At 42.0% G+C, this 57,671-nt stretch carries 40 protein-coding genes and 2 pseudogenes; 3 read left to right on the top strand and 39 right to left on the bottom strand.

The window, feature by feature from the left end; all coding sequences use genetic code 11:
- Positions 1–3: 3 nt before the first annotated feature.
- Both HMPREF1321_RS07300 and HMPREF1321_RS07295 read right to left on the bottom strand, forming a co-directional pair.
- Entirely contained in the window at positions 4–981 is a 978-nt protein-coding gene (locus HMPREF1321_RS07300; protein WP_009421987.1) for a glycosyltransferase family 2 protein, read from the bottom strand.
- Complete coding sequence (locus HMPREF1321_RS07295; RefSeq protein ID WP_009422014.1) at positions 978–1,433, bottom strand: type I restriction enzyme HsdR N-terminal domain-containing protein; 456 nt, start codon at positions 1,431–1,433, stop codon at positions 978–980. Before HMPREF1321_RS07295 ends, HMPREF1321_RS07300 begins: the two co-directional genes overlap by 4 nt.
- A gap of 36 nt (positions 1,434–1,469) precedes the next feature.
- On the opposite strand from HMPREF1321_RS07295, the gene holA reads away from it, so the two are divergent.
- On the top strand, positions 1,470–2,486 hold the full coding sequence (gene holA, locus HMPREF1321_RS07290) for a DNA polymerase III subunit delta (protein ID WP_009422005.1): 1,017 nt from the start codon (positions 1,470–1,472) through the stop codon (positions 2,484–2,486).
- A 121-nt stretch (positions 2,487–2,607) separates the two neighbouring features.
- On the opposite strand, the gene HMPREF1321_RS07285 is transcribed toward holA, so the two are convergent.
- From HMPREF1321_RS07285 to HMPREF1321_RS07250, 7 genes are all read right to left on the bottom strand, one after another.
- Entirely contained in the window at positions 2,608–3,618 is a 1,011-nt protein-coding gene (locus HMPREF1321_RS07285) for a 3-oxoacyl-ACP synthase III family protein (protein ID WP_009422021.1), read from the bottom strand.
- A gap of 19 nt (positions 3,619–3,637) precedes the next feature.
- Complete coding sequence (locus HMPREF1321_RS07280; protein WP_009422000.1) at positions 3,638–4,600, bottom strand: type I phosphomannose isomerase catalytic subunit; 963 nt, start codon at positions 4,598–4,600, stop codon at positions 3,638–3,640.
- A gap of 80 nt (positions 4,601–4,680) precedes the next feature.
- Entirely contained in the window at positions 4,681–5,505 is an 825-nt protein-coding gene (locus HMPREF1321_RS07275) for an alpha/beta hydrolase (protein WP_009422011.1), read from the bottom strand.
- A gap of 51 nt (positions 5,506–5,556) precedes the next feature.
- Entirely contained in the window at positions 5,557–6,279 is a 723-nt protein-coding gene (locus HMPREF1321_RS07270; protein WP_009421990.1) for a nitroreductase family protein, read from the bottom strand.
- A 429-nt stretch (positions 6,280–6,708) separates the two neighbouring features.
- Complete coding sequence (gene dnaJ / locus HMPREF1321_RS07265; RefSeq protein WP_009422030.1) at positions 6,709–7,830, bottom strand: molecular chaperone DnaJ; 1,122 nt, start codon at positions 7,828–7,830, stop codon at positions 6,709–6,711.
- A gap of 10 nt (positions 7,831–7,840) precedes the next feature.
- Positions 7,841–8,401: a nucleotide exchange factor GrpE gene (locus HMPREF1321_RS07260; protein WP_009422002.1), complete on the bottom strand. Its 561-nt coding sequence runs from the start codon at positions 8,399–8,401 to the stop codon at positions 7,841–7,843.
- A gap of 542 nt (positions 8,402–8,943) precedes the next feature.
- On the bottom strand, positions 8,944–9,690 hold the full coding sequence (locus HMPREF1321_RS07250; protein ID WP_009422018.1) for a TrmH family RNA methyltransferase: 747 nt from the start codon (positions 9,688–9,690) through the stop codon (positions 8,944–8,946).
- Positions 9,691–9,730: 40 nt separating this feature from the next.
- On the opposite strand from HMPREF1321_RS07250, the gene HMPREF1321_RS07245 reads away from it, so the two are divergent.
- The gene (locus HMPREF1321_RS07245) at positions 9,731–12,307 is read left to right on the top strand and encodes a BamA/TamA family outer membrane protein (protein ID WP_009422004.1); all 2,577 of its coding nucleotides are present in this window, start codon (positions 9,731–9,733) and stop codon (positions 12,305–12,307) included.
- 50 nt (positions 12,308–12,357) lie between these two features.
- Here HMPREF1321_RS07245 and HMPREF1321_RS07240 read toward each other — a convergent pair whose 3' ends face one another.
- The 13 genes from HMPREF1321_RS07240 to HMPREF1321_RS07180 all read right to left on the bottom strand — a co-directional run bounded on the left by HMPREF1321_RS07240 (position 12,358) and on the right by HMPREF1321_RS07180 (position 35,614).
- Positions 12,358–14,025 carry a formate--tetrahydrofolate ligase gene (locus HMPREF1321_RS07240; protein WP_009422026.1) on the bottom strand — a complete coding sequence of 556 codons (1,668 nt, stop codon included), beginning with the start codon at positions 14,023–14,025 and terminating at the stop codon, positions 12,358–12,360.
- Positions 14,026–14,205: 180 nt separating this feature from the next.
- On the bottom strand, positions 14,206–15,354 hold the full coding sequence (locus HMPREF1321_RS07235) for a lactonase family protein (RefSeq protein ID WP_009422025.1): 1,149 nt from the start codon (positions 15,352–15,354) through the stop codon (positions 14,206–14,208).
- 58 nt (positions 15,355–15,412) lie between these two features.
- Positions 15,413–16,801, bottom strand: a complete 1,389-nt coding sequence (locus HMPREF1321_RS07230; protein WP_009422017.1) for an aromatic amino acid ammonia-lyase — start codon at positions 16,799–16,801, stop codon at positions 15,413–15,415.
- Between the two features lie 88 nt (positions 16,802–16,889).
- Positions 16,890–18,488 (bottom strand): apolipoprotein N-acyltransferase, encoded by a 1,599-nt coding sequence (gene lnt, locus HMPREF1321_RS07225; RefSeq protein WP_009422012.1) that lies wholly within the window; start codon positions 18,486–18,488, stop codon positions 16,890–16,892.
- Between the two features lie 175 nt (positions 18,489–18,663).
- Positions 18,664–20,868 (bottom strand): glycoside hydrolase family 3 C-terminal domain-containing protein, encoded by a 2,205-nt coding sequence (locus tag HMPREF1321_RS07220; protein WP_198003462.1) that lies wholly within the window; start codon positions 20,866–20,868, stop codon positions 18,664–18,666.
- A gap of 455 nt (positions 20,869–21,323) precedes the next feature.
- The gene (locus tag HMPREF1321_RS07215; RefSeq protein ID WP_034575874.1) at positions 21,324–22,055 is read right to left on the bottom strand and encodes a GDSL-type esterase/lipase family protein; all 732 of its coding nucleotides are present in this window, start codon (positions 22,053–22,055) and stop codon (positions 21,324–21,326) included.
- 88 nt (positions 22,056–22,143) lie between these two features.
- Entirely contained in the window at positions 22,144–23,649 is a 1,506-nt protein-coding gene (locus HMPREF1321_RS07210) for a glycoside hydrolase family 30 protein (protein ID WP_009421999.1), read from the bottom strand.
- A complete protein-coding gene (locus tag HMPREF1321_RS07205) occupies positions 23,649–25,145 on the bottom strand; it encodes a RagB/SusD family nutrient uptake outer membrane protein (protein ID WP_009422016.1) in 1,497 nt (498 codons plus the stop codon). The genes HMPREF1321_RS07210 and HMPREF1321_RS07205 overlap by 1 nt, the downstream gene beginning before the upstream one ends.
- Before the next feature lie 13 nt (positions 25,146–25,158).
- Positions 25,159–28,128, bottom strand: a complete 2,970-nt coding sequence (locus tag HMPREF1321_RS07200; protein WP_009422015.1) for a SusC/RagA family TonB-linked outer membrane protein — start codon at positions 28,126–28,128, stop codon at positions 25,159–25,161.
- 162 nt (positions 28,129–28,290) lie between these two features.
- Complete coding sequence (locus tag HMPREF1321_RS07195; RefSeq protein WP_009422003.1) at positions 28,291–29,922, bottom strand: DUF6377 domain-containing protein; 1,632 nt, start codon at positions 29,920–29,922, stop codon at positions 28,291–28,293.
- 262 nt (positions 29,923–30,184) lie between these two features.
- Entirely contained in the window at positions 30,185–32,779 is a 2,595-nt protein-coding gene (locus tag HMPREF1321_RS07190) for a DNA gyrase/topoisomerase IV subunit A (protein ID WP_009422006.1), read from the bottom strand.
- 423 nt (positions 32,780–33,202) lie between these two features.
- On the bottom strand, positions 33,203–34,720 hold the full coding sequence (locus tag HMPREF1321_RS07185) for a sulfatase-like hydrolase/transferase (protein ID WP_009421991.1): 1,518 nt from the start codon (positions 34,718–34,720) through the stop codon (positions 33,203–33,205).
- 21 nt (positions 34,721–34,741) lie between these two features.
- Positions 34,742–35,614, bottom strand: coding sequence for a hypothetical protein (locus HMPREF1321_RS07180; RefSeq protein WP_009421988.1), 873 nt, complete (start codon positions 35,612–35,614; stop codon positions 34,742–34,744).
- A 168-nt stretch (positions 35,615–35,782) separates the two neighbouring features.
- On the opposite strand from HMPREF1321_RS07180, the gene HMPREF1321_RS07175 reads away from it, so the two are divergent.
- Positions 35,783–36,388, top strand: a complete 606-nt coding sequence (locus HMPREF1321_RS07175) for a superoxide dismutase (RefSeq protein WP_009422009.1) — start codon at positions 35,783–35,785, stop codon at positions 36,386–36,388.
- 120 nt (positions 36,389–36,508) lie between these two features.
- Here HMPREF1321_RS07175 and HMPREF1321_RS07170 read toward each other — a convergent pair whose 3' ends face one another.
- The 17 genes and pseudogenes from HMPREF1321_RS07170 to HMPREF1321_RS07095 form a co-directional block, all read right to left on the bottom strand.
- On the bottom strand, positions 36,509–38,143 hold the full coding sequence (locus HMPREF1321_RS07170) for a S8 family peptidase (RefSeq protein ID WP_009422022.1): 1,635 nt from the start codon (positions 38,141–38,143) through the stop codon (positions 36,509–36,511).
- A gap of 112 nt (positions 38,144–38,255) precedes the next feature.
- Entirely contained in the window at positions 38,256–39,614 is a 1,359-nt protein-coding gene (locus tag HMPREF1321_RS07165; protein WP_009422007.1) for a PspC domain-containing protein, read from the bottom strand.
- A 3-nt stretch (positions 39,615–39,617) separates the two neighbouring features.
- On the bottom strand, positions 39,618–39,950 hold the full coding sequence (locus HMPREF1321_RS07160; RefSeq protein ID WP_002673691.1) for a PadR family transcriptional regulator: 333 nt from the start codon (positions 39,948–39,950) through the stop codon (positions 39,618–39,620).
- A gap of 424 nt (positions 39,951–40,374) precedes the next feature.
- Positions 40,375–40,686: a DUF3467 domain-containing protein gene (locus HMPREF1321_RS07155; protein WP_002673689.1), complete on the bottom strand. Its 312-nt coding sequence runs from the start codon at positions 40,684–40,686 to the stop codon at positions 40,375–40,377.
- A gap of 3 nt (positions 40,687–40,689) precedes the next feature.
- The gene (gene rpoC / locus HMPREF1321_RS07150; protein ID WP_009421992.1) at positions 40,690–44,976 is read right to left on the bottom strand and encodes a DNA-directed RNA polymerase subunit beta'; all 4,287 of its coding nucleotides are present in this window, start codon (positions 44,974–44,976) and stop codon (positions 40,690–40,692) included.
- A gap of 346 nt (positions 44,977–45,322) precedes the next feature.
- Positions 45,323–45,471, bottom strand: a pseudogene (locus HMPREF1321_RS12405) (phosphinothricin acetyltransferase).
- A gap of 459 nt (positions 45,472–45,930) precedes the next feature.
- Positions 45,931–46,158, bottom strand: a pseudogene (locus HMPREF1321_RS07140) (hypothetical protein); the annotation flags it as partial.
- The gene (locus HMPREF1321_RS07135; RefSeq protein WP_009422024.1) at positions 46,136–47,206 is read right to left on the bottom strand and encodes a hypothetical protein; all 1,071 of its coding nucleotides are present in this window, start codon (positions 47,204–47,206) and stop codon (positions 46,136–46,138) included. The pseudogene HMPREF1321_RS07140 and the gene HMPREF1321_RS07135, both read right to left, overlap by 23 nt.
- A 245-nt stretch (positions 47,207–47,451) precedes the next feature.
- Positions 47,452–47,964, bottom strand: a complete 513-nt coding sequence (locus tag HMPREF1321_RS07130) for a GNAT family N-acetyltransferase (RefSeq protein WP_009421998.1) — start codon at positions 47,962–47,964, stop codon at positions 47,452–47,454.
- A 541-nt stretch (positions 47,965–48,505) separates the two neighbouring features.
- Entirely contained in the window at positions 48,506–52,315 is a 3,810-nt protein-coding gene (gene rpoB, locus HMPREF1321_RS07125) for a DNA-directed RNA polymerase subunit beta (RefSeq protein ID WP_009411590.1), read from the bottom strand.
- 221 nt (positions 52,316–52,536) lie between these two features.
- Positions 52,537–52,920 (bottom strand): 50S ribosomal protein L7/L12, encoded by a 384-nt coding sequence (gene rplL / locus HMPREF1321_RS07120; RefSeq protein WP_002673673.1) that lies wholly within the window; start codon positions 52,918–52,920, stop codon positions 52,537–52,539.
- A gap of 51 nt (positions 52,921–52,971) precedes the next feature.
- Positions 52,972–53,487 carry a 50S ribosomal protein L10 gene (gene rplJ, locus HMPREF1321_RS07115; RefSeq protein ID WP_002673671.1) on the bottom strand — a complete coding sequence of 172 codons (516 nt, stop codon included), beginning with the start codon at positions 53,485–53,487 and terminating at the stop codon, positions 52,972–52,974.
- A 22-nt stretch (positions 53,488–53,509) separates the two neighbouring features.
- Positions 53,510–54,199: a 50S ribosomal protein L1 gene (gene rplA / locus HMPREF1321_RS07110; RefSeq protein WP_002673670.1), complete on the bottom strand. Its 690-nt coding sequence runs from the start codon at positions 54,197–54,199 to the stop codon at positions 53,510–53,512.
- Between the two features lie 12 nt (positions 54,200–54,211).
- Positions 54,212–54,649, bottom strand: coding sequence for a 50S ribosomal protein L11 (gene rplK, locus HMPREF1321_RS07105; RefSeq protein WP_002673669.1), 438 nt, complete (start codon positions 54,647–54,649; stop codon positions 54,212–54,214).
- A gap of 48 nt (positions 54,650–54,697) precedes the next feature.
- Positions 54,698–55,249, bottom strand: coding sequence for a transcription termination/antitermination protein NusG (nusG, locus tag HMPREF1321_RS07100; protein ID WP_002673668.1), 552 nt, complete (start codon positions 55,247–55,249; stop codon positions 54,698–54,700).
- Between the two features lie 11 nt (positions 55,250–55,260).
- On the bottom strand, positions 55,261–55,446 hold the full coding sequence (secE, locus tag HMPREF1321_RS11610) for a preprotein translocase subunit SecE (protein ID WP_002673667.1): 186 nt from the start codon (positions 55,444–55,446) through the stop codon (positions 55,261–55,263).
- A gap of 249 nt (positions 55,447–55,695) precedes the next feature.
- Positions 55,696–57,078, bottom strand: a complete 1,383-nt coding sequence (locus tag HMPREF1321_RS07095) for a leucine-rich repeat domain-containing protein (RefSeq protein WP_009422013.1) — start codon at positions 57,076–57,078, stop codon at positions 55,696–55,698.
- Between the last annotated feature and the right edge of the window lie 593 nt (positions 57,079–57,671).

Here is a 57,671-nt window from a genome sequence, read left to right as displayed (position 1 = left end):
TATTTATCTATCGCCTACAACAAAGTGTTCCCACACAATGGATTTCTTTTGGTAATAATCAGTGATAAGCTGAGAAGGTCGCTTCTTTTTAAAGAAGTGAAATCTTTTATAGAAATGAAGATGTGCCTTCACAATCGCCCACAAAAAGCAGGGTTTGCCCTGCAAAAGGAAACGCACTCCTGCAATACCGTCCAACACCATACGAAGGAAGAGCGTAGTGTAAAGGCTTTTGGAAGGGAGGTTTTTCAGTAACATAAAAAGACTGTTGCGGAAGTTGAGGTAGGTTTTCTTAGGGTTGGTAGTCGTGAGTGTTGCCCCTCCCACGTGATAAACGGTACTCTCGGCGCAATACACTACCTGCTTGCCGAGGTGATGTACCCGCCAACACAAGTCGACTTCTTCTTGATGTGCGAAGAAATCTTCGTCGAAGCCACCTAATAGGTGGAATATTTCTGCGCGAATAAAAAAGCACGCCCCCGATGCCCAGAAGATAGGGAAGGGGGAAGGGGTGTTGTACTGACCTTTATCTTCTTCTACGCGCTCAAATACTCTCCCCCTGCAATACGGAAACCCGTACTTGTCGATAAAGCCCCCAGCTGCTCCTGCGTACTCGAAATAAGAGAGGCGTTTTTCATCTTTTATCTTGGGTTGTACTACGGCAATGCGTTCGTCTTCAAAAGTGCGCAAGATGGGAGTGAGCCAGCCTTCGGTTACTCGTACATCGGAGTTGAGCAAACAGTAGATATCAGCTTCAATGTGTTGTAAAGCGTGATTATACCCCCCTGCATACCCACTATTAGTAGGGTTTTCTAGGATAGTTACTTCGGGGAAGTGTGAGCGTAGAAAAGCGACGGAATCGTCGGTAGAAGCATTGTCAATCACATAGATTTGCCCTTCGGAAGTATATTGTACTACCGAGGGGAGGAATTGTTGCAACAGTGTTTTGCCGTTCCAGTTGAGTATTACGATGGCGAGAGTCATAGTGTGAGGTCGTTATAATGAGGAAGGTCTGCTAAGAATATATATTTGTATTGGTTATAGTCTGTTTGGCAATAATAATGAGTAATGCCGTTAGTGACCATTAGGTATTGGGCATTGAGGCTGAGGTTATAGCGTGCAATCTGGTCGAATGTTTGTTGGCTGATAGTCACGCTAGGCGCTTTGCATTCCACTACCAAGAGCACTACTCCTTTTTTGGAATAGACTACCACGTCGTAACGCTTAGTGAGTCCGTTTACAGAGAGCTTTTTCTCGACATTGATAAGCGATTTTGGATAACCTTTTTCTTCTATGAGGAAATGTACTACGTGTTGGCGCACCCATTCTTCGGGTTGTAGTACCACGTACTTGCGACGAATGAGGTCGAATATCCACAGCTTATCGTCAGCTTTTTTCAGGCGAAAAGAGTAGTTTTTGAAATTTAGAGCTTCCATACTGCAAAAGTAGAATATTTTTTGTATTTTTGCACTATGAATGAAGTAAAAACTATTGTAGCTAACATAAAAAAAGGAATTATAGCCCCTATCTACTTCCTGATGGGGGAAGAATCTTATTTCATAGATATCGTTTCTGATTACATTGAAGACCACGTATTACAAGAAGACCAAAAGGGATTTGACCAGATAGTGCTCTATGGTCAAGACGTGAGCGTGCCGACTATTATCGACTATGCACGTCGGTTCCCGATGATGAGCGACCACCAAGTGATTATCGTAAAAGAGGCACAAAACCTCAAAAGCACTATCGACCAACTCGTGCCTTATGTAGAAAACCCTACGCCTACGACCGTATTGGTGTTCTGTTACAAATACGAGAAGTTAGACGCTCGCAAGAAATTGCTGAAAACCTTGCAAAAGAATAAGGATTGCGTGCTCTTGGAAAGCAAAAAACTCTACGAGAATCAGATAGCTACGTGGTTACCTGATGTGTTGAAGAAGAAACATCTCAGCATTCAGCCTAAAGCAATACAGATGTTAGTAGATTTCTTGGGTACCGACCTGAGTAGGATACAAAACGAGGTAAACAAATTGGTGCTCATCGTCCCCGAAAATACAGAAGTAACGCCTGATATTATAGAGAAGAATATAGGGATTAGCAAGGAGTTTAATAATTATGAACTCAAGAGTGCTATTGCAGTTCACGATATGTACAAGATAACGCGTATTTTGAAATACTTCGCCGATAATCCTAAAGATAACCCTTTGGTGATGACACTCACGGTGCTTTACGGTTATTTCCAACAGCTCTTAGGCTTTCACGGTCTTACCGACCAAAGTGAAAAGAATGTAATGGCGACCCTAAAAGTACCTATCTTTGGTATCAAAGACCTTCGTTCAGGAGCTCAACATTACCCAATGAAGCGCGTAAGCGCCATCATAGCTGCTTTGCGCGAAATAGACCTAAAAAGCAAAGGATTAGGAGCTACTAATAACCTCACAGAAGCTGACCTCCGCAAAGAACTTATTATAATGCTTAGTACTCAATGATAAATCGTTACTGTGGCGTACACCAGTAATTTGTACATATAAAAAAGGCTGTCGAACAAACTTATCTGTTCAACAGCCTTTTTATTCTATGTCACACTGTGACTGCCTGCCACGCTATAGTCTACCAATGGATGATAGCACTTGCCCAAGTAAAGCCACTACCAAAGGCAGCAAGTACTACCAGGTCTCCGTCCTTGATTTTGCCTTGTTGAACTGCTTCGGTAAGGGCGATAGGTATAGAAGCTGCGGTAGTGTTACCGTACTTCATTATATTGTTGAATATTTGTTCATCGGTGAGTTTGAATTGGTGTTGTACAAACTGTGATATACGCAAATTAGCTTGGTGAGGAATCAACATATTAATATCTTTGTGAGAAAGACCATTGCTTTTCAATCCCTCTTCTATCACTTCCGTAAAGCGAACCACAGCATTTTTAAATACAAACTGACCGTTCATATTAGGGTAATAACTCACATCATTAGGGTCGTTTTCTGCCAATAATTCGGTTACCCATTTGGTGCCTACCCCTGGGGTAATCATTGCTAATTGTTCGGCGTGTTCGCCTTGGCTGTGCAAGTGAGTAGAGAGAATACCGCGTTCGGAGTTATCGGAGCGAGAAACGATAGCAGCACCTGCTCCATCGCCAAAGAGCACTGCCATATTGCGACCACGAGTGGTCATATCCAGCGCGGGCGATTGGGTTTCAGCACCTATCACAAGGATATTTTTGTACATACCCGTTTTGATATACTGGTCGGCTACTGAAAGGGCATAGATAAAGCCCGAACATTGGTTGCGAATATCAAGAGCTCCCACAGTAGGCAAACCCAATTCTTTTTGTACCAATACTCCGCAACCAGGGAAATAGAAGTCGGGACTGAGGGTTGCAAATACAATAAAGTCGATTTCTTCTTTATTGATTTTAGCGGCTTCAATAGCTTTCAAACTTGCTTTTACACCCATTGAGGTAGTAGTATCACTACCTTTTAGTGCGTGACGACGTTGCTGAATACCGGTGCGCTCTTGAATCCATTCATCGCTGGTATCCATTAGTTTGGATAGGTCGTCATTAGTAACTACGTTTTCAGGGACGTAAAATCCTAATCCCTTAATTCTTGAACGATATAACATATTTTTAGTTTTTAGTTGTCTAAATATATACTTCTAATAAATCCATTCCTTTGGTTTTTACCTCTAATTTGTGGCAAGAAGCAGGGAAAAGCACTGTTTCACCTTGCTTGATAGGCAAGTGGGTAGTATCATCACCTATCATTCCTTCGCCTTTTACGCACATATAGATATGGAAAGAATCGTCTTGTGAAAGTTGTTTTTCATAGCTTGCGGTAAGCGGTAGCAAGTTGGTAATAAAATAAGGGCAATTCACCACTTTGTTCACCTCATTAGCTTTTTGAGAGTACTGTACTTTAAAGTCGTCTTTCTTCTCATAGTCGATGGCATCGAGAGCGAGTTCAGTGTGGAGTTCGCGTAGGTTACCATTTTTATCGCGACGGTTGAAGTCGTACACGCGGTAGGTGATGTCGCTGGTTTGTTGTATTTCAGCAATAATAATTCCCTTACCTATAGCGTGTACTTTGCCCGTATTGATGAAAAAAGTATCGCCGTCTTTCACTTTTTCGTAGTTGAGAATATCAGTAAGTGTACCTTTGTCAAGATGCTGTTGATACTCCTCTTTGGTTACTGTTTTGTTGAAGCCTACAATCAGTTCAGCTCCTGCATCGGCGTGAAGTACATACCACATTTCGGTTTTACCAAAAGAGTTGTGGCGTTCTTTTGCCAATTTATCATTAGGGTGCACTTGTATAGAGAGGTCTTCGCGTGCATCTATAAACTTAATAAGAATAGGGAAATCGTGACCAAAACGCTCGTGCACGTGTTTGCCTAATAGTTCATTAGGGTATAAATCGATGAGTTCTTGGAGACTTTTACCTTTAAGAGCTCCGTTCGCTACTACTGAGATATCGCCAGGTACGCCTGATACTTCCCAGCTTTCGCCTGTAATATCGCTTTCAATAGGTTTGTTGAATAATGTTTTTAGTTTAGTACCTCCCCAAAGGCGTTCTTTGAGGATGGGTTTAAATTTTATTGGATACATTTTTATTAAGGTTGTTAGTTAAAGTGCAAAGATACGAATATTTTTTTAATTAGCCAATCGGTTGTTAGCACATTTACTAATCATTTTAAGTTTTTCAGCATAAATTGTGTCATCATCTCTGCTGCTTGCGCTTCTTTCGACGTAAACAAATGGTCTCCCTTTTCAATGAGACTTACTTTACAATGTTTATAGAAATAAGGCAGATTTTCACTGTAAGTATAAGAGAGCATTCTATCGCCCGTACCGTGAATTACCAATACATTGCCTTTATATGCTCTCGCTTTCTGAATGAGTTTGCACCGTTGTGCTGAGAGGATATAGTCCTTCCCCACAGTTACCTTCCCTCCAAAAAAGGAAAGTTCCTCAGGTACATTCAATGGGTCGAAAGTGGCATCGAATAGTACCCCTTGTGATAGTATGTCGTGAATTGTAGAAGCAGGTGCTAACAAGCCTAATGCTTTAACGTTTTTCTTCCCTAATTCTGCACTCAAAAGCATCGCTATAGCCCCTCCTTGCGAGTGTCCTATCAAGCCTATCTTACCTACGAAAGAGAGTCTTTTAGTAAATGCCATTATGCGCCGTGCATCTTCTAACTCATTATCTAACGACATTTTCTTAAAATCTCCGTCACTTTCGCCGTGTGCGTTAAAGTCAAAGCGTACTGAGGCAATACCGTGTGTCGCTAAGCTATCTGCCAAAGTAGCATATAGCTTTTTGTCTTTATTGCTAGTCAGTGCGTGAAAGATAATCACAGTAGGGATTTTCTGAGACTTTTTCACAGTATCAGGAGTGGTTACCACTCCGCGAAGTGTTCCTACAGCTCCCTGAATAGTTACAGGCTCTGTTTTGGCATTTACCAAGTTAATAGCAACTAAAAAAGTAAAAATTATGTTCCTAAGTTTCATATATTTGAATTATTAAATAGTTATTAGTATCTAATCATTATTCATTAACCATTAATCATTATGTCTGTACACTTCCTCAAACGGCAATCTAAACCTTTCGCCCCAGATACCGCGCTGTTCACGAAGTCCACAAGTAATCACCATATTCACTTCTGCTCCGCAAGGCAAGTGTAATAACTTCTTAATGCGCCTGCTATCGTAACCCTCTAACGGACAAGTATCATAACCCTCCTCTGCCATTGCTAGCATAAAGGTCTGTGCTACGAGTCCACAGCTTTTGTGTACACTTACGCGAATATCGCCTTCCGAGAGCTGTTGCATCATAGGGCGAAACCAACTGGTAACCACCCCAAACGCTTTGCGGAAGAGCCCTAGCAACCCAAAAAATCTACTATACACAAAAGGCATCAGCTTACTGTAATACGCCTCTTTATCTTTAATGCGTTTGGCTTGCCTTTCGGGCGGACTGTTCCGCTGTACATTGCCACGCTCAAACTCCAAGATAGCACGAGCGTGGGTGCGGTGTTTGTCCTGACGAGTAACGAATACCACCATTTGTTGTGCCGTGGTAGCCGTACGCTGGTCGAGGCAGGCGTGTGCTAATTTCTCTAACAAAGCCTTATCAGTGATGTGGTAGAGCTCGTACAACTGCATATTAGAGCTGGTAGGTGCCAGTGTGGCGAGTTTAAGACATTCGCGCACCTTCTCCTCACTTATGGGTGTAGGCGCATAATAACGCACCGCTCTCCTAAAGTTCAATATATCTTTTAACATAGTTCGTTAGTTTTTAGTCATCGTAAGGGCAAAAGACAATTCGCTCACATATAATTAGTTCGCCAAAGACAAACCCTTCTGAATCGTTCACCCTGCCCGATTTGACTCTATTACTAAAATACAAAAGTACAACTTTTCCTCAATATAAATAATAGTAATATTTCTTTCATATCATTTCACATACATACTATCTATTACTGTCTTTGCCTTTTCTCTTTTACCTCCTTTCCTCAACTTTTCCGATTTTCTCCGAAAGTACGCGACTAAACGCCTCCCCATTTTACAAGGCACAGCCTTGATTTTGTTTAAATTTTGTTTAATTTCTGAGGCACAGCCTCATTCCTCTAACTCAGGCTCCCACCTTTTACCTAACAAAAAAGAGACCACCTTCTTGGCAGTCTCTCTTTGTTTATTAAGTAAAATAATAACCTATGAAAACATTTCTTTTACTTTCTCAAAAAACGATTTCTCGTTCTTGTCGGGTTTAGGAGCGAAGTTCTCGTCTTCTTGCATTTCCTTAAAGAAGGCTTTTTGCTTGTCGGTGAGCTTTTTAGGCGTCCATACATTCACGTGAATGATAAGGTCACCAGCACCCCGTCCTTGCAAGTTAGGTACACCTTTACCACGCAAGCGCAATATCTTCCCTGACTGTATTCCCTCGTCTAGTTTAATGCGCACCTTTCCTGTAACCGTTTCAATCTCTTTAGAAGCACCTAAAACCGCTTCAGGAAAACTAATATAAAGGTCGTAATGCAAGTTGTCGCCTTCGCGTTTTAAGGTTTCGTGTTCTTGTTCTTCGATGAGCACAAGCAAATCACCCGCTACACCATTCTTCGTAGGCGCTTCATTACCCTTGTTGTTTATCTTTAACTGAATACCATCTATCACTCCTGCAGGAATTGTGATAGGAATAGTCTCCTCTATGGTTTTTAATCCTTGCGAATCGCTGTCAGCACCACGTTTGTCAATCACTTCGCCCGAGCCTCCACAAGCAGTACAAGTAGTAGCCGTTTGCATTACGCCTAACATCGTATTCATTTGGCGTACTACCTGTCCACGTCCGTGACAAGTAGGACAAGTTTTATAGGTAGTATCTTCAGCTTTTACTTTACGGCGTACTTTTACTTTCTTCTCAGTGCCTTTTACAATATCTTCAAGCGTAACTTTCACCCGTATACGCAAGTTTTCTCCTTTTACGTACACTTGTTGCTGACCGCCTCCTCCTCCGAAACCACTAAAACCACTAAAGCCCGAGAAATGCCCACCAAAAATATCTCCAAACTGACTGAATATATCGTCCATCGAGAAGCCTCCGCCACCCATACCCCCTTCAAAGGCAGCGTGACCAAAGCGGTCGTATTGGGCGCGTTTGTTATCATCGCTGAGCACTTCATAGGCTTCGGCAGCCAATTTAAAGTTCTCTTCAGCTTGTTTGTCACCAGGGTTCTTGTCTGGGTGATATTTCAAGGCTTGCTTCCGATACGCTTTTTTTATTTCAGCAGCGGTAGCCGTTTTTTGTACTTCTAATATTTCGTAGTAATCTTTCTTCATTCCTTCCTCCTTATTGTGCTACCACTACTTTAGGGAAACGTATTACTTTATCGCCTAATTTGTAGCCTGTTTGCACAACATCTACAATTTTGCCTTTGTCTTCAGGAGTAGGAGCAGGAATTTGGGTAACTGCATCGTGATGTTCACTGTCAAAAGTATCGTTAGGGGCAACTTCTATTTTCTCTAATCCTTTTGATTTGAGAGTGTTTATTAGTTTATTATAGATGAGTTCTACCCCTTTAAGAGTATGTTCATCACCCGATTTAGCCAATTCTACCAAAGCACGGTCAAAATCGTCTATTATAGGTAACAAGGCTGACAAAATGTCTTGTCCAGCAGTTTTAAAGAGCTCTGCACGTTCCTTCGCAGTGCGCTTCTTATAGTTTTCGAACTCAGCAAACAAACGCAAAAACTTGTCCTTCTCTTTTGCAAGAAGGTCTTCTGAAGTTTCTTTAACGGGCTCTTCGGGCTCTTCAACAGAAGTAGGTTCTTCAACTTCTTCCGAAGGAGTGTTATCAGTTGCCTCTTGTTCAAGTTCTAAGTCATCGTTTTTAATATCTTCGGTAATCATAATGATTCATTTTTAGTTTATTTCGTTAGTAGGTAGCAAATAATTTGCCAAAGGCTAAAAAGGTGACAATTTGACAGAAGCCCCCCAATGCCCCTCTCCTCATTCCCCCTTTGAAGGTAGCCAGCGATAGCTGAGTATGTGTAAAGGGGAATGTTACCTCCCTAGTGCCTATGGCCTAAGGCCTATTGCCTATTCCTTTTCTTTCGCCTCGAAACCCTGTTTTTAACATTTTTAGCGTTGTTATATTACGGTATAAATCAATTACTTATATACCCTTTCTATACTAATCGTCCAAGATTCGTATAAGCTTCCTATAAGCTCTCTATAAGCTAACCATACCCTCCTTACAGCCTTTTTTCACCAAAATTTCTCCCTCTCCTCTTCCGAACTTTTCCGTTATCTTCCGAATCCTCCAACCCCTCCCAACACATCGCTTTTTCATCTCAAACTTTGGCAAAGTTTTAAACTTTGCCAAAGTTGAATAAACTAACAATCCCTCTGCTAGTTCAAGCTTGTAACTCGCGCCCAATTTGCCAATTTCCTCATTCTCTCATTTTCTCATTTTCTAATTTCCTTACCTGGCTCACCACTATCGCTCCCGCCATTGCCACATTTAAACTTTCCGTCTGTTGCAGTTTGCCAAAACGCGGAATGGTGATAATGCCATCAGTCAAGGCGCGTACTTCGGGGCTAATACCGTTAGCTTCGTTGCCTAAGATTAGCACACAATCTTCGGGAAATTCGGTAGTGTAGAGGTTCTCACCGTCCAAGTCCATTGCGTATAATGGTAGCGTACAAGTTGCCAAGAAGCCTGCTAAATCCACGTAATGTACGGCAACCCTTGTGAGAGAACCCATAGAGGCTTGCACTACTTTCGGGTTGTAGCAATCCACCGTTTGGCTATTGCAGATAAGCGTTTCGATACCAAACCAATCGCAGAGGCGGATAAGCGTACCCAAATTACCAGGGTCTTGCACATTGTCTAAGGCGAGGATTACACCCTCTTGCAAGATGCCCTTATGTTGGCGTTGGTGGAAAATCGCCAAGCCCTCATCGGGATTTTTGAGGCTACTCACCTTCCGCAGTTCCTCTTTGCTCACTAAGGTAATAGGCTGACCGTTCAGCGCTGTGGCGAACACTTCGGTAGCGATAAGTAACTCTAAACGGTAACCCGCTTGCAGAAATTCCACAATGCTCTTTTTCCCCTCTACTATAAAGAGATTCAGCTCATTGCGGTATTTCTTCTGTTGTAATTTCTGAATTAATTTTACTTGATTTTTGCTAAGCATAAAATAATTGTGTATTTTTGAGCCCTAAAAACAAAAACTTGTGAGAAAATCTCTTTCCCAACTAAGCGTTATCAGTCTGTTATTCGTGTTAGCCATTGCTCTCTTTTCGTGCGATGCTACCAAGCGTGTCCCTAACGACCGCCATTTGCTCCGTGAAAACCTCGTATATGTGAATGGCACTAAGACCGACGATGCAAAGATAAACAATTTTGTATTACAAAAGCCCAATTCGTATGTTTTAGGAATGCCTATCAGTCTATATATCTATAATTTAGGAAACCCTAATGCCGAAAAGGATTTTGTCCAATGGCTCGATACACACCCTCGTTGGCATAGGTTTTTAGATGGTTTTCTCTCTAAAAAACAAGTAGGTCGCTTACAGAAGTCGTTTTTCGTTTCAGGCATCGATCACCAGTTACAGAAGATAGGCGAAGCCCCATCGGTATTAGATACAGCACGCGTACACAAATCCACCAAGCAGTTGGGAGCTTATTTCAGAAGTATAGGCTATTTCAATAACAAAGTAACTGATAGCATCTTCATTCTCCCTAATGAAGAAAAACAACAAGCCAAAGTGGGCTATTATATCACTACCGGCGAGCGCTATTATATCGATAGCTTAAAGACGCATATCACTTCTCCTGAAATAGATTCAGTTTACCAGCAGAACAAGGCAAAAACGTTTTTAAAATCAGGAGCCCCTTACCAGCTTACCGATTTTAGCAATGAACGTTCACGCCTCTACGAACTCTTTCGCAACAACGGTTTTTATACCTTTCAGCAAAGCTCCATCAACTTCCAAATCGAGCGCGATACGGTTACAGCTCAAAAAGACAACAAACTGCAAGTAACTACTGATATAGGCGACCTTATAGAACGCGATGGCGATGTGATTACCGCCAAGAAGTATAAGATGCACTACATCAATAAAGTACGTCTGTATACCGATTACGACAACAAGGTAGATAAAAGCTCTTTAGATTCTTTGGAGTATCGCAATATGATTATTTATTACAAGGACAAGTTGCGTTATCGTCCACGGGTGTTGTATCACGCTACAAGCCTCAAAAAAGGACAAATCTACTCCGATTTAGAGCGCGGAAATACCTACCGACAGTTCAACAACCTGCGCGTCTTCCGCTACCCAAATATGGACTTCAAATACGCTACCAATGACACCTTGCAAAACAAACTCGATGCCAATATCTACCTTTCGTCCTTAGATAAGTTTTCATTGCGACTTACCAATGAGGTAAAGCGTTCTGAGATTGAGGCGATAGGTTTTGGGGTAGGAACTTCGTTTGCAGCACGCAATGTCTTTCGTGGAGCAGAAACCTTAGAACTGAACTTGCAAGGTACTTTTGCCTCGCAACCTACGCTTAAAGATACACGCTTTTTCAATACCTCAGAAGTCAGTGGCGATATACGTTTCATCTTTCCTTCTATCGTTTTCCCGCTGAATACGCGCAAGCTCATCCCCTATTATATGACCCCACAAACTATCTTGCAAACGGGTATGAGCTACCAAACAAATATAGGGCTCGACAAGCGTACCACTTCGGGTTTGTTGCGCTATGTATGGAATCCGCGTAAGCAGAAGAACAAAGTCATTTTCGATTTGATAAACGTACAATACGTAAACAATATCAACCCAGGTAATTTCTTCAATATTTACCAAAGTACTTATGAAAGGCTGAACGATATTGCCAAAAAATACAGTTTAGGTAGCCGATATGTAGACGACAAAGGCAATCTTACCCCTACTGAGGGGACTTTTAACTTTATAAATGATGTATTCGAAAGGAATTTGGTAGTTCAAGGTGAAGATATTTTGCCTATATATGCTATTTCTGAACGCTATCGTCGTATTACAAATAATGACTTTATTGTATCAAGTAGTTTTACTTATATCATCAATAGCAAATCACAGTTTTTTGAACGCAACTTCTCACAATTGCGTTTCAAGATAGAAGGAGCGGGGAGTTTGCTCAATGCTTTGACAGCTACTTACAAAGTGGTCAATACCGAAGGTAGTACTAAGAATAAGATTTTTGGGGTAGAATACGCTCAATATGCCAAAGCTGAAGTCGATTTTATCAAGCACTTCCCCATAGCCAAACAGAGTTCATTAGCATTCCGTTCCTTCTTAGGGATAGCTATCCCTTATGGCAACTCCGATAATATTCCGTTTTCACAAAGCTACTTTGCCGGAGGTACTACCGATAACCGTGGTTTTAAAGCCTATCGTTTAGGACCTGGTTCAAGTGGTTCGATTTTAGATTACAACGAAGCCAATATGAAGATTACGCTCAATCTCGAATATCGTTTCCCTATCTTAGGGGCACTCAAAGGCGCCCTCTTCACCGATGTGGGAAATATCTGGAACGTAGCCGATAATACTCGTTTTGATGAATATAAGTTTAAAGACCTTTCTTCATTAAAAGATGTGGGGTTAAGTACCGGATTTGGGTTGCGTTACGACTTCAACTTCTTTGTAATTCGCCTCGATATGGGTATACCTACATATGACCCTGCCGAAGAAATGAGCAACCGCTGGATAAAGAAATTCAGAATTAAAGAAACCGTGTTCAACTTCGGTATCAATTATCCGTTTTAAGTGTAGTATGAGCTACAATAGGCTCTTTTTACCTTTTACCTTTTACCTTATTAAGAGAGTCCTGTGATAACTCCTTCGTCATCTATATCCATACCTTCGGCGGCAGGCACACTAGGGAGACCCGGCATACGCACAGTATCACCCAAAATTGGGATTACAAAGCCCGCCCCTGAGGCAAACTCAAACTCTCGCACGGTTACCTCAAAATCGGTAGGACGAGCGAGTTTCTTCTCGTCATCACTGAGCGATTTAGGCGTCTTCACTATACAAATAGGCATTTTATCAAAGCCTAATGTTTTGATTTGCTTCAACTGACTTACGGCTTTACTGTTGTAATTCACTTTGCTCGCTCCGTAAATCTTAGTAGCTACTGCTGTTATTTTTTCTTCTATACTCGCTTCATTGCTGTATAGCGGACTAAAATGACTCTCACCACTTTGGGCTATAGCCACGACAGCGCGAGCAAGTTCCTCGGTACCTTTACCTCCTTCACTAAACCCTTTACTTACAATAGCTTCTACCCCTTTTTGAGCACATACTTCTTTTACATAGGCTATCTCTTCTTCACTATCGTTAGGGAAATAGTTAATCGCTACCACTGCTTTGAGACCAAAAAGTTGCACATTCTCGATGTGTTTTTCCAAATTGGCAATACCGAGTTTCACTTTTTGCAAGGAAGGAGTGTTGTACTCTTCTTTTTTAGCCCCTCCGTGATGACGCAAGGCGCGGATAGTTGCTACAATCACCACTGCATCGGGAGCTAATCCTGCTGAAGTACATTTGATATTGAGGAATTTCTCAGCCCCAAGGTCAGCGCCAAAACCTGCTTCGGTAATCACGTAGTCACCTAACGATAGTCCCATTTTGGTAGCCAAAACAGTGTTCGTACCTTGGGCAATGCTGGCAAACGGGCCTCCGTGTAGGAGCGCAGGGTTATTCTCCAAGGTTTGCACTAAGTTTGGTTTAATTGCTTCTTTGAGCAAAAGCGCCATTGCCCCTACTACCTTCAAGTCGCGGGCAAATACGGGGGTACCGTCAAACTTCTTGCCTACATAGATATTACCAATGCGTTTTTTCAGGTCAGAAAAACTTTCGGCAAGACATAGTATCGCCATAATCTCAGAAGCAGGAGTGATGTTAAAACCGTCTTCGCGGGGTACACCGTGAGTAGTGCCACCTAACCCTACCACTATATGGCGTAGCGCACGGTCGTTCATATCCATCACGCGCTTCCAAACTACGGTGCGTGGGTCAATGCCAATAGAGTGTGTTTTACTTTGAATATTATTATCAATGACAGCTGCCAATAGGTTATTAGCCTTCTCAATAGCCGAAAAGTCGCCTGTAAAATGCAAGTTGATGTCCTCCATAGGTACCACTTGTGAGAATCCTCCACCAGCTGCCCCTCCTTTGATACCAAAAACAGGCCCTAACGACGGTTCACGCAATACGGCAATCGCTTTTTTGCCTATTTTGTTAAGTCCTTCCGTCAGACCAATACTCACCGTGGTCTTGCCCTCACCCGCAGGGGTAGGGGTAATAGCCGTAACGAGCACCAACTTACTGTTTTTCATCTTCTCAGCGTCGATGAGGTGCAACGGTAGTTTAGCCTTGTATTTCCCGTAAGGGTCGAGGTCGTCCTCACTGATGTTTAATTTTTTAGCTACCTCTCTGATAGGGAGCATCTGTGCCTTTTGGGCGATTTCTAAGTCGGTCATAAACAATTGATAATTAATAGTGTGACAAAAGTACTGATTTTAGTTCAATTTTACAAACGCCACAACGGAAATATAAGTTATTTTCCTGTTAAAAAATCACTTTTATGGATTGCCCTCCCTCTCCTTGGGAGGAGCCGGCGAGGGCTCACAGCTGGGTAAGTGAGAACGGGGGTGAGGACTTTAAAATGCAAATACCACACAGGTAGGTTTATTTACACTGATATTAAGCGACGTATCGGTGAGCTCACCTGTTACTTCATTGCGCCGAAACACTTGTATCTTATTATCATCTCGGCAAGCTACTAAAAGAAATTTACCATTGGGAGTAATAGCAAAATTGCGAGGGTGAATACCTGTGAATTGGTATCCTACTTTCGTGAGAGTACCCTTCTTAGGGTCGATAGCAAAGATAGCAATGCCGTCTTTCTTTAATCGGTGTGAGGTATATAAGAAACGCCCATCCGGACTGATATGTATATCGGCACTGCCTCGTCCGCCGCCTTCATCAGCCATTAAGCGTTGCACTTCTTTCAGTTTACCCTTGTGATAGCCGAGCACTACACACTCTCCGCTCAATTCGCCTATCAAAAAAGCAAAACGACCATCTTTACTAAACGTAAGATGACGAGGTCCTTGTCCGTCGCTCATCTCATAAGCTACTCGCTGAGCGGTGAGTACCTTAACGTTTTTACGTGCTTTTTTGTTGTAACGAAAGCGATACACGCGGTCGTTGCCCAAATCAGTTGCTAATATATACTTTTTATCAGGGGTGGGAATAATGCAGTGGATATGTGCCACGCGCTTGGGTGTCTTTCCTACAAAAGCAATATGCTGTGTCTCTGCTTTTAATTTACCTTCTGCATCTAGCGGGAAAACACTGATGTCGCCCCCTGTATAATTAGCCGTAATTACATAGTTCCCGTCAGTAACAATATGACAAGGGTCAGCACCCGCCTGTTTCAGCTCTTCCTTAGAACTCTCCTTAGGGACGGTAGATTGAAAAACGGGATAACTCAAATGCGCTTTATCTTGACTCAAATCAAACGAATAAGCTCCTTGTCGCCCGTTGTTATATTCGCTTACTGCGTACAGATGTTTCCCATCGGGGGATAACGTCAAGAAAGAAGGATTGGCTGCGGTGGCACTGCTCAGCAGTTCGAAAGTTCCATTCTCCTGATTAAAACGATAGGTATAAATACCTTTAGAATTGCCTCCTTCGGTATAAGTGCCTACAAATATCGTCAAGTTATTAGGTTTTTCGTCTTGTGCAAATATATGAAAGATAAACATCGATAATACTAAAGAAAGAACAGTTTGTAATTTCAGCATAACTTTTTAACAATTAAAATTGAACAATTTTGCCCCAAAGATATGAATTAATTATCAATTATTCATTGTTCATCTCAAAAAACCTTATTGTGTGTTCTATTTGCTTCTTGAGAGTAGTTACTTCCTCTTCTGCCATAAAAGAGAGATATTCCTTAAATAAAGCTGAATGATGCTCAAATTGTTTCTTTTTCCACAGTGAAGTAGCCAAAATGAGTTCAATAGCCAATATTTCTTCTATATTCTTCACTACTTGCTCGCATTTAATAGCCGAACTACCACCCATTCCTTTAATGTCTATTGTTTTTTCAAATAAAATTGGACTCTCGATGCTTGCAGGAGTGGAAAGACGACGGTTTTCGTTCAATATTCCTTCAATAATTCGTTGGAAAATAGGATAATCTATTTCAGTTTCTATCTCTTTACCGATATTAGAAAGCAGGTAGAACACGCGTCGCTCGCTGATATTGCCCAAGCTAGTGAGGGTAATCGCTAAAAAGTCCATTGCCAATGAGAGAGGCAGAGTATGTGAATTACCTCCGAATATAACTTCTTGAGTTTCGGGGAAGAGAATAGGGTTATCGGTAACTGAGTTCATCTCGGTTTTAATTACCTTACGAATAGCCGCAATCGACTCTCGGACGGCTCCGTGTATTTGAGGGATAGAGCAAAAAGCTTCGGGCATAGACGAGAAGGCTTGTGGGTGCTCAGAGAGGACACTGTCTTTCAGAAGCATACGAAGGTGCTCGGCAGTTTCTACAAGTCCTTTGTGCGGACGTACCACTTGCATTGTTTCCGAGAATGCCGAGAGGTTGCCTCCAAATACTTGTGTGGAAACCGATGCTACAAAATCAGCCCACTGAATAAGTTTGAGCGATTTGCTAAGGTTGTAGATGCCATAAGCGGTGGTGAGCTGGGTACCATTCAGCAGGGCATCGGCTTCGCGTCCTTCTGACGATAGAGGTTGCCAACCGTATTTGCCTTCTAACTCTTGAGCCGAATAGACTTTGTGCTGTATGCACACTTCGCCTTCACCAAACAGAGGCAAGGCAAGGTGTGCTAAGGCAATGCGTTCATCGGGGATATCTTTGGAATAAACTACAGGGAAGACCCCCTGATTATAAAAGTCGATGAGACGTTGTACCAAAGCTAATCGTACCCCACTATAGCCGTAGGAGAAGGATTGTATTTTCAGGAAAAGCATCAGCTTAACAATCTCGTTAGGAATGCGCTCACCTATGCCACAAGCATAATGGCGCAAGAGGGACATAGAGTCTACCGAAAGATTGTTCAGAGCTTTGGGGTCTTTTTGGAGATAATCACTGAGAAAACGGTGACAAGTTTCGATATTAATTACCGCTTCTTCTGAGAGTTTCAGTTGTGTATCGCCTTCTATAATAGCTGTTAGTTGCTCAAGCAGAAGGACTTCGTTTGAAATGTAGTGTTCCATACGATTTACTCGTTAGTTTTTTAGTCGTTAGAAAAGTGATGCAAATAGAGGTATTCAACTTTGCCAAATTTTTTAATTGCCCGTCGTGCTACGACCTTTTTTCACGTTTCCTCAATACCGCATACAAGAAAACAAAAAACGCCAAGAAATACGCAATGCGAGCGATGTAGTCGCCCATTTGAACGTAAAATGTTACTTCGTCGTTTAAGGCGATGGCACCTTTCAGACTACCTTGGGTACCGTAAGGAAGGGTTTTGAGTATGTCTCCCCTACTATTGATAAAAGCCGAAACACCCGTATTAGCACTGCGGGCTACGCTGCGACGGGTTTCAATCGCTCGCAAGCGGGTATAACTGAGTAGCTGTTTGTAACCCTGCGTATCGCGCCACCACGCATCGTTGGTGAGAATTGCCAAGAAGTTAGCCCCTTTCTTAATATAACCTGTTACAAACTCACCATAGATAGTCTCATAGCAAATGATAGGTGCTGCCTTGCCCTCGGTGTCTACTCCTGCAAAGGCAGTGCGTTCAGGCTGGGTGGTTTTCAGGGCTACCGTACCGCCAAGGTTGATAAGTGTTTCGCCTAAAATAGGTTTTAGCACCTGCTGATAAGGGAAATTTTCCACTGCTACCACCAATTTGCTCTTGTGATACAGTGGTACTTCGGCATTGCGATTGAGCAAGAAAGCCGAATTGTAATCGTTGTACCAAAAACCATAGTCGGGCAAGTAGTTGCTTTGAGAGGTTGTCAGGTTTTTATCTCTTACAAACTCAATCATAGAGGCTCCTGCTATCCAGTTTACATTAGGATAGTAACTGAGTAAAGTACGCAAAATAGATACTTCCCACGAAACAGGCAAATCTTGTAACTTAATGTTCTCAGCAAAAACCGTTTCGGGAGTGATGATAAAATTCACTTGGTCGTCTATATTTTCAGTGGCAAGTTGTACTAAGAGCCTACCTACTTCTTGATTGGAAAGTGCGTATTTTTCTTGATAAGGATCAATATTAGGTTGTAAAACAATAGCATTGATTGTCTTTTTGCCTGCTTCGCTATAATTGATATACTGGAAATACGAAATCACCACAGGAATAGCAAAAAGGAGCATTGCCACCCCCACTTTTCGGGCAAATGCTTTACGGTTTTTAGTAGAAAGATAATCGGTTAGGCCTATAAAAAGTGCGATATTCACAAGCCATACCCATAGTGAGCCCCCGAAGGTGCCCGTATATTCGTACCACTGTATCCACGTAACTTGTTCGGAAAAGACATTACCCAAATTGAGCCAAGGCCAAGAAACGTCCCACGTGAGGTGGAATTTCTCAAAAGAGAGCCATATCGCTACTAAGAAAACGAGCGACACTTTGCGGTTCATACGTTTCGCTACGATGTGGTAGAGCAAGAAAGTGAGTGTCATTAAGAGAGTGTTTGCCAAAATAGCAAAAATTGCTCCTATTTGGGTAGAGTACCATATCCACCAGGTGGTAGGGATATTCCAAGTGAGGAAAGCCAAATAAGAGAGTGCAAACACCTTGCGTTTGGTATGCTGGTAATCACGCCTAATGCGCGCTTCCATTAGTAAGAGAGGTACTAAGGCAATGAATATAAGGGCAGTAATGCCGTAAGTTACCCACGCACAAGCGAGTAAAGCCCCTGAAAGCAGGGCGAGGAGTATGTTTTTCTTCATTATAGACACTTAATAATGTGGCAAAGATAAAAAACAATTACAAATGATAAATGATAAATGATGAAAAAATGTTGTCACCAATTCAACTTTGGCAAAGTGTTGCAAGCTCCTTTAAGCAAAAAAGCTTGAAGTCTTGTGGACTTCAAGCTTTTTTCATATGAAAAGTAAAAAATATTTATTCTAAGGTGAAATCAACCGTGCTTTTAATGTCACCAGAAGAGGTGCCTACTAAGGCTTTAAATGTGCCTTTTTCAGCTACCCAAGCGTGTTGGTTGGGGTCAAAGAAGGAAAGGTCTCGCTTGGTGATGTGGAAAGTTACGGTTTTGGTCTCTCCTGCCTTCAAGAATACTTTCTCAAAACCTTTGAGTTCTTTATACGGACGTAACACTGAGGCTTCTTCGTCGTGCAAATAGAGTTGTACTACTTCAGCGCCATCACGTTTGCCGGTGTTCTGTACTGTTACCGAGAAGCTGATATCACCGTTGGTGGTCTTCTTATTGGCGGTGAGTTTTCCGTATTTGAAAGTAGTGTAGGAGAGTCCGTGACCGAAAGGAAATAGCGGTTTTATCCCTTTGGTATCGGCGTAGCGGTAGCCTACCAAAATGCCTTCGTGGTAGGTAACCTCTTTATCTCCTGGGTATTCACCTAAGGCTACAGCTCCATTGTCCTCCAAACGTACAGGGAAAGTGAAAGGCAATTTACCCGAAGGGTTCACATCACCGAAGAGTACATCGACGAGGGAGTTGCCTGCTTCGGAGCCCAAATACCAATCTTGTACAATGGCAGGTACGCTTTTCACCCAAGGCATCGCCATTGCATTGCCCGAAATGAGCACTACTGCTAAGTTTTTATTGGCTTTTGCCAAAGCTTCAATCACGGCATCTTGTCCGTAAGGTAAGCCGTATTGTTTGCGGTCGTTACCTTCGCAATCCTGACCGTCGTGTTTGTTGAGTCCGCCTATAAAAATAACTACATCAGCTTGTTGAGCGGTTTTTACGGCTTCGGCAAGGAGTTCTTGCGCCGGACGTTTGTCGGTGATGTCGTTGGCGGCAAGCCCGTCTTGGTCTTTGTAATCGTCGCTAGCATAGCCACGTGCATAGAGCACTTTGGCTGTATTGCCTACACGGTTTTTAATTCCGTCTAAGGGGAGTATCTCGTGAACGGCTTTCAGTGAGGAACTTCCTCCTCCTACGGTCATCATTTTGATAGCATTCTCGCCTATTACGGCTATGGTTTTTGCCTTTTTAATGTCGATAGGCAATACATTTTTATCGTTTTTGAGCAGTACGATGCCTTCTTGTCCTATCTTGCGAGCTATGGCAAAGTGTTCTGGTGAAGCGAATGACCCAAAGGGTCGATTGGCTGCCATATTGGTGCGGAATACAAGTCGGAGGATATTGCGCACCTTTTCATTTACTACTTCTTCTTTTATCTCCCCTGATTTTAGTTTTTCGAGAAAAGGTTGGGCAAGGAAGTAATGGTCGTAAGCATTGGAGCGGTTTTCAACCATTCCGTCAGTCCAAGTACCAAATTCCATATCCAATCCGTGGAGAGCAGCGCCATCGGTGTTGTTCACTCCACCCCAATCGGATACTACGGCACCGTCGAAGCCCCATTCTTTGCGCAGGATATCTTGTAATAGGTATTGGTTTTGGCAAGCCCATTGGTCTTTATATTTGTTATAAGACCCCATTATGCTCCACGCTTTTCCCTCTTGCACAGCGGCTTTGAAAGCGGGGAGGTAAATCTCATACAGGGCGCGGTCGTCTACCTTTACATTCACTGTATGGCGGTTGATTTCTTGATTGTTAAGCGCATAGTGCTTCACACAAGCAGCCACACCATTGGCTTGCACGCCTTGTACATAAGGCACGACCATTTTGGATGCCAAATAAGGGTCTTCACCCATATACTCGAAATTGCGACCATTGAGAGGAGTGCGGTAGATGTTCACCCCAGGACCTAAGAGTACGTTTTTGTTGCGATAGCGGGCTTCTTCGCCTATAGCTTTCCCGTAGGCTTTGCTGAGAGCGGGATTCCACGTAGCAGCAAGGCAAGTGAGGGCAGGGAAAGCGGTACATTTATCATTTGTCCATCCAGCTTGATTCCACTCGTCCCAGAGTACTTCCGGGCGTATGCCGTGAGGACCATCGGTCATCCAGTTTTCGGGGATACCCAAACGGGGCACTCCAGGTGAACTGAACTTAGATTGAGCGTGGCACATAGCTACTTTTTCCTCTAAAGTCATTCGCGAGAGGGCATCCTCTATGCGCTTCTCAAAGGGTTGTGAAGCGTCTAAATAAACAGGCGTTTGCTGGGCTGAGAGCGTACCTACGACACAGCAAAGCAGTAAAGTTTTTATATTTTTCATATTAGTCATTTTTAGTTGTTAGTGTTCATAGGATTAAGCAAATAGAAATACTACCTATCAATAAAACAAATTTCATTTTTTTTCAGAGATAATATTTTTGCGTTTTTTTCGTCAAAAACTCATTTTTAACATATTTTTTTCAGATTTTCATACCCTCTTTTAGCCAATTGATTTTCAGTTTAGTAACGCCTTATCTTCGGTTTAGCTTCGCCTTACCTTCGCCTTAGGTTCGCTTTAGGTTCGTCCAAAGAGGCTGAAAAGTAAAACACAAAAAGTAATGTAATAAAATGATTATTAGTATTTTAGTTATTTAAGGTGAAAAATGAGTACCTCCTAAAAAAGTTTGTGTTTTTCTTGTCCTTTTAGCATACTTTAACATTTTTTCAGCAGTCTAAAAGTTCTATATCTCCTAATATACGTCTCACTCTTCATTTACAAATCTGCTTATTTGCTTATTTGTCAATCTATTCTCCTCTTATACTTTTGAGCAGAAGTGGTTTGAGAATGGCTGTCCAGAGCTTATAACCTTCGGCATTCATATGTAGGTTGTCTTCTTTAAAGATATCAGTGCGGAGATTACCCGCTTCATCGTACATTACTTTGGTAATATCTACATAAGTATAGCCTTGTGCGGTCGCGTTTTCTTCCAACAAAGCATTTACCAAGAGTTGGTCTTTCAGCTGGTCGGCTTTGTGTTGTGAGGGTTTTAGCGATACCACAATCAGAGGCGTATTAGGGTAGTCTTTTTTGAGCTTGTCGATAAATATACGGAAAAGGTCAAAGCACTTCACGGCATTTACACCTTCCTTATGATTGCCCAAATCGTTTTCCACGTATAGCAAAATGCTTTTAGGGGTATAGCCTTTGGCAATAGTGTTGTAATTGTAAATCATATCGCGCAAAGTAGCCCCTCCGTAGGAACGACGAATGAGTTTCAGTGGGGCGAAATCTTCGTAGATAGTATCCCACAGATTGATAGATGAACTCCCCAGAAAGAGTACGTCGCAAGAGAGGTCTTTTAAGCGTTTATTCTCCTTCTGATAACGATTGATATCGCCTTGATAGCGGGTAATCCAAGAAGTCTCGTCGCGTTGTTCAAACGGAATAACGGTTTTGATAAGGGTTGTAGGGGTTGCGGTTTGCGCACTCGCAAAGGTTGTTACTAATAGGAATAACAACAGTAATATTCTTTTCATTTGCTTAATTAATTTGTTGATTTTCAACTTTGCCAAAGTTATTATAGCCTCTCGTGCTACGAGCTTTGGCAAAGTTTACAATTTCTGTTTATATTTTAGGTATCAAAAAAGATACCACACTATTGGCGGGTACTTCATAAGAGAAATAGTGCTTGCCGGTGCTTAGGGTCAGATAGGTTGCTTCTTTCTTTTTATTCAGCAACACACAAGCCAAAGAGCCGTCGGGGTTCTCGAATGCGGTACATTGCACGTTGTCGTCGGTGGTTTTCTCAACACCTATGCGGGTCGCTCCCTGCTTGATGACTGCCGAAAGGTGACCTATCACGTAGTAATGCGAATTGCGTTGCATTGTTTTATAATCGGATGTTTGGATATCGACCGCACCAAAACAAGTTTTGCAACCGCCTTCACGATTGGGCGCTCCGTGCTCGTCGAGCATTAAATTCCATACAATCACTGCCTTGCAATGATTGTTGAGGGTTTTGATACCGAGCTCTTGCATATCTTCGGTGAGACGGCGTTCAAGATTGCGACCGTCGTTCCAAGTACCTATGGAGCTTTCGGTGAAAATGAGTTCTTTATTGGGGTATTGGTTATGAATGTTGCTCAATTCGTTAGGATTTCCCCCATAGTTATGGTAAGCAGCCCCCGCAACGTACTGAGAGGCATCGGCATCTTTATAGATATGCAAGGGGTATTGCTGTTGTGAAGGCTTATTATCGTAGTTGTAGTTATGGTCGAAGAGGTAGATTTTAACCTCAGCAAAGCCTTTGTCGCGCAGAGTTTTTCCTAAGGCGTTTTTGATAAAGGCGAGCTGTTCGTCCCATCCCATATACATAGAAGCCGAGTTGCCCCTATTGAGAGGTTCGTTTTGTATAGTGATAGCTTTGACGTTCAATCCATTGTCTTTCATCGCTTGCAACCATTTGGCGAAGTACAACGCGTAATCCTGATAGTGAGCAGGGTTCAGCTGACCGCTTGTCCATTGGTTATGAGGTTGCAAATCGGTAAGATTATTGACCTTCATCCAGCGTGGAGGTGTCCAAGGAGAGCCAATAATCTGCACTTTGGGGTTGATAGCGAGAATCTCTTTGAGTATAGGAATCACGTATTGCGTTTCCTCTTTGGTGAGAGCAAAATGCTCTATTCCCTTGGTATCGCAAAGGGTGTATTCACTTAGAGAAAAGTCGGAACATCCGATGGATATACGCACAAAATTCTGCCCAAAGCCTTCAGTTTCGGAGAAGGTTTCGGTGAGGAATGCCTTTCTATCGGTAGGAGACATCTGCATTAAATTATAGCAGGTAGAACCTGTAATAGCAGCCCCGAAACCATAGATAGTTTGGAATCTTTCAGTGGGTTTTAGGGTGATACTATAAGATGCGTTAGGGTTTTTGATGAGCTTTAGGTCGGTTTGCTCTTTGTAGAATTCTTTTTGGCGATTGGCTGTAGTCAGCAATACGCTCACTTTACCTACCGATGGCTCAACAACAGGGGGAGGAGTAGGATCCTCCCCTGTGTTGGATTTTTTCTGGCAGCTACAAGAAGCGATGCTCCAGAGTATTACAAGTAAAAAAGACGGGAATAATTTCATTAGTAACCAGGATTTTGGGTGAGTTTTTTATTGTTTTCTAATTCAGTTTGTGGGATAGGATAAAGCACTGTATTCTCGTTGAGCGGGTAGGTTTGTTTTAGTCTACCAGTATCTCTTGCGTTGAGAGAGTTCATTGTTTCAATGGCTTTATCGTTACGCACCAAATCGAACCAACGGAAGCCTTCAAAAGCCAATTCAAGGCGACGTTCTTTGAGTACGGCTGCTTTCATTTGTTCTTGTGAAAGAGAGGTGGAAATAGCAGTAAGCCCTACTCTTGCGCGTACTTGATTTACCAAGATGGCCGCCTGAGCAGTTTGACCTAAAGCAGCGTAGGCTTCAGCTTTTAGCAAGAGGATATCGGCTAAACGCAACTTGATGATGCTACTGCCTCCTGAACGTATTTTGTACATAAAAGGATAGTGTTCAGAAGGGTAATAATTTTTCCAAGAAGGTTGCCCCCAAACGATAGCTTGATCTTTGCGCACAGTATCGCCCTCAGCATCAAAAGCAGCGATGAGGTCGCGTGAAGGGGTTACCCATTTCGCCCAATTGTAAGTGCTATTGGGGTTGGTGTAGTTTAAGCCGAAGAGCCCTGGTAACCACGTTTGTCCGCCTTGAGAGTAGGTAATCTCAAAAATAGACTCAGCAGAATTACGCACTTTTACATCGGTTTTAGCATCGTTGATTTGAAATAAATCGGCGTAATTAGGCAAGAGAGAAAAGCCATCGGCTTCTACGGCTGCGCAATACTGAATGGTTTTGTTGTAGTCGCGTATAGGTTTCTCGGCATATACGTGAGCTAAGAGTGCATTGGCAACTGCGCGACTAAAGAAGAACTTATCGTTAGCCTTCACAGCGGGAGCATCGACGAGAGCTTCCTCGAGGTTGGTGCGAATGATGTTGTACACCTCGGCAACTGAAGTGCGTTCAGGAAAGAGCAATTTGTAGGTTTCTTCTACATTTTCAGATGATATTTCAGGGACTTCAATAGGAGGAATAGGTACTGCTCCCCAAAAGCGCACCATATCGAATAAAAGCCACGCTTTGAGTATTTTAGCTTCGGCTTTCCACTGTTTGCGTTCAGTTGTTGTAAGCGAGGCATCGGGCACTTTATCTACATTGGCAATTACTACATTGGCTAAGTTGATACCTTCTAAGTATTTTTGCCAATCACGTTTGATATTCCCGTTAGATGCATCTTGGCTGTTCTGTTCTATAGAAGTAATCTCGACGCCAGAAGTACCTGCATAAGCGTTATCGGCACGAGTTTCGGTATTTTGTAGGAAGTCTAACGTCCAGAACTCTTGCGCGCTACCTCGTACGAAAGCATAGATAGCCTCGTAGCGGGTTTGCATTTGTGCTTTGGTTTCTATGGCAGAAGAGCTTTTGCCCTCGGCAGTTGTGTTTTTCTCGTTGAACTCCGAAATAGGGTCTTTATCTAAACTGCACGCCGTTAGTGCTACTAACGAGAGTGCAAGGTATATATATCTTTTCATTTTTGTATAGGTATTAAAAATCAATGTTTAAGCCAAAGATAAAAGTTTTGGTTTGAGGATAAGTACCCCAATCGATACCCATCGTAGGACCTGAAAGCCCTTGGTTTACTTCGGGGTCAAATCCTTTGTAGTTAGTGAGTGTCCAAAGGTTTTGAGCGGTGAAATAAGGTTGTATCTTGCGAATGCCATATCTCAACAATTCCTCATTGGAGAGGTTGTAAGCCAGAGTAAGTGTTTTGAGACGCAAATACGAACCATCTTCTACCCATCGCGAAGAAGCTTTGATGTTATCGGCACTTCTTACAGCACGAGGAATGTCGGTAATATCACCAGGTTTTCTCCAACGGTTGAGCACGGCAGTTGATTGGTTTTTACCATCGTACATACCTTCAGTTTCTATACGAGAAGCGTTGTAGATATCATTACCATAAGAACCTTGTAGAAATACGCTCAGAGTGAAGTTTTTATAGGAGAAGTCATTGGTAAGCCCAAAGGTAAAATTGGGGTTAGGGTCGCCTATATAAGTTTTATCGGACACTGAGATTTTACCATCACCATTAAGGTCTTTGTATTTGATATTACCTGTTTGAGGGTCTACACCTTCACTTATAAATCCCCAGAACTTGCCCAAAGGCTGCCCTTCGGTAATACGCACCACTTGTTCAGTAATAGCTTCGGAAGTGCTGGCGTAGTAATACACTTTTTGAAGGGTAAGTTTAGTTAGCTCATTGCGGTTGAACGAGATATTGAAGTTTGTATTCCATTCAAAATTACCTGTAAGGTTACGGCTGTCCACAGAGAACTCTAATCCTTTATTGGTCATTTCGCCCTCATTGCGATAGATAGAAGGCACTGGTGAAGTAGCAGGAAGAGGCACATCCATCAATAAATCGGTAGTCTTTTTAAGATAAGCATCTACCGCTAAAGAGATACGGTTTTTGAAGAGCGCTATATCAAGCCCGATATTAGATTGGGTTGTGGTTTCCCAAGTGAGGTTAGGGTTAGAGAATGAATTAGGACGCAAGGTTACCATTGCATCACCTTTGCCAGCCTCCCACCAGTTTTGACGAGTGATAGAAAAGCGTTGCAAGTAGCCGTAATCGGATATACCAGCTTGGTTACCTGTTTGTCCCCAGCCACCGCGCAATTTGAGTTCGCTAAGCCAATCCACTTCTTTCAAGAAGTTTTCTTGTGAGATACGCCAACCGACGGATACAGAAGGGAAGTACCCCCAGCGTTTTCCAGGTGCTAATTTTGAAGAACCATCGGCGCGGAAATTAGCTGTGAGAAGGTATTTGCTATCGTAGTTATAAGAAATACGACCTAAATACGACATAATCGCCCATTCGGCAGCACTCGAACCACTACCTTGTTCTATTTTATTGGCAGCGTTGATGGTTTTGATGTCGGGTGTAAGGAAGTGAGAGGCATACAAATAGCTTTCATTCCATTTAGATACCGTTCCTGAAGTACCTGCCAAAGCAGAAAGGTTGTGCTTGCCGAAACTCTTATCGAAGGTAAGCAAATTGTCGTAAGTCATCACAGTGTTGTTAGTACGAATATCGTCGGCAGTACCGAAGATCTTACGTCCATATTCGGTGAGTTTAGGGTCAGTCCAATGAGTTTGAGTGCGTCCTAAACGGTCGATACCTACTGTAGATTTGAACTTTAAGCTCGGCAAGAAAGTTACAATAGCCGATACACTTCCTACCAAGCGATTGCTCTTAGAGGTATTGTCGGCATTACGAGAGATATTCTCTACAGGGTGAGTGAGGTTTGCTCCATAGAAATTGTAGTAATACCAACCTTCTTCCCCAGGTTTATCGCTCCATATAGGGGCGTATTTAGGCGTATTGATTACCGAAAGCACTACCCCAGCGCGGTTAGAGCCCGTACCGGTAATAATACCATTAGACGAGTAATCGGAATAGGATAGATTAGTTTCAAAAGTGAGCCATTTGCGCATTTTGGTTTCTAAGTTGAGGCGCACATTATAACGCTCGAAAAAAGAAGAGCGAATAACCCCTTCATCTTTAGAGTTCCCTGCTGAAATGTAATACTTGGTATTTTCAGTTGCATTTGAGAAAGAAAGCTGTGTATTGCGGATAATACTCTTGCGGAAGGTCTCGTCGAACCAATCGGTTTTGTCGGTAAGACCTGAAGGAAGAGTAACAGCACCTGTTTCTTTCATCAGTTCGTTGTATTGAGCCGTATTTAAGGATTCTATGCGTTTGGCTACTTGCGAGATACCCACATAAGTATTAACAGATACTTTAGGCTCGTTGCGTTTTCCGTGTTTGGTAGTGATAAGCACTACGCCATTAGCAGCACGTGAACCGTAGATAGCTGCTGAGGAAGCGTCTTTAAGTACTTGCATATTCTCGATATCGGTAGGGGCAATCCCACTGATGTCTTGCACAGGGATACCATCTACCACATATAGAGGGTCGTTGGAAGCGCTGATAGAGGTATTCCCGCGAATGCGCACTGCCAAGCCTGCGCCTGGAGCACCACTAGGTTGTACTACTTGGATACCCGCAGCACGCCCTTGAATAGCCTGTGCAGCTGAAATTACAGGACGTTGGTCGAGGTCTTGGGTCTTTACTGAGGTGATAGCAGTGGTTACATCACCACGTTTTTGAGTCCCATAGCCCACTACTACTATCTCATCGAGGTCTTGGGCAACTTCAGAAAGTTTAACATTGAGCTGTTCACCTGTTACTTTTAAAACGAGGGTTTTGTAGCCTACAGAAGAAAACTCTAAAACAGCTCCTCGAGCTACGTCAGTAAGTGTATACTTACCGTCGAAATCAGTAGCTACGCCTTTGGTAGTACCTTTTATTACTACAGAAACACCAGGAAGAGGTGTTCCTTTGTCATCGGTTACGGTACCTGTTACTCTGCTGTATTGTGCTTGGGCAAAACCTACAAAGCCTACTAACAGTACCATCATTAGCATTAAATGTTCTTTGAGTACTTTCATAAAATAAAAACATTACGTTTGTTTAGTCGCTCCAAAAGTACAGCAAAAAAACACTTGTGCGCAATCGGGTATTAGAAAAGTACTGCTTTCAAAAAATATCGAATTGAATATTAGCTAATTGAATTGTGAAAAAAGCTTAAAAAAGTACTGAAATTTCATCTATTAATTACGTATTTTCTTCACTTTTTCTTCGAAAGTATCGCGTTCTCCTTTCGCTTTATTCCGTACTTTGGTGCGATAGTTGTACACTGTGCGAAGAGAATAGCGCAAGAATTCGGCTATCTTATTACTATCGGTGATGCCTAAACGGATGAGGGCAAAGATACGCAATTCTGTATTCAGTAGTTCACCTTTTTTAGGGAAGATTTGTTTGCCTTCTTCTAAAAGAGCATTGAAGTGGGTTACAAAATGCGGGTATATATTGAGGAAGATAGTATCAAAATTCTTGTAAAGTACCTCTAATTCTTGTTCTACTACGGAGGTAGATTTTAGCACCTTGGTAAGGTCGTCAAACTGATGTTTAGAAGCCTTTTTGTAGAGTAGTTTTCGGTAGTTTTCAATCTTATCGATATAAGCAGAACAGAGGTTGAAGAAATGAGCAATATACTCTTCTTTAATAAGGTTTGCCTCCTCGAGGTTGAGGTTTGCCTCCTCGAGGTTTTGGTTCATCAGTTGTAGGTCGGTATTGAGCTTTTCGAGTTGCTGATTACTGTAAGAGAGTTCTTTACGTATCTTTATCAGTCGCTTTACTTGTTTGTACACATATACCAAAGCGATAATAAGGGCTACCGACAATACGCTGATGAGCACTAAATACAATTGTAATTCTTTCTTTTGTTTGGCTTCTTTCTCTTGATAGGCGGTGTTGATGATGGAATAGAAAGAGGCACCTTCTTCGGCGCGGTGTCGCACATTGCAGAAGGCAGCATCATCTATTGCCATTTTGATAAACTGATAGGCTTTGCTTATATTTCCTCGTTTGTAGTAAGTAAGCGCTAAGCTCTGCAAGGAAGCGTTATCTTTGATTGCATTTTTGATGTCGGCGATAGCAGAAAGGGCAAAATAGTATTCTTGAAGGTCGTCATTTCCTTTTTCTCGTTCTACAAGACCTAAATAATAAGCTATTATAGCACGTTCAGGTTCCTCTTCGGTAGTTTGTGGCAATAGTTGTTGAAACTGTTGCATAGCACGGTTTTTGTCTCCTGTAAAGAACTCATCGATAGCACTGTTTACTTTAAAAGTAAGCGACTGTTTGTCTATGCACAATAGTAAGGAATCGCGGTAGCGGTTGGAGGCACTCAAATAAGCGCTATTATTGATGCTTTGCCCATAATGACTGCACAAGGCATAACACGAATCGTAATATTCACACAGAGATTTCTTGGGTAATTGGTGTTTATCGATAGCTTTTAGCAGTTGCAACGCTTCTACGTACATTCCTTTTACCGAGTAGAGTTTAGAGAGCAAGATATGGGTTTCGTCTTCCTTTTCAGCATCGTTTAAAGCTATTGCTATTTGTTCGTTTTTCAGCAAATAGGCTACTGCCGAATCGACCTTAAATTTTCGGTATTCGGTATACAATTGTTTGTGCAGGTCGTATTTTTCTGTTGGTTGAGAGGCTTTTTTAAGAGCCTTTTTCAAGGAAGTAATACGCTGTTCTTTGGCTTGTATATAAGTAGCACTCTGCTCAATGGTTTGGTTGAGCCGGTGGAGTACAGCTTCTTTACTCTCTTGTGCCACTGCTACATTCCTTCCCAACAACAATATGATAAAGAGTGTGATATAGTTTTTCATAAGGTTTGTTTTTATATTAAAGCCCCCGAACCCCCGAAGGGGGACAAGCCGCAAAGGTATTGCTCAATTACTATAATAAATTTCTAATATATTGCCCGCTTTTTGCCCGCTTTTATTTTAGTTCATAATAAGTGCTTACACTTGCTCCAAGTTGTCTAAGCAAATTATTAATCAACTTTGCCAAAGGTCGTAGCACGACGAGCAATTAAAAACTTTGGCAAAGTGTAGCGACTCAAAAGCGACTTGATTATTCATCGTTATCTCAGAATTCTAATTCTGTTTGGGTGCCGTCGCTCTCATTTTCAGAGGGAGGAGGGACAATTTCTTCATCGCCGAGGTCTTCTACCGGTTCCTCTTCTTGGGGTTCTTCGTAGGGGAGAGATTCAAGGGTGTTGACAGTTTTCACCTTATCGGTAGTGAGCTGGTTGCCCAAGGCTTTGATGCCTTTTACACTGATAAACTCTTCTAAATTCACAATGAGGTTCTCTTTCTCCTTGCCTTTTTCTTTGGTGAAGACCACCTCAGCCATAGGTCGCCAATCGGCAGAGACAAAGAGCAATTGCGATTTAGGATGTTCGGTAATGACTAACTCTTCGCGGTTTTCGTTCTCTACCACAAAGCGTTTTACAAACACGCGTTCTTTCTCGCCATCGTAGTAAATCACCGAAATAGGTTTCTCGGGCACCCATTTTTCCATTACGGCGATATTGTTCTCGAAATGCAGACTCAATTCGGGGATAATGGTCTTCACGACGCCCTCTTTGGTGATGAGAAGCATACGGTCATCGCCTTTGAAAGCCCCCAGTAGCGTACCGCGTTCTTCGGTGTTGAGGCGTTTTACGATGTCGTCGAACCATATCTTGCGCGGTTTGAGGGTTGATACGCCTTTTTCTTTTAGCTCGATGCGCTTGATAGCGTATTTGCTCACGAGGTTTCCTTTAACGCCCCGCCCTTTGATGAGGGTATCGGCAAAATCGATATCCCATCGCAGTTTGCGCAAAGTGCCTAACTGACGTAAGTTCACGGTTACCACTTCGGCTTCACCATTAGGGTTGGCTGTAAAATAGAGCACGCGCGACTCTTTGTGTTGAGGAATGAGCTCGTACTTCTTATCGCGGGTAATACCCGTAACGTTGAAACGCTTGATATAGGAGAAGCCCGTTTGTCCGTCCTTATAAATCATATTGTACACGGTGCGCTTATCGTCTTTCTTAAAGACCGCTACGTGTATGATGTTTTTCTCTATATATTGTTTCTCAGCTACTTTGGTAACGTACATCGCACCGCTTTCGGTAAATACAATCACATCGTCGATATCACTGCAATCACCTACATACTCGTCTTTGCGCAAGCCTGTACCTACAAAACCTTCTGCTCTGTTCACATAGAGTTTGGTATTGCGCACCACTACTTTGGTCGCCTCGATGGTATCGAATACGCGCATTTCGGTTTTCCGTTCGCGCCCCTTACCATAAGTCTTTTTGAGTCGTTCGAAATGGGAAATCGCATAGTCGATAAGGTTTGCGAGGTGGTTTTTCACTTCCTCAATATCGGCTTCAATTTTGAGGATATTTTCATCAGCCTTATAAGAGTCGAAGCGAGTGATGCGAATCATTGGTATTTGAGTGAGTTTCGCCAAATCGTCATCGGTAATCTCACGGATCAAATCTTTTTTGAAAGGTTCAAAACGCTGGTACAAGTACTCGTACAAACTTTCTCTATCGGTGTATTTCTTGAAGTCGATATACATTTCTTCTCTGATGAAAATCTTTTCGAGCGAGGCACTGTGCCATTGCATTTCGAGTTCAGAAAGTTCAATTTCGAGCTCTTGTTTGAGCAGACTTACTGTGCGGTCGGTACTGCGACGCAACACTTCTGAGACGGTGAGAAAATGCGGTTTGTTGTCCTCAATCACACAGGTAATGGGCGAAATAGCTGTTTCGCAGGCAGTGAAGGCGTAGAGTGCATCGATAGTCTTATCGGGCGACGTGCCGTTGGGCAAGTGCACCAATATCTCTACATTGGCAGCTGTGTTATCGTCTACCTTTTTGATTTTTATCTTGCCTTTTTCGTTGGCTTTCAGTATAGAATCTATAAGCGAAGTAGTGGTGGTAGTAAACGGAATTTCGGTGATGCAAAGCGTACTCTTGTCGAGTTGCGAAATCTTAGCACGCACCCGCACACGTCCGCCTCTTGCCCCATCGTTATAGCCACTTACGTCCATAATACCCGCAGTAGGGAAATCGGGGTATAACTCAAAAGGTTTACCTTTGAGGTAAGCAATGGAAGCCTCGATAAGCTCGATGAAGTTGTGAGGTAATATCTTGGTAGAAAGCCCCACGGCTATCCCCTCGGTACCTTGTGCCAAGAGGAGCGGGAACTTCACCGGCAAGCTGATAGGCTCCTTTTTACGACCGTCATAGCTGGATTGCCATTCGGTTACCTTAGGGCTAAACACCACATCAAGGGCAAACTTAGAAAGGCGTGCCTCGATATAACGAGGAGCTGCCGCATCGTCACCTGTGAGGATATTTCCCCAGTTACCTTGCGTATCGATGAGCAAGTCCTTCTGACCGATTTGTACAATAGCATCGCCTATACTCGCATCGCCGTGAGGGTGATACTGCATTGTATTCCCCACGACGTTAGCCACCTTGTTGTAGCGACCATCGTCTAATTCTTTAAGCGAGTGCATAATACGGCGTTGTACGGGCTTAAAGCCATCTTCGATTGCTGGTACAGCGCGTTCGAGGATTACGTACGAAGCGTAATCCAAGAACCAATCTTGGTACATACCTGTGACTTTAATGATGCTATCTCCTTGTGGAGTAGTGTTTTGAGGTGTATTGTCTTCCATCGGAACAGATGTTGTTTAAAGTGCAAAAATAGAAAATAATTGGCAAATGACAAAAAATGGGATTTATGTAAAAAGTAAAAGAAAGAAATGACGAATGATGAATGACGAATGACGAAGGTAATGCGAAGGGGATTTCAACTTTGGCAAAGTATGTAGCGACGGAAAGGCGAAGGTAAGGCGAACGATGAGTGGCTCTACAGTGGCTCTACAGTGGGTCTACAGTGGGTCTACAGTGGCTCTACAGTGGCTCTACAATGACTAAAGAACGAACAAAAGACGGAGCGAGCTACACGGGCAGATGAAGAATAAACGAAAGAAAAGCGGAAATAGAAGGGAGAATAGGAGAAAAAGTATTGATATTACATCGCTCCAAAAAAGTATCTACCTTTTTTGGAGCGAATTTTATTATTGATTGTTAAAGCACTATTTTCTGTTTTTAATATTGTCGAGCATTGTTTTGAGTCTGGTGAGCTCTTCGGGATGGTCTTTTGCTACATTGTAGAGCTCCATTATGTCTTCTTTGAGGTCGTACAATCGGGGTTCAGGATAGTTGCCCAGATGTGTGCGAGTGAGCGGTTGATAAGAGGGGTTGTCGCTGGGGACTACATATTTCCAACGACCATCGGTGATGGAGAGCGCTCCCCCAGAGGCTATTACATAAGGGCGACCTTTCTTGTCCTTGCCTAAGAAGGCTTTGAGGTAATCTTCGCTATCGGTGGCTACTCCTGCGGGTATCTCAGCACCAATAAATTTACTTAAAGAGGCAAAGAGGTCGATATGTGAGAGCAAAGCGTCGGAAGTACCTTTTTTCACTATCTTAGGATAGCGTACGATAAAGGGCACACGCGTACCTGCTTCGTAATTGCTGTACTTGCCTCCGTGGTTGTGAAAAGCTCCCCACGGACGATGTCTGCCTAAGAGCTCTTCGGCTTGATCTTGATAACCATCGTCTATCACAGGACCGTTGTCGCTGGTGATAATGATGAGCGTATTATCGTATAGCTTATTAGCTTTGAGGGCTTTTACGATTTCACCCACTGTCCAGTCGAATTGGAGAATTGCATCACCGCGGTAACCCATACCACTTTTGCCTACAAAACGCGGATTGGGGTAGCGAGGTACGTGTATATCATTAGTACCCACATAGAGAAAGAAAGGTTGAGACTTGTGATTTTCGATGTATTTTACCGTTTTGGCTACAATGGTATCGGCGAGATGTTCGTCCGTCCAGAGTGCTTTGCCACCCCCTTTCATATAGCCGATACGCGAAATGCCGTTCACTATGGCTTGGTCGTGACCGTGGTGTAAGGAAGGTTTGAGCTTAGTGAGCAGTTCGGGGTTGTTCTTACCCATAGGTTCACCTTCAAAAGGCAGGCTATAACTCACTTCGATGGGTGCTGAGGGGTCGTAATTGGCTACGCGTTGGTTTTCTATCCACACGCAAGGTACACGGTCGGCTGTGGCAGCCATTATGCAGGAATATTCGAAGCCTATATCGGAAGGTCCAGGGGTGATAAAGCCGTTCCAATCCTGTTTACCGCGTTCGCCTCCTAAGCCCAAGTGCCATTTGCCAATAGCGCCAGTAGTATAGCCTGCTGCTTTGAACACATCGGCAATGGTGGTTTGCTCAGGACGAATGACCATAGCAGCATCACCAGGAGCAATACCGGTGTCATTGCGTCGCCAATTGTACAAGCCCGTGAAGAGTGAATAGCGCGAAGGTGTGCAAGTGGCAGCGGTGGAATGTACGTTCGTAAAGACCATTCCTTGTTTGGCGAGAGAGGCTACCTGCGGGGTATGAATTGTCTTTTCGCCATAGCAACTTAGGTCGCCATAGCCTAAATCATCGGCTACAATGATGATGACGTTAGGTTTTTGAGTAGTTTTGTTTTGTGCGATGAGGTACAAAGGGCATAAGAGCCCTAATAGGTATTTTTTCATATAGTGGTTAAAAGAGGTTGTTTATTTCAATCGCATTACACGGCTTAAAAGCAAGGGTAAACCTGTATTGGAGTTGATATTATCGTTATTCCAAAAGCTCATCACACAGCCCACGGGACGATTGCGCACCACTTGTGCTACATAGTATACCGTAAGTGTTTTGCCACCGGACATTCCGGCTAAAAGCGAAGTTACCCCTTTGAGGTCAAACACTACTCTCTTGGCTTTGGTAGGCACTTCTTCAAAGATAACGTCTACTTCTTCCTCTTGTGTCGGTTTGACACTTTTGCGCTGTGTGTTCACAGCAAACTGGTCGGCAACGGCTTGTTGGGCGTCTTCCAAGGTGCGGTATATATCCCAGTTCATCCCGCCATTATAAGGGCATAGTACAATGTTAATACCCGTAAAATAACAGTCATCCATTAGCGGAATGGTTCTGCCTGCGAAATTGATACTACTCGCATCAGTAGGAGCGTATTTATCTTCGGGAATTTTGTTTTCTACAATGAGATTTACTAAGGCTTCTTCTACCTCAGGTTCTCTGTTTTTGAGCTTGGTAAAATAAATAAGAGCAATATTATTAGCTTTGTTTTTTACAAAATACAAACTTTGCACTCCCTCGTCAGTTTCTTTTACTACCATATAGTTATCAACAAGCACACGAGGATTGGCAGTAGCTTCTTGCGCTGTTACTTTTAGTTTGCGGTAAGCTTTTTTGAATCCTTTCTCATCAAAAGGGAGGTTCAAATTTTCATTAGTAATGATATAGCCATCAATAGCATAAAAATCTTTACCGCCGTTTTTAATAGCAGAAAGGCGGTCTAAAAGAGAAAGCTCTTGGGCATAAGTAGCTAAAATAAGACTATAAAGGAGAAAAAAGATACAATGTTTCATAATTATAGGGTAGTGGGTTTTTGTAAAAGAAAAATACCTTGCAAAAGTACGAAAATAATTATACTTTCCAAAATATAATTATACCTATATAAGGAAAATCTATCATTAAAGTATCTCAACCAATTAACTTTTATAGTACTTTTGCTAAAAATTTAAAAAGGAAATACTATGTTTACATTACCTAAATTACCGTATGCTTACAATGCGCTTGAACCTTACATCGATGCGCGTACAATGGAAATACACTATACTAAGCACCACAACGCTTATACCACGAACCTGAATACGGCTTTGGCTCCAGCAGGGGTAGAAGGCAAAACTATTGAGGAAATTCTTACCTCACTTGATATGAACAACGCTGCTCTTCGCAATAACGCTGGCGGTTTTTACAATCACAATCTTTTCTGGGAAGTGATGAGCCCTAATGGCGGAGGTAAACCTACAGGAGAATTGGCTAAGGCGATTGAAGAGGCTTTCGGAAGTTTTGAAGCTTTCAAAGAAGTTTTTAGCAAGGCTGCGGCTACTCGTTTTGGCTCTGGTTGGGCGTGGCTTTGTGTACACAAAGGAGGTAAGCTTGAGATTTGCTCTACTGCAAACCAAGATAACCCGCTAATGCCTAACACTGGTTGCGGAGGTTTTCCTATCTTGGGATTAGATGTGTGGGAACACGCTTATTACTTGCACTATCAGAACCGTCGTCCTGATTATATTGAGGCGTTTTTTAACGTGATTAATTGGGCGAAAGTTGCTGAGCTTTACAACGCTCATAAATAAGTCGTAGCAGTCGTAGCGCGACAGGCATTTAAAATGCTAATGACTTATGAATAACAGGCAAATATGAAAAAAGCCGTGTGAGAATTTCTCACACGGCTTTTCATTGTATTATGTAAATTTCTATTTGCTAAGTTTTGTTTTAGTAATTTTAGCGGCTAAGATTACTGCATTTTTAGCATTTACAATAGTACCTGTAGTAGAAAGGTCGGCGAAGTTCATTTCTTTGCGTTTTTTACCTTCATCATCATCTTCACCTACGAGTACTTTCATATCTACTTTTACACCAGACTCCATAATGATTTTCTTCACTTCGGCTGCACTGAGACTTGGGAAGTAAGAGCGCAACAAGGCTGCAACTCCGGCAACTTCGGGAGAAGCCATTGAGGTTCCTTGCAAGAATTCGTATTTATTCTCAGGAGTGGTAGAATAGATTTTTACTCCAGGGGCAAATACATCGACATTGCGTTTACCATAGTTTGAGAAAGAGGCTACTAAATTCTTGTTATATTCGTAGTTCAAAGCCCCTACGGTAAGGAAGTTATCGGAGATTTCTTTCTTGTTTACTTCGTCGTTAGGATAAGTATCTTTCACGTCGATATCCTGAGAGTCGTTACCCGCAGCGTTCACGATAAGAACATCTTTAGAAGCTGCGTATTTGATAGCGTCATACACCCATTCTTTGTGAGGAGAGAAAGCTTTACCAAAACTGGTGTTTATTACTTTGGCTCCGTTATCTACTGCATAGCGCAAAGCAAGAGCGACATCTTTGTCGTACTCATCACCATCGGGGACAGCACGTACTGCCATAATAAGCACATTATCAGCAACCCCATTCATACCGATTCCGTTATTGCGTTCAGCACCAATGATACCTGCCACGTGTGTGCCGTGTAAGGCATCTTTGGTATTGGGACCTATTACGTTATTATTGCCGTAATACTTTTTGGTAAAGTCGTTTTCATTATCTTTTAAGATAGTTTTACGAGGTGAAAAATCGGGGTTGAGGTGATATTTCAGTTTTGTATCGAAATACTCGATAGCGTCGTTGAGTTCTTTTTTGATATCACCAGAATTAGAGACATCTGCTAATAGCTGTTTCATAAACTGAATCATCTCGGTAGTGGGCGCATCGAAAGTTTTGCCTTTGGTAGCAGCATCGATGTCTTTGGCGGTATACACTTCTTTACCTGTGATTTTACGCAAGTTGTTATCGGCAAATTCAGTTATTTGGATAAGTTGCTCATAATAGCCTTTGCGTTTTTTAGTTTCAGCAGTTTCTTTATCGAATTCTTTTTTAGCATTGGCATAATCAGGATTTTTCTTATCCTTAGTTTTGTAAATACGAGTCATCTCGGTATTTTCTTGCGCGATATTACCGAGGAAGTTCCAGCCGTGTACGTCATCTACATAACCGTTTTTGTCGTCGTCAATTCCGTTGTCAGGAATTTCTTTAGTGTTTACCCACACTACGTTTTTAAGGTCTTCGTGGTTGATATCCACACCGGAATCTACCACTCCTACGATTACTTTTTTAGGGGTAAGACCTTTGAGTAGGGCATAGGCTTCTTGCAAGTTCAGTCCAGGGAAGTTTTGTTTAAAACCTTCGTGAGGCCAACCTTTGAGGGTAGCATCATTGTAAGTTTTCTGAGCTAAAGGTGTTGCGGGAGCTTTGTCCATATCGGCACTAACTTTAGTAGCCCGACAGCCCACAAATAGGAAAGTTGCTAAGGCAACCCAGATAAATGATTTTTTCATTCTATTAGTTAATTACGTATTTAAATTCTATAGATTTTCATCTTATAACAAAAACCGTGCAAAAGTACGAAATAATTGCGAATTACAAATTACGAATAACAAAAAAATTACATTAATCTCTTTTTACTTCCTTACCTTTGGGTACAAATAGAGTGATTTGCAGGCGTTGTGCGCGATAGAAATCTCCTTTTGCTATTTGATAGGTTTCAGGGATAGTGATTTGGTTATCTTTCACTTGTAAGGTATAATGGATATTTTTAGTATATTGTTCGGCTTGACCTATGTTTCTGCCTCTTGAATGGGTAGAGACTTCAATATAGGGCTGTGCGCCTTCGGGTAATTCATTAACATTGAAATTACAATCGGCAACCACAAGACTATCGTTTTTGATACCCATAAGACTCGTTTTGTGAGTATAGTTACGGTGTACTACCAAAGTATCGGAAGTGGTAACAACGGGTATTTTTTCTTGTATAACGGTTTCGGAGGTAAAGTCTCTTAAAACAGTTCCTAAGACTGTGAAACCTCCTATGATACCTATGGTTAAGCTCAGCACATTGAACACTATCCAGCTTTTTGGGGTATGAAAATCCTTTACAAAAAGTTTGAAGCAAAGCAGTAAAATAACTGAAACAGGAAACAAGAGTAATAATACTGCTGAAAGGTACAACAAAGAGTGTTGCCAAGTTGCCGCCACTATAAAGGGAAGAAAATCGTTAAGGGCAAGCAGACTAATGCTTCCGAATACGGTTATACCAAATAAGGAGAGCACTACGGCTATTAAGGATATAAGCAATGGCAATAGTAATAGAATCGCAATAAAGTAGAGTATTACTTTCAGTAAGACAGGGAAGCCATTCCTTTGAGGTTTTAGGGTTTCTTTGCTCGTAAAAGAGAAGTTGGAAAGGGTATCGATGGTTACGGCTTCACCTTTCATTTCTAACTTCTGAGCGGCTGTGCGTGCGGGAGGTACCACAGCCCAAAACGCAATATACAAGAGTAACAGAGCAGAGGTAAAAAAGTGAAGAATGAAGATATTCACCAGTAAGACTAATAGAAAGAAGATGCGTACCCAAGTAACGTCGTATTGAAGGTAATGGGCTATGCCTGAGAGTACGCCACCGATTTTCTTATCATCGATATCGCGGTATAGCTTTCGCCCTTTCAAAGAAGAAAAGGTAAATTTGGTTTCAGCAGAAGAGGGTTCTTCACTCTCAACGTATTGTTCGGGACGACCTAATACTTCTATAAGATATTGCACGTCTTGACCAATTACTACTTCGCGCTCTTTAAGACGAACTTTGAGTAGTTCAGCCATACGTTGCTCTACATCGTAGAGAATTTCTTCTCTATCGGTATTTTGGTTCAAATGATTACGCACCTCATTGAGATAGTTATTGAGGGCATTGTAGGCGGTCTCTTCGATGATAAAAGAAAAACCACCCAAACTGATGTTTTTTATTTTGTCCATAATTTAAATAATTTTATCAATCATTGTTTGTAAATCACGCCAGGCTTTTACGGTTTCGTTTAGGAAGCGTCTGCCTGATTCGGTTAGGATGTAGTATTTACGAGGAGGACCTGAAGTAGATTCTTTCCATTGATAGGTAAGTAGCCCGCTGTTTTTTAATCGGGTAAGCAAAGGGTATAACGTTCCTTCGACCACTATCATATCAGCTGTTTTGAGCGCCTCAATCAGGTCGGAAACATAAGCTTCTTTGTTTTTGTCAATAATGGAAAGAATACACATTTCTAAGATGCCTTTGCGCATTTGTGTTCTTGTTTTTTCGACATTAAATTCTTCCATAGTTTTGATGTTTTTAAATTCGGGGCAAAGATACGACAAAAATAAGTATTATGCAATACATAGTACCAAAATAATCAATGTTTTTGTAATAGAAATACTTAAATCATTGATTTATTGAGAAAAAGGAAAGGTAAGAAAATGATATATTTTTTTGGTAGTAGAGATGTATTTTGGGTATGGGGAGCTTATAGGAAGCTTATACGAATCTTGGACGATTGGTATAGGGGAGGTATATAATGCGCTATGTATGAGAGAAGTATAGATTGAAGAAAAACGACATTAAAAATAAGTTTAGTAGGGCGATAAAAGGTAAAAAGCTAAAAAAGGAATTGCTTTTGAAGAAAGTGTAATAAAAAAATGCCAAAGGTGTGAGCCGCATAGGCGGTTAACATCTTTGGCAAAGTTATAATTATTTGTAATTAAATCAGGCTTGTCCGGTTACACCAAAGAGAGGAATGGCGTGACGGTCGTCGCTATTGGTGATAGTGCCATTGGCTTGTTCAAACTTCTGGATATTATCATCTAAGGCGAATAGCAGGCGTTTGGCGTGCTCAGGGGTAAGGATAATGCGACTGCGCACCTTCCCTTTGGGCATCCCTGGCATTACGCTCACAAAATCGACTACAAACTCGGTAGACGAGTGGTTGATAATTGCTAAGTTAGAGTATACTCCCTTGGCAACCTTGTCGTCGAGCTCAATGCTCAACTGTCCTTCTTTTTCTTCTACTCCGTCCATTGGTTATCTCGATTTTTTCTTTTCTACTACGGGTTCTAAATCAGCTTTAGAGCCTACGATGATTTTCTCGTATTCTTTAAGTCCGGTACCTGCTGGTATACGGTGACCTACGATTACATTTTCTTTCAAACCGTCGAGGAAGTCTACTTTACCACTTACCGCTGCTTCATTTAATACCTTCGTAGTTTCTTGGAAAGAAGCTGCTGAGATAAACGATTTGGTTTGCAACGATGCACGAGTGATACCTTGTAGCACTGGCATAGCAGTAGCAGGAATCACATCGCGAGCGATTACCAAGTTCTTATCGGAGCGTTTGAGTAGTGAGTTCTCATCACGCAATTCACGTAAGCTCACTATCTGTCCAGCTTTTAAGTTTTCGGAATCTCCGGCATCTTCTACTACTTTCTTACCAAACAAGCGGTCGTTTTCTTCGATAAAGTCGTCTTTGTGAACTAACTGACCTTCGAGGTAAAGAGTATCACCTGGGTCTTGGATTTCCACTTTACGCATCATCTGGCGAACGATAACCTCAAAGTGTTTATCGTTAATTTTCACCCCTTGCAAGCGGTATACTTCTTGTACTTCGTTTACTAAATACTGTTGTACTGCCGATGGTCCTTTAATACGCAAGATATCATCAGGTGTTACAGAGCCGTCAGAAAGTGGTTTACCTGCACGTACAAAGTCGTTTTCTTGTACCAAGATTTGGCTCGATAATTTCACCAAATATTTGCGTTCTTCGCCCGAGCGTGAGGTAACGATTACCTCTTTATTACCGCGTTTGATTTTACCGAACGATACTACCCCGTCAATTTCGGATACGATGGCAGGGTTCGATGGGTTACGTGCTTCGAAGAGCTCGGTAACACGAGGAAGCCCCCCTGTAATATCCCCAGCTTTGGCAGAGCTACGCGGTATTTTCACAAGCACCTTACCTTCTTCAATCTTGCTGTTGTTGTCCACCATAATGTGAGCACCCACAGGCAAGTTGTAAGAGCGGAGCGTCTCACCATTCTTATCAGTGATGAGCAAGGTAGGAATCAACTTCTTGTTACGCGATTCTACAATCACTTTTTCTTGGAAGCCTGTTTGCTCGTCTATTTCTACTTGGTAAGTAACTCCCTGTTCGATATCTTCATAAGCGATTTTACCAGAGTATTCCGAGATGATTACCGCATTATAGGGATCCCATTGGAAGAGTAAAGTTCCTTTTTTCACCTCTTCTTTGTCTTTTACAAAGATGTGCGCTCCATAAGGAATATCGTGTGTTTGAAGTACCATTTTGGTAGTAGGGTCAAGCACGCGGAGCTCAGATGAACGCACTACTACGTCCACAGGGTTTTGTTCGTTGTCTTTACCACGAACTACGCGTAAGTCTTCTATTTCTAGTACACCGTCAAAACGGGCTTCAGTTTTATTTTCTTCTGATACGTTACCCGCAACCCCACCTGCGTGGAAGGTACGCAAGGTAAGCTGGGTACCTGGTTCACCGATAGACTGGGCAGCAACTACCCCTACGGCTTCCCCTTTCTGTACCATACGTCCCGTAGAGAGATTACGTCCGTAACATTTTGCACAGATACCGTGTTTTGCTTCACAGGTAAGAGCCGAGCGCACTTCTATCATATCAATAGGAGCGGCTTCTATTTTGTCTACTATTTTTTCAGTAATTTCTTCACCAGCACCCACAATAAGTTCTTCGGTGAGAGGATTGTATACATCGTGGAGCGATACACGTCCTAAAACGCGCTCGCCAAGAGTTTCTACTACTTCCTCGTTCTTTTTGAGGGCACGTACTTCTACTCCACGCAAGGTTCCACAGTCTTCTGTATTAATAATCACGTCTTGTGATACGTCTACCAAACGACGAGTTAAGTAACCTGCGTCGGCTGTTTTCAAAGCGGTATCGGCAAGACCTTTACGGGCACCGTGGGTAGAGATAAAGTATTCGAGGATAGATAGCCCTTCTTTAAAGTTTGACAAGATAGGGTTCTCAATGATTTCACCACCCCCTACGCTCGATTTCTTAGGTTTTGCCATCAAACCACGCATACCGGTAAGCTGACGAATTTGCTCCTTAGAACCACGCGCTCCCGAGTCGAGCATCATATACACTGAGTTGAACCCTTGTTGGTCTGTGCTGATGCGTTTCATCGCCAATTCAGTAAGTTGTGCATTGGTTGATGTCCACACGTCAATTACCTGATTATAACGCTCGTTGTTGGTGATGAGCCCCATATTATAGTTCATCATAATACCATCTACGAGTCCGTTAGCTTCGGCTATCATATCCGCTTTTTCTTGTGGAATGATGATATCGCCTAAACTGAACGACAATCCGCCTTTAAAGGCAAAACGGTATCCCATATTCTTGATTTTGTCAAGGAAGTCTCCCGTTACAGGAATGCTAGTAGCTTTAAGGATACGACCGATGATATCACGCAATGATTTTTTGGTAAGTACCTCGTTGATGTAGCCTACTTCCAAAGGTACAAGCTCATTGAAGAGCACACGTCCAGTGGTTGTTTCTACTACGGGGTAATACACATTGCCATTTTCGTCGAGGTCACGCACTTTCACTTTAATAAAAGCGTTTAAGCTGAGCTTTCCTTCGTTATAAGCGATATTCACTTCTTCTGCTGAATAAAAAACTGAGCCTTCCCCTTTAATAGGATGTTCAGGGGTAGACTTACGACCTTTGGTGATGTAGTAAAGCCCCAAGACCATATCTTGTGAAGGTACAGTAATAGGCGAACCATTCGCAGGGTTGAGGATATTGTGTGAAGCCAACATCAAGAGTTGTGCCTCTAAGATAGCCTCAGGACCTAATGGCAAGTGCACCGCCATTTGGTCACCGTCGAAGTCGGCATTGAACGCTGTACACACAAGCGGGTGCAACTGTATTGCTTTCCCCTCAATGAGCTTAGGTTGGAATGCCTGAATACCCAAACGGTGCAAAGTAGGAGCACGGTTCAGTAGTACAGGGTGACCTTTAATTACATTCTCCAAGATATCCCATACTACGGGCTCTTTCTTGTCAATGATTTTCTTAGCTGATTTCACCGTTTTCACAATACCGCGCTCGATGAGCTTACGTATTACAAACGGCTTATAGAGTTCGGCTGCCATATTCTTTGGCAAACCACATTCGTACATTTTGAGTTCAGGACCTACCACAATTACCGAACGTGCTGAATAGTCTACACGTTTACCGAGGAGGTTCTGACGGAAGCGCCCTTGCTTACCTTTCAATGAGTCAGAAAGTGATTTAAGCGGACGATTAGACTCTGTTTTTACAGCTGATGATTTACGTGTGTTGTCGAAAAGTGAATCTACCGACTCTTGAAGCATACGTTTCTCATTGCGCAAAATCACGTCAGGAGCTTTGATTTCCATCAAGCGTTTTAGACGGTTATTGCGAATAATCACACGTCTGTAAAGATCGTTAAGGTCGGAAGTCGCAAAACGTCCCCCATCGAGCGGTACTAACGGGCGTAATTCAGGCGGAATCACAGGAATCACCTTCATTATCATCCATTCAGGTTTGTTCTCGCGGTTTCTTTGAGATTCGCGGAACGCCTCCACCACTTGTAAGCGTTTAAGAGCTTCAGTTTTGCGTTGTTTAGAACTTTCGTTATTAGCTTTGTGACGCAAGTCGTAAGAAAGTGCGTCTAAATCCAAACGTTCTAAGAGTTCAAGAAGACACTCAGCCCCCATTTTAGCGATGAACTTATTAGGGTCAGTATCTTCTAAATATTGGTTATCAGCAGGAAGACTCTCAGTAATAGCGAGATATTCTTCTTCTGAAAGAAAGTCTAAGTATTGTAAATCTTCACCTTCTGGTCCTTTGGCAATACCTGGTTGGATAACTACATAGCGCTCGTAGTAGATAATCATATCCAACTTTTTCGAAGGAAGCCCTAACAAATAACCTATTTTGTTAGGTAATGAGCGGAAATACCAAATGTGAGCGATAGGCACCACAAGGTTGATATGTCCTACTCTTTCGCGGCGTACTTTTTTCTCGGTTACTTCCACGCCACAACGGTCGCAGACGATGCCTTTATAACGAATGCGTTTGTATTTACCACAAGCACATTCATAGTCCTTTACAGGACCAAAAATACGCTCACAAAACAACCCGTCGCGTTCAGGTTTGTGAGTACGATAGTTGATAGTTTCAGGTTTAGTAACCTCACCGCGTGAAACGGCTAAGATAGATTCAGGAGAGGCCAAACCAATCGAAATCTTATCAAATTTAGGAACAGCTGTATTTTTTTCTCTTGCCATATTATTTATGGTGAATATAATAAATTTATGGGGCTTCATAGAGGTCTCCCCACGAAGCCTATTTACAAAATATCGTGCAAAAGTACAACTATTTTTTAAAATAGCAATTATTTTTTCGTAATATTTTTAGAAGAATATTTTAAGAGGTTGATAGTTAGTAGCATAAAATTTATCGAAGTCTCAAACTTTTACACTTTCAAAGTTTCTACTTGCCTGTCCTGCTACTATCTTTGCCAAAGCTTCTAATTTCCTTGTCGTCCTACGCCCTTTCTCAAAGTTGAAATCTCCTCCGTATTACCTTCATCATTCGTTCCTGGTCATTCGTCATTTCTTCTCTTTTCCGTCACTATCTTCCTCCTCTCCGGGGAGTAGCCAGCAATAGCTGGGTATGCGCCCGGCGAAAGCAAAGTATGTGTAAGGGGGAGGTTTGTCACCTTTTCCAGCTTGTCCCCCTTCGGGAATTTTGGGGCTTACCGAATAAATGACTCGCCACATTCCCCCTCATTGAGGGGGCTAGGGGGAGGTTATTTCCTACTGCCTATGGCCTAAGGTCTATTGCCTCTTCCTTTTTCTTTCGCCTCGAAATCCCGTTTTTAACATTTTTAGCGTTGTTGTATTATATTATTAATCAGCTTTTTATACACCCTTTCTATACCAATCGTCCAAGATTCGTATAAGCTTCCTATAAGCTCTCTATAAGCTAACCCCACCCTCCTTACACCCTTTTTTCATCAAAAACCCTTCCTCCCCTCTTCCGAACTTTTCCGTTTCCTTCCGAACTCCTCAACCTTTCCCCATTTGCTAATTTTTCCCCGCCTGCCGTGCTACGGCTGCCTGTGTGGCTCACACTGCCTGTGTGGCTCGCACCTTTGGCAAAGTTGATTATTTCTGGTATTATTGGTATTATTTGGTATTATTGGCATTTATCTCATTCTCCAATCTGCTAATTTGCTAATTTTCTCCGCCCGTCGTGCTACGACCTTCTTTTTTATCCATTTCTTCTATTGGGAAAAGGTGCAATACGCTTTTATCTTCTACAAAATCGAACATTTCATAGATTTCTTCTAAAAACTCTCCCGAAATATCAAACTTTTCAGCCAATACTTGGGTATCTTCCGCTTTGTAGGCTAATAAGATTTGCTCCAAAAGATTCCTACGTTTATTTTTTTCCCCAGTCAACAGGTGCCCATTGTGTGAGCTCCCAAGGGAAGTCGTTGATGTTATCGAACTTGCCGTACTTCTTCTCAAACTCCCCATCGTGTTCCCAAGGGTCTAACCCGTGGATCGCAAGCTCATAAATGCCGTGCTCGGTGGTGAAAGTGTGGCAAAATGCGTTCTTATCAGCGGCATAAGCCCCATATTTCTGCACCGCCTTGGCAATCATCAGGGTCATAGGACCCAATCCGAGTTTATCCAAGTCCACTTTCGGGTCGATACGGCACCATTGCCCTTCCATTGGGGCGTCGGCATCGTCCAGATCGCCATCGCCAGCCTTCGCAGGCCACGAAAAGCCTTTACGGGCGTGCGCTATGGTGAACGATAGGGCGTGATTGATCTCCCCTGCCCTCACTTCCTCGATACCGATCTGCGACAGCGGATTGAGCATTCCCACTACCGAGCTACCGCCTTTGGTAAGGCGCATCCAATAGTTGTCCTTAGCGAGCCCGCGCAGTCCTGGCTTGGCAATGAAGTAGCCCGAGCCTTTAAACTTGTACTCACCGCTGTTCACATACGTTACTCCGAAGTACTGACGCATCACTCCTGTTGCCACGTCGTACACCGCCATATGCGCATCGTTCCCAGCGGCAGGCTTGGCATCGTGCACGATAGGCTGACGCCCTCCCGTGTATTTATAGATGTCAGGTTCGTCTCGCTCATAGTGCCCTTCGGGGATAAAATTAGCATAATGCTGGTTCTTATCATTACTATCTACAATAATTATGGTGTAATTATAGTGCTGACGAGTAATAGTGGTGATCACCCCGTAAGGATTGGTTGCCAGCGATCTCATTTTCTTTGCAATCGCTGCTGAATTAGGCGCGAGAGGCATTTCTTTGTCTACCCTTCGCGTAAAAACGGTCCCCTTTGCCACATAGTTCTTTCCGAAAAGGTCGCCCGAAGTTTTGTACACTACGCTGGGGTCGATCGGATCCTCTCCGCCGCCTCCGTTGCTGTCCTTTCCGCAAGCCACAAGGGCAAATGCTGCTACTAATGTTATGAACTTTTTCATAGTCGGATGTTATTTAAATGTTTGTTATCCTTTTACAGTTTACCTACGATGCTTCTGCTGTTCATCTTCTCCTGCTTGTTTGCCACAAGCAGATAATATGAGTAAAAAGAAAATAAGTGTTTTGTTACGTATCATTTTAAATATTTTTATTGATTTCATCCTTTCAAAATCAACTCAAAGAGAGTTGTATTGCCGATCCTTATCTTAACCTTGTATGTTCTTTTTGCATATAACATTTTCATATCTTAAAACATCGACAGTTTCATTAAAATATCGGTTTGAGCATCAGAGCCTAAGATAAAGATGTGTGCATCGAAAGCTACAAATCCATTTTTTTGGTAAAAACGCAAAGCTCTCTCGTTCTTCTCCCATACACCTAACCACACATAAGATACTTTTCGCTCTTTAGCTACTTCAATAGCTTTTTGATAAAGCGCTTGACCTACCCCACTGCCGTGAAATTCTTTTAACACATAGATACGTTCTATTTCCATTGCATTAGGGTCTTGTGGTTCTGTTTGAGCAGAGGCAAAATTGAGCTTCAAATAACCTATCACCTCATTTTCTTCTTCGGCAAAGAAGAAAAGAGAATCTGGATTTGATAGTTCTTGCTGTATTTTGGCTGTTCCAAAACTCGTAGTGAGATATTGCTCCATATCCTCTGGAGTATTAGTCTCAGCAAAAGTTTCGTAGAAAGTTTGCTTGCCAATAGCCTGCAATAAGGCTATATCAGTTGTGATAACAGGACGTATATTCATATTGGTATGTTCAGTATTATTATCCGCTAATAGTTTCTAAGCTAATGCGATAGTTATCATTGAGCCTTATATTCATCAAATGCCCCAAAAAGTAATCAGGGTTGGTATTCTGTATTATTGTCAAAGTTGTTGCATAATAATTCTTTTTAGAAAGAAAACGCACAAATATACATTTTTTTCAGCAAAAAACAATATTTTGACTTTAATTTCCTAATTTTGTATCCCAAAAGAATAATGATGAAAGAACTAAAAAATCTATTACAGCAAGTCGCTACTATCACCCAAAAGAACAATGAACTTTTGGACGCTATGGGAGGGCGCTAAATTGTAAAAACTGATGCTTTCTTCGAGAGTTCCAAACAAAGAGTAGAAATACTATTAGAGGCCTTAAAAGGATTAAAATTGTAGTAAATAATCTATCTTATTGCTATCTAATTCCTATATAAAACAAAAATTCCAAACTACTGAATATTCAATAGTTTGGAATTTTATTATAATTTCAATAATTAATTATTAGCCATTAACCATTAATAATTAATCATTATTCTTCAAGTCTGATATCCAATCCAAGACCTTTAAGTTCGTGCATCAATACGTTGAAAGATTCTGGCAAGCCTGGTTCTGGCATTGTCTCACCTTTTACAATCGCTTCGTAAGTTTTTGCACGACCTACTACGTCGTCGGATTTTACAGTTAAGATTTCGCGTAAGGTACTAGATGCTCCATAAGCCTCCAATGCCCATACCTCCATCTCTCCAAAACGTTGTCCACCAAATTGGGCTTTACCTCCCAAAGGTTGTTGGGTGATAAGTGAGTACGGACCGATAGAACGAGCGTGCATCTTATCGTCAATCATATGTCCGAGCTTAATCATATAAATCACACCTACAGTTGCTTTTTGGTCGAAACGTTCACCAGTACCACCATCGTATAGGTAAGTATGACCGAAACGCGGTACGCCTGCTTCATCGGTAAGCTCGTTAATTTGCTCAAGCGATGCTCCATCGAAGATAGGAGTTGCAAACTTCTTGCCGAGCTTTTGTCCTGCCCAACCCAATACAGTTTCGTATATCTGACCGATGTTCATACGTGAAGGTACCCCAAGAGGGTTCAACACGATGTCTACCGGAGTTCCGTCTTCAAGGAAAGGCATATCCTCATCGCGAACGATACGTGCTACGATACCCTTGTTACCGTGGCGACCAGCCATCTTATCTCCTACTTTTAGCTTACGTTTCTTAGCCACGTAAATTTTAGCTAATTTTAGAATACCTGCAGGTAATTCATCTCCCACAGCAATGGTAAATTTATCGCGACGCAATCCTCCTTGTAGGTCATTTTCACGAATGCGATAGTTGTGCAAAAGGTCGTCTATAAGACCGTTGATGTGCTTATCGTCAGTCCAACCTGCAGAAGTAAGATGAGCATAATCCTCAATGCCTTCAAGCACTTTTTTAGTATATTTCTTACCTTTAGGCACAATTTCTTCACCGAGGTCGTTTACTACTCCTTCCGAAGTCTTTTCAGCTACCAAACTGTATAGTTTTTCCAATAATTTAGAGCGAAGAGCTTCAAACTTAGCGTTGTAATCAGCTTCTAATTGTGCTACATCTTCTTTATCTTTACTGCGTTTGCGTTTGTCTTTTACCGCACGTGAGAACAATTTTTTGTCGATAACCACCCCGTAAAGTGAAGGTGAAGCTTTTAGAGAAGCATCTTTCACATCACCTGCTTTATCACCGAAGATAGCACGGAGGAGTTTCTCTTCAGGGGTAGGGTCTGATTCTCCTTTAGGAGTAATCTTACCGATAAGAATATCCCCTGGGCGTACTTCTGCTCCAATGCGAATCATACCGTATTCGTCCAAATCTTTGGTCGCATCTTCCGATACGTTAGGGATATCATTGGTAAGTTCTTCGGCTCCCAATTTAGTATCACGCACTTCCAAAGCGTATTCATCAATATGGATAGAAGTAAATAAATCCTCGCGTACAGCGCGTTCCGAAATCACAATCGCGTCCTCAAAGTTATAACCTTTCCAAGGCATAAACGCTACCTTCATATTACGACCGAGTGCTAACTCTCCGTTTTCAGTAGCATAACCTTCACACAACACCTGACCTTTTTTCACTCTCTCACCTTTTTCAACTATCGGTTTTAGGTTGATACAAGTGCCTTGGTTTGTTTTTTGGAATTTGATAAGGTTATATACTGTTTCATCAGCATCAAAGCTCACCAATTTTTGTTCATCAGTACGGTCATAAGTGATAATGATTTTATCAGCATCTACATAATCAACTGTACCATCACCCTCTGCGTTCATAAGCACACGGGCATCTGAAGCTACACGGCGTTCCAAACCTGTTCCTACGATAGGCGCTTCAGGTCTTAACAAAGGTACTGCCTGACGCATCATATTCGAGCCCATTAATGCACGGTTCGCGTCGTCGTGTTCCAAGAACGGAATAAGGGAAGCCGAAATAGAAGCGATTTGGTTAGGCGCCACGTCTATATATTGTACTTCATTAGGTTCAATTACAGGAAAGTCACCATCTTCTTTTACAACCACTTTTTCCTCAATGATATTAGCTTTATCGTCTAATGCGATATTAGCCATACCAATTTTGAGTCCTTCTTCGTCTTCGGCAGTGAGGTAGGTCATATCTTTAAGATCTACCTTCCCATTAGTAACTTTGTGGTAAGGCGTTTCTATAAAGCCCATACCGTTTACCTTCGAGAATACCGCCAACGAAGATATCAAACCGATATTTGGTCCTTCTGGGGTTTCAATAGGGCACAAACGTCCGTAGTGAGTATAGTGTACGTCTCGCACCTCGAAGCCCGCACGCTCACGCGACAAACCTCCAGGCCCTAAGGCGGACAAACGGCGTTTGTGAGTAATCTCAGCCAATGGATTCGTTTGATCCATAAACTGAGATAATTGGTTTGTACCAAAGAACGAGTTAATCACAGAAGAAAGGGTCTTCGCATTGATCAAATCGATAGGAGTAAATACCTCGTTGTCACGTACGTTCATACGTTCGCGGATAGTGCGCGACATACGAGAAAGACCTACGCCAAACTGAGCTGCCAATTGCTCTCCTACCGTACGCACACGGCGGTTAGACAAGTGGTCGATATCATCTACCTCTGCTTTAGAGTTGATGAGCTCAATCAAATATTTCACGATGGTGATGATATCCTCTTTGGTAAGCACTTGCTTTTCCATAGGGGTATCCAAGCCCAATTTTTTGTTGATACGGTAACGCCCTACGTCTCCCAAGTTGTAACGTTGGTCTGAGAAGAATAGCTTGTCGATAATACCGCGAGCAGTTTCCTCATCGGGTGGCTCAGCATTACGCAACTGTCGGTAAATGTGTTCCACTGCTTCTTTCTCAGAGTTGGTAGGGTCTTTTTGTAAAGTATTGTGGATAATGGTATAATCAGTAGCCTGACTATCTTCTTTGTGAAGAAGAATGGTCTTTACATCAGCTTCTAAGATTTCTTGAATGTTATCTTCATCGAGTACAGTATCGCGGTCGAGGATAATCTCATTACGCTCGATAGATACTACCTCTCCGGTATCTTCGTCTACGAAGTCTTCGTGCCAAGTGTTGAGTACACGGGCAGCTAAACGACGACCGATGTATTTTTTAAGCCCTGTTTTAGAAACCTTTATTTCTTCTGCAAGGTCGAATATTTCCAATATATCTTTATCGCGTTCAAACCCAATCGCACGGAAGAGTGTTGTAACAGGGAGTTTTTTCTTACGGTCAATATAGGCGTACATCACGTTGTTGATATCGGTAGCAAACTCAATCCACGAACCTTTGAAAGGAATGATACGTGCAGAGTAGAGTTTAGTACCATTAGCGTGAAACGACTGACCGAAGAATACCCCTGGTGAACGGTGTAACTGCGATACTACTACACGCTCAGCTCCGTTGATAACGAATGTTCCGCTTGCCGTCATATAAGGGATTGTCCCCAAATAAACGTCTTGTACGATAGTTTCAAAATCTTCGTGCTCGGGGTCAGTACAATAAAGCTTTAATCGGGCTTTCAGAGGCACACTATAAGTAAGACCGCGTTCTATACATTCTTGGATAGTGTAGCGAGGAGGGTCTACGAAATAGTCGAGAAACTCCAATACGAATTGGTTGCGAGTGTCCGATATAGGAAAGTTCTCTTTAAAGGTATGATACAATCCCTCGTGCACTCGGTCTTCCGATTTGGTCTCCATCTGAAAGAACTCTTGAAACGATTTGATTTGAATATCCAAGAAGTCAGGATATTCAGGAACGTGTTTCACGGAAGCAAAATTCACTCTTGCGGTTTGATTCGTAAGCATTTTCTTTACTTTAATATTATTGTTTAATCGTTAGTAGTAAGTCGTTAGTCGTGGGTTTGTCATAGTTAAGACTTTGTCAAAGTCCTAAACTTTTTTAAAGTTCATATGGCACAAATCTCTTGCCATAATATCGTTGTTGTATTGTTGCCTTAAATTACAAAATGGTTTAGGTCTAATTCCTACTGAAAAAGACCTAAACCTTATAGGGTTTATAAGTAAAATTATTTCAATTCTACTTCTGCACCAGCTTCTTCTAAAGATTTTTTAAGCCCTTCAGCTTCTTCTTTAGAAACACCTTCTTTTACTTTTGAAGGAGCGCCGTCTACTACTTCTTTAGCTTCTTTTAGTCCAAGACCAGTTAAGTCTTTTACTAATTTAACAACCGCTAATTTGTTAGCACCTGCTGATTTCAAGAATACATCAAATTCTGTTTTTTCAGCACCAGCTTCTGCTGCACCTCCGGCTACTGCACCTCCAGCGGCTACTGCTACTGCTGCAGCTGCTGGCTCAATGCCGTACTCATCTTTCAAGATTTGTGCAAGCTCGTTTACTTCTTTAACGGTTAAGTTTACTAATTGTTCTGCGAATTTTTTTAAATCTGCCATTTTTCTATCGTTTTTGTTTAATTGTTTAAAAATAATTTTGTGCGTTTAGTTTTATTTTTCAGATAAGGTCTTGATGATACCAGCCAATTTACCTCCTCCTGATTTAAGAGCTGAAACAACGTTCTTGGCAGGTGATTGGAGCAAGCCAATGATTTCACCAATAACTTCGTTCTTAGATTTGAGAGCTGATAAGGCGTCTAATTGATTGTCGCCTATAAATACAGCTGCATCTACATATGCCCCTTTCAAGATAGGTTTCTCTGATTTCTTGCGGAACTCTTTAATGAGCTTAGCAGGAGCGTTCCCTACTTCAGCATACATCAATGAGGTATTTCCTTTAAGAATAGTTGGCAATTCACCAAACTCTTTTTCTGAAACTTCCATTGCTTTGGCAAGCAAAGTGTTCTTTACAACTGCCAATTTGATATTTGCTTTGAAACAAGCACGACGCAGTGCGCTTGTGTCCTGAGCATTCAAACCAGTTAAATCTGTTACATAAATAACATTACTCTCAGCTAACTGTGCAGTTAAATTATCTATTACTAATGATTTTTCTTCTCTTGTCATAATTTTGGTTTTTAACTACAAATTAAACTGTTTTAGTATCTACTGCAATACTTGGGCTCATAGTAGATGAAAGATAAATCGATTTCATATACGCACCCTTAGCGGCAGTAGGTTTCATCTTTATTAATGTTTGAATTAACTCATTGGCGTTGTCTACAATCTTATCGGCAGTGAAGGATATTTTACCGATAGAGGCGTGAACGATACCTGTTTTGTCTACACGGAAGTCGATTTTACCAGACTTTACTTCTTGTACAGCTTTCCCGATTTCCATAGTAACAGTACCAGTTTTAGGGTTTGGCATCAAGCCTCGAGGACCCAATACTCGTCCTAAAGGACCTAACTTACCCATTACTGCTGGCATAGTAACGATTACGTCTACATCTGTCCAACCATCTTTTATCTTTTGTAGATATTCATCAAGCCCTACATAATCAGCTCCAGCAGCTTTAGCTTCTGCTTCTTTCTCTGGAGTTACTAAGGCAAGCACTCGCACGTCTTTACCTGTTCCGTGAGGAAGCGTAACTACGCCTCGCACCATTTGGTTTGCTTTACGTGGGTCTACCCCTAAACGCACTGCAATGTCCACAGAAGCATCAAATTTAGTGTAAGTGATTTCTTTGAGTAATGCTGAAGCCTCTTTTAATGAATAGAGTTTGTTTCTATCAACTTTTGCAAGAGCTTCTTTGTGTTTCTTTGTTAATTTTGCCATATTGCTTTGCGATTAAAAAGGTTTTTCTCCAGTTACTGTAATACCCATTGAACGTGCCGTACCAGCAACCATACTCATTGCAGATTCAATTGTAAATGCACTCAAATCCGGCATTTTGTCTTCTGCAATTGCTCTCACTTGTTCCCAAGTGATACTTGCTACTTTCTTACGGTTTGGCTCTCCGGAACCTCCTTTAACCTTAGCGGCTTCCAACAGCTGAACAGCAGCAGGCGCAGTCTTGATAACAAAGTCGAATGACTTGTCTTTGTAAACGGTGATAACCACAGGAAGCACTTTTCCTTGTTTGTCCTGCGTACGTGCGTTGAACTGCTTGCAGAACTCCATAATATTAACACCGGCAGCACCTAATGCGGGTCCAATTGGTGGCGAAGGATTCGCTTGACCTCCCCGAGCTTGTAGTTTAACTACTTTACTAACTTCTTTTGCCATTGTTTATAATTAATAATTTATTTAAATGCCTCTTTTACGAGGACTTTGTTACAATTTCTCTACTTGAGTGTAGCTTAGCTCTAATGGCGTTTTGCGCCCAAAGATTTTTACCATCACCTCAAGTTTGCGCTTCTCTTCATTCACGCGCTCTATGGTAGCATTAAAGCCGTTGAAAGGTCCATCTATAAGTTTTACCATTTCACCTACTTCAAACGGAATCGCTACCGTCTCTACCGTCTCAGCCAATTCATCTACCTGACCGAGCATACGGCTTACATCAGCTTTGCGCAAGGGTAGTGGGTCGCCTCCTTTGGTTTCACTCAAAAAACCTACTACTCCTGGGATAGACTTAATGATATGCACTACCTCACCTGCTAAGTGAACTTTTACCATTACATAACCGGGCATATGAACCCTATCCTTAGTGGTCTTCTTGCCATTGCGCACCTGAACCACCTTTTCAGTAGGCACTAATACTTCTTCCACATAGTCCGCATACCCCAATCGTGAGGTCTCGTTCTCTATGTAGTTCTTTATTTTGTTCTCCTGACCGGTAACGGTTTTAATTACATACCATTTTTTTTCTATTAATCCAGACATCCTCGCTGTTTTTATTTCATAAATTCAAAATACTTACCTATAAGGTATTCAAATGAAGAATCCATTCCCCAAATTACTAATGAAAATAAGATGGAAAACACCACTACTACCACCATTTCTCTCTGTGCGTCCGAAATAGTAGGCCACGTAACGTGGTTCGTTAGCTCTTCATAAGACTCTTTAATGTATTGAATCATAACTTATTAGTGTTATAAGTGAGTAATATTACGCCTATTTATGTGCGCTTTTGGGTGGCAAAAGTACGGCGAATTTTTCAATCCGCCAAACTTTTTACATTATTTTTTTAATATTTATGCTTCCCCACCTCATTCTTTAACCTTTTACCTTTTCCGTCCATCTCATTCTTTTACCTTTTACCTTTTATCTTTTACCTTTTACCTTTTATCTTTTACCTTTTATCTTTTACCTTTTACCTTTCCCTCCCACTATTCCAAAGCACAATCTTTCCACCCTACCGCTTCTCTGTATAAACTTAGTGACCTATGTGGCACTACCACTTTACCGCGGTAGCCTATTTTATTTATAATAGGAGGTGTTGTAGCTTTACTGTGTAATTCCATAAGTCCACTATTCTCAAAGGCTCCTAAACCTATCTTTTCTATGCTACTCGGAAAATTCAGCTCTTTCAAATTCGCGCAACCGTAAAACGCCTGCACCCCTATTGAAGTCGTAAACTTTGATAGTTTTACCTCTGTGAGGTTTGTGCAGTTGTAAAATACCTTCGAAGCAATTACGGTTACCGCTTTCGGTAGTTCTACCGTTTGTATATTCTGGCATTCACCAAAAGCAAGACCTCCTATATATTTTACCTCATCAGGCAAATCAATGTATTGCAAACTCTTACAGCCGTAGAAAGCTGCGTAATAAATATTGGTAAGTGCCAAAGGCATCTGCACCCGCACTAGCGAACTACAATTCTTAAAAGCCTGTATATTGATTTTCTCTACCGTATCCGGAATCACAACAGCAGTAAGACTCGTACAGTCCAAAAAAGTATCGTTTAGGATATGGCGTAACCCGTAAGGCAGTTTCACCTTCATCAAACTGCTACAACTGTTGAAAGCACTTGCCCCTAAAAACACTACACTATCAGGGATATCAATGCTTATCAATCGTCTGCAATACTCAAAAGCATCATCACCTATACTCTCCAATTGCTTAGGAAATGTTACCGAAGAGAGGTTTTCGCAGTACGCAAAAGCACTACTTCTTATATTCTTCACGCTTTCAGGGAGCACCGCCTTCTGTAACTGCTTGCATTGGTAGAAGAGTTGTGAAGAAATCACCGATAGTTTTTCGCCGAGAAAATTCACCTGTTGCAAGCCCGAACAATCCATAAAAGCCCGATTGCCCAGCTCACTCACATTTTCCGGAATATCTATCTTTTTCAGTGAAGAACATCCTCTAAACGCTTCTTCCCCTATATTAGTAACCGAATTAGGCAGATATATTATCAACAGTTTAGTACAATTCGCAAAAGCACGAGCTCCTATGTAGGTTACCGAATTAGGCAATATTTCCACTTTCGTAAGGTTAGTACAGCCCGAGAAAGCCCCCTCTTCAATAGTAGTTACCGTTCCCGCAATGCTGATAGATTTCAGTGGAAGACAATCTTTAAAGGCTTCTTTGGCAATTCTGTTTACAGTGCGAGGCAGTTCGATGCTTCCATCTCGGGGCAACTTACTGTTGTCGCATTTCAGCAGTACCCCATCACTGATGATAAGCGCCTCCAATCCCTTTTGTGCAAAGACAAACTGACTTAAAAAGAGAAAACCCAAAAAGAATTGTTTGTAGATAGCGGTAGTCATTATTCTGATGTTTTTAGGGGGCAAAAGTACATATTTTTAGCAGAACTCACAAACACATCTCCTAATTCTCTAATTTTCAAATAGGCTAATTAAATTACCAGTCACGCTATGCTCTCATATTCCCTTCGTCAATCGTCCCTCGTCATTTCTTCCCTTTTCCGTCACTACCTTCCCCCTCTCCGAGGTAGCCAGCGACTGCTGGATATGTGTATAGGAGGATATTTTTACCACATTACCTTCGCTTCTCCGTCACACTCCCCCTAGTGCCTATGGCCTAAGGCCTATTGCCTCTTCCTCTTTCTTTCGCCTCGAAACCCCGTTTTTGCCATTTTTTGCATCGCTGTATTATACTATGAGTCAACTATTTATACACCCTTTCTATAACAATCGTCCAAGATTCGTATAAGCTTCCTATAAGCTCTCTATAAGCTAACCCCACCCTCCTTACACCCTTTTTTCACCAAAATTCCTTCCGACCTACTTCCGAACTTTTTCGTTCCCTTCCGATAGCTCAGATGTCTCATTTTTAGGGGTATACACTTTGCCAAAGTTTCAAACTAAGGTTGTAAGGAACATTTTTAACTATCTGAATA

The organism is Capnocytophaga sp. oral taxon 412 str. F0487 (genome assembly GCF_000271925.1).
In the GTDB taxonomy this organism is placed as follows: Bacteria; Bacteroidota; Bacteroidia; order Flavobacteriales; family Flavobacteriaceae; genus Capnocytophaga; species Capnocytophaga ochracea.
The sequence above is the reverse complement of the archived record's forward strand: the minus strand, read 5'-3'. Positions and strand labels throughout refer to the sequence as shown.

What these genes read in the sequence shown, in the direction of transcription:
- HMPREF1321_RS07205 (WP_009422016.1), bottom strand. Translation starts at nt 25,145, where the DNA reads ATGAAAAGATATATATACCTTGCACTCTCGTTAGTAGCACTAACGGCG.
- HMPREF1321_RS07135 (WP_009422024.1), bottom strand. Translation starts at nt 47,206, where the DNA reads ATGAAAAAGTTCATAACATTAGTAGCAGCATTTGCCCTTGTGGCTTGC.
- HMPREF1321_RS07175 (WP_009422009.1), top strand. Translation starts at nt 35,783, where the DNA reads ATGTTTACATTACCTAAATTACCGTATGCTTACAATGCGCTTGAACCT.
- HMPREF1321_RS07155 (WP_002673689.1), bottom strand. Translation starts at nt 40,686, where the DNA reads ATGGACGGAGTAGAAGAAAAAGAAGGACAGTTGAGCATTGAGCTCGAC.
- nusG (WP_002673668.1), bottom strand. Translation starts at nt 55,249, where the DNA reads ATGTCTGGATTAATAGAAAAAAAATGGTATGTAATTAAAACCGTTACC.
- HMPREF1321_RS07260 (WP_009422002.1), bottom strand. Translation starts at nt 8,401, where the DNA reads ATGATTACCGAAGATATTAAAAACGATGACTTAGAACTTGAACAAGAG.
- HMPREF1321_RS07185 (WP_009421991.1), bottom strand. Translation starts at nt 34,720, where the DNA reads ATGAAAAAATACCTATTAGGGCTCTTATGCCCTTTGTACCTCATCGCA.
- HMPREF1321_RS07195 (WP_009422003.1), bottom strand. Translation starts at nt 29,922, where the DNA reads ATGAAAAACTATATCACACTCTTTATCATATTGTTGTTGGGAAGGAAT.
- HMPREF1321_RS07215 (WP_034575874.1), bottom strand. Translation starts at nt 22,055, where the DNA reads ATGAAAAGAATATTACTGTTGTTATTCCTATTAGTAACAACCTTTGCG.
- secE (WP_002673667.1), bottom strand. Translation starts at nt 55,446, where the DNA reads ATGATTCAATACATTAAAGAGTCTTATGAAGAGCTAACGAACCACGTT.
- HMPREF1321_RS07180 (WP_009421988.1), bottom strand. Translation starts at nt 35,614, where the DNA reads ATGAAACATTGTATCTTTTTTCTCCTTTATAGTCTTATTTTAGCTACT.
- HMPREF1321_RS07295 (WP_009422014.1), bottom strand. Translation starts at nt 1,433, where the DNA reads ATGGAAGCTCTAAATTTCAAAAACTACTCTTTTCGCCTGAAAAAAGCT.
- HMPREF1321_RS07240 (WP_009422026.1), bottom strand. Translation starts at nt 14,025, where the DNA reads ATGACCGACTTAGAAATCGCCCAAAAGGCACAGATGCTCCCTATCAGA.
- HMPREF1321_RS07200 (WP_009422015.1), bottom strand. Translation starts at nt 28,128, where the DNA reads ATGAAAGTACTCAAAGAACATTTAATGCTAATGATGGTACTGTTAGTA.
- rpoC (WP_009421992.1), bottom strand. Translation starts at nt 44,976, where the DNA reads ATGGCAAGAGAAAAAAATACAGCTGTTCCTAAATTTGATAAGATTTCG.
- HMPREF1321_RS07160 (WP_002673691.1), bottom strand. Translation starts at nt 39,950, where the DNA reads ATGGAAGAATTTAATGTCGAAAAAACAAGAACACAAATGCGCAAAGGC.
- HMPREF1321_RS07170 (WP_009422022.1), bottom strand. Translation starts at nt 38,143, where the DNA reads ATGAAAAAATCATTTATCTGGGTTGCCTTAGCAACTTTCCTATTTGTG.
- lnt (WP_009422012.1), bottom strand. Translation starts at nt 18,488, where the DNA reads ATGAAGAAAAACATACTCCTCGCCCTGCTTTCAGGGGCTTTACTCGCT.
- dnaJ (WP_009422030.1), bottom strand. Translation starts at nt 7,830, where the DNA reads ATGAAGAAAGATTACTACGAAATATTAGAAGTACAAAAAACGGCTACC.
- rplA (WP_002673670.1), bottom strand. Translation starts at nt 54,199, where the DNA reads ATGGCAAAATTAACAAAGAAACACAAAGAAGCTCTTGCAAAAGTTGAT.
- HMPREF1321_RS07165 (WP_009422007.1), bottom strand. Translation starts at nt 39,614, where the DNA reads ATGGACAAAATAAAAAACATCAGTTTGGGTGGTTTTTCTTTTATCATC.
- HMPREF1321_RS07220 (WP_198003462.1), bottom strand. Translation starts at nt 20,868, where the DNA reads ATGACTAATATGAAAAATATAAAAACTTTACTGCTTTGCTGTGTCGTA.
- holA (WP_009422005.1), top strand. Translation starts at nt 1,470, where the DNA reads ATGAATGAAGTAAAAACTATTGTAGCTAACATAAAAAAAGGAATTATA.
- rplL (WP_002673673.1), bottom strand. Translation starts at nt 52,920, where the DNA reads ATGGCAGATTTAAAAAAATTCGCAGAACAATTAGTAAACTTAACCGTT.
- rplJ (WP_002673671.1), bottom strand. Translation starts at nt 53,487, where the DNA reads ATGACAAGAGAAGAAAAATCATTAGTAATAGATAATTTAACTGCACAG.
- rpoB (WP_009411590.1), bottom strand. Translation starts at nt 52,315, where the DNA reads ATGCTTACGAATCAAACCGCAAGAGTGAATTTTGCTTCCGTGAAACAC.
- HMPREF1321_RS07095 (WP_009422013.1), bottom strand. Translation starts at nt 57,078, where the DNA reads ATGACTACCGCTATCTACAAACAATTCTTTTTGGGTTTTCTCTTTTTA.
- HMPREF1321_RS07190 (WP_009422006.1), bottom strand. Translation starts at nt 32,779, where the DNA reads ATGGAAGACAATACACCTCAAAACACTACTCCACAAGGAGATAGCATC.
- rplK (WP_002673669.1), bottom strand. Translation starts at nt 54,649, where the DNA reads ATGGCAAAAGAAGTTAGTAAAGTAGTTAAACTACAAGCTCGGGGAGGT.
- HMPREF1321_RS07130 (WP_009421998.1), bottom strand. Translation starts at nt 47,964, where the DNA reads ATGAATATACGTCCTGTTATCACAACTGATATAGCCTTATTGCAGGCT.
- HMPREF1321_RS07280 (WP_009422000.1), bottom strand. Translation starts at nt 4,600, where the DNA reads ATGTATCCAATAAAATTTAAACCCATCCTCAAAGAACGCCTTTGGGGA.
- HMPREF1321_RS07275 (WP_009422011.1), bottom strand. Translation starts at nt 5,505, where the DNA reads ATGAAACTTAGGAACATAATTTTTACTTTTTTAGTTGCTATTAACTTG.
- HMPREF1321_RS07270 (WP_009421990.1), bottom strand. Translation starts at nt 6,279, where the DNA reads ATGTTAAAAGATATATTGAACTTTAGGAGAGCGGTGCGTTATTATGCG.
- HMPREF1321_RS07235 (WP_009422025.1), bottom strand. Translation starts at nt 15,354, where the DNA reads ATGCTGAAATTACAAACTGTTCTTTCTTTAGTATTATCGATGTTTATC.
- HMPREF1321_RS07210 (WP_009421999.1), bottom strand. Translation starts at nt 23,649, where the DNA reads ATGAAATTATTCCCGTCTTTTTTACTTGTAATACTCTGGAGCATCGCT.
- HMPREF1321_RS07230 (WP_009422017.1), bottom strand. Translation starts at nt 16,801, where the DNA reads ATGGAACACTACATTTCAAACGAAGTCCTTCTGCTTGAGCAACTAACA.
- HMPREF1321_RS07300 (WP_009421987.1), bottom strand. Translation starts at nt 981, where the DNA reads ATGACTCTCGCCATCGTAATACTCAACTGGAACGGCAAAACACTGTTG.
- HMPREF1321_RS07285 (WP_009422021.1), bottom strand. Translation starts at nt 3,618, where the DNA reads ATGTTATATCGTTCAAGAATTAAGGGATTAGGATTTTACGTCCCTGAA.
- HMPREF1321_RS07250 (WP_009422018.1), bottom strand. Translation starts at nt 9,690, where the DNA reads ATGCTTAGCAAAAATCAAGTAAAATTAATTCAGAAATTACAACAGAAG.